Below are 45,385 nucleotides of genomic sequence, written 5' to 3'. Positions count from 1 at the left end.
ATATACTTCGCTTGCCTTCACCGAAGCGTTGATCGAATCGGGGCTGGCCGGATCGATCGGAAGCGTCGGCGATGCGCTCGATAATGCGTTGATGGAATCAACGATCGGCCTGTACAAAACCGAGCTGATCGACCGCCAGAAGTCGTGGACTGGTCGGGCCGAGATCGAACGGGAAACCGCGTCGTGGGTGCATTGGTTCAACACCAGCCGCTTGCACTCCTCGATCGGCTACATTTCGCCCGTCACCTATGAAAACGAGTACCGTCAGCAATGCTCGATCGCCACTTCCGACCGCGAAGTGGCTTGAACCAGGTCTCCATCAGATCCAGGACAGTTCAGTGAACGGGTTCGCGATCGGAGCCAGTGACAGCATCCGAGCTGGGTGGACCAGAGCGCCCTATAGTTCGATTGGACCAGGTCGAAGCCCTGGGGTGATCAAACCAGATGTGATGGGCTTCGGTGGCTCTGGCCGTGAACCGTTCATGGTGTACGACTCCTTGAAAGCCCCGAAGTTGTCCACCACCACCGGTACCTCGTTTTCGGCACCCGCTGTACTTCGGCTAGCGGCAGGTGTACGAGCGCACTTTGGAGATCGTCTTTCTGCCCTAGGCATTAAGGCTCTACTGATTCATTCCTCCGTCGCTGATGACTACTCAGCTGGCGAGGTGGGATGGGGGAAGGTACCCGAAACATTGGAATCGCTTGTAACGTGTAGCGAGAGCGCAGTCCGCGTCGTGTACCAGGGCGAACTTACCCCGAGTCAGTACCTACGGGCACTGATCCCGCTTCCAGGTACCCCGTTGAGAAGCTCGGTCACCTTGAAAGCGACCATCGTGTATGCGACCGCCGTGGATCCAGAAGACCCAGGAAGCTATACGCGAAGCGGCTTGGATGTTACTTTCCGTCCCCACTCACAGAAGTTTAAGAATGACGATTCCGTCGATCCGAAGTCTCGGCCATTCTTCCAACGCTCGGCATTCGATCCGGAGGCGACGCTCAGGCACGATGCGCACAAGTGGGAAACAGTCATGCGCAAAGAAGTTCGGATGCAGGGCCGCTCACTACACGACCCAGTGTTCGATATCCACTACAACGCACGACAAGGCGGCGGAGCCCCCGAGAACGCCGACAAGATCCGGTATGCGCTAGTCGTCGACATCTCGTGCGTGAAGGCAAAGACCCTGTATGACGACGTTGCGCGAACGTTCGCGGGACGGCTGGAAGCATTGCGTCCGCGGGTAGAGATTCCGTTGGCCATCAGGACGACAGCAGGACCGTAAAGTGAAATGCGTGACTTACAATCCGATCTCGGTGACAGCGTTTCCTACGAGGGGTGTATGCACGCGGCGGTACACCTCGACCGAGTCGACACTCGCGTGACCGGTTTGCCGGGCTACGGCGGATCCGTCGGCGCCGTTGCGGGTGCCCTGGGTGACGAACCCGGCGCGGAGCGAGTGCCCGCCGAGCTTGGCGAGGGCGGCGTGGTCGTAGCCGGCTTGTTCGGCGCGGCGGCGGATGGTCTGGTGGATCGCAGCACCCGAGAGCGCGGTTGCGCCGAGGTTTCCGTTCTTGGCAATGGCCCGGAACAGCGGTGCACGGGCGGCGGTGCGACGAGGTACTCCCCGGCGGCACACGTGGCCCGTGAACGGTTCTTGCTTTCTCAATAGTCGGATGACTGAGGGCCGGCCGCCGGCGTCGAATGCGGCGACGACCTGGATCCAGCGGACGTAGGCGCAGGGTGGGCAGGTCTCGTGGGAGTCGGTGTACGGCAGAGCCTTCACCGCTCCCCTGCCCTCTTGGTCGGTCTTCGACTTCCGCAGCCGCACGTGGAGGCCGTCGTGCCGATGCACAGTGATATCACCGCACACCAGCTCCGAAAGTTCGCTGCGCCGCAAGGCGCCGGCGAACCCGAGGAGCAGGATCGCGGAGTCGCGGCGTTCGAGGACCTCATCGGACCAGCCGCGGCACCGGTCCCGCGCGGTCGAGACGAGAACCTTGATGTCCTCGACCAACAACGGGTCCCGCGGGGTGCGGGGACGGTCCCCCGCCGCGGCATACTCCCGCCGGATCCCCGACAAGGTTGCGGTGACCAGTTCGTGTGCGGACGGCGACAGATGCCCGGTGGTGCGGTGCTGGTAATTGATCGCCGCGATCCAGGTGCCGAACGTGGCGACGGAATAGGCCCGCTCCCCCGTCTCGATGCGGGTGTCCGCGGCGTCAACCAGATACGCGGCGACGGTCACCGGGTGCGCCGGCAACGCGACATGGCCTTCCCGGTCGCACCAGCCGGTGAAGCGTCGCCATCCGGCGGCGTAGGTGCGACGGGTGCCTTCCGACCGCGATGACTCCACAGCCTTCGCTATCCGCTTGGCAACGGCCGGCGGGATCTCGGGCTCCACTGCCGCAGATGCAAGCCCCGCAGAACCCACCGGAGTGCTCACCGCAGGTGTTCGGCCTGGTGGGAAGTCCATTCGGGCAGCTTAGCGCAGGTTACAGGCATTTCTGCAGACCCAAAACTGGGCTGAGCTGGCTTTTCGTCGCGTACGGTGCGGAAAATGCAATTTTCGTTGCCAACATCTGAACGCCCACGGGTCACTGTGCACCGCAGGTATTTGATCAGTAATCCTCGAGACGCATTCGAGACTTCCTGCGCGACGGCGGGCTCGGTGCTCCGCCGTCGCGCCGGGGTCAGCTCAGTCGCATACTGCTTTGGCTGCGTCCTCCGCGGTTGCGAGGGAACCGGTTTCGTATTGTCCGATTGCCGCGACCTTCGCTGCTGATGCCGATGTCGGGTCGAAGGTGTAGCCCAGCCATTCCCTTGCCAGGCGACGCGCGAGTTCGATTCCGATGACACGCTGGCCCATGCACAGCACCTGGGCATCGTTGCTGAGTACGGCACGCTCGACCGAGAAGCTGTCGTGTGCCGTGACGGCCCTGATACCGGGAACCTTGTTGGCGCTGATGGCCACTCCGAGACCGGTGCCGCACACCAGCAGCGCACGGTCGGCCGACCCGTCGGCGATCATGCGTGCCGCGGTGACGGCCACGTGCGGGTAGGCGGTGTGCTCGTCGGTTCCGACGCCCACGTCGGCGACCGATTCGACTCGATCGTCCTTCTCCAGATCGGCCAACAGTGCTTGCTTGTACTGCAGTCCGGCGTCGTCGCATCCGACGACGATTCTCAGCTTGCTCATGATCTACGTTCCTTGCTTCGTGAAGAGTTCGGCGACGGTGGCGACGCACATGCTGAGCGACACCGCGCCCGCGTCGGGGGTCCCGACGCTTTTCTCGGCCAGGGGACGTGCTCGTCCCACCTTCGGACGGAGTTCCGCGGTGCGCTGCGCAGCGTCACCTGCCACGTTCACTGCGTCGGACCACGCAGTCCGCCAGTCACTTCCGCCGGCCACGGCTTTCTCGACGGCGCCGACGAACGGGTCGAGAGCGTCGAGCATTGTCTTGTCTCCCAGCGATGCACCGCCCAGGGATGTCAGGGCGTCGTACCCTGCTCGCAGTGCTTCGGCGACGGCCGCGTCGTCCGGTACGCCGTTGTTGCCCAGTCTGTTTCCGATGGCTGTCAGTGCGGCACCCCACAACACTCCGGAGGTTCCACCTGCTTTCGCTGCCCATGCCGAGCCTGCGGCCGCGAGCACCGATCCTGTGCCGCCGTCTCGGTTGACGGCATCGTCCGCGGCTTCACGTGCAGCAGCCGTACCCTTCACCATTCCTCGGCCGTGGTCGCCGTCTCCCGCGACGGCGTCGATGCGGCCGAGTTCGTCCTCCGCAGCAGCCATTCGCTCCGCCAGGGCTTCGAGGGACGATGCCACGAACCGAGCGCACTCCCGCGAATGCTCGTCGGACTCCGGCATTACCGCGGACGCAGCCTCGGCCACGTCGTCGGCCGACCGACGCTCCCCGGTATCGCCGGCGACAACTCCCTTGCGATAGGCGGGAGTGTCCGCCGGCGCGGTCCAGAACCTCTCGAGTTCGTCGTCGAGCCACATGACGGTGAGCGAGCAGCCTGCCATGTCGAGGCTCGTGACGAGTTCCCCCACTTCCGGGTCGACGACGGTGTATCCGTGCTCGCGCAGCCGACGCGACACCGTCTGCCACACGACGAACAGTTCCTCGTACTTGGTTCGGCCGAGCCCGTTGAGGATCACCGCGATGCGCTCGCCGCTGCCTTCGGGCTTCTCGGCGAGCACGCCATCGACGAGCAGGTCCGCAAGCTCGGCGGCCGTCGGCATGTCGTGGGAGGACACCCCGGGCTCTCCGTGAATACCGAGACCGAGATCCATCGTCCCCTTCGCCACCGTGAACAGTGGGTCCCGGGCACCGGGCATCGTGCAGCCGTCGAAGGCCACGCCCAGCGTGCGGGTGGCGTCGTTCGCGGCGATTCCGACCCGCTCGACACCGTCCAGGTCGTATCCCTCGTCGGCAGCGGCCGACGCGCACCGGAACACCGTGAAATCACCGGCGATGCCGCGCCTCTTGGCGATCTGATCCTTCGGTGCGCTGGCGATGTCGTCGGTGACCGCGAGGTACCGAGCGTCGATGCCCTCGGCTCGCAGCTTCTGCACCGCGAGACCGAAGTTCATGACGTCGCCCGCGTAGTTGCCCGTCGTCAGCAGCACTCCCCCGCCGCGCTCGACTGCACGAGCCACCGACGCGGCGTCGTCGGCCGATGGCGAGGTGAAGATGTTTCCCACCACGGCACCGTCGGCGAACCCACGACCCACCACTCCGCAGAACGCCGGATAGTGCCCGGACCCGCCGCCGACGACAACCGTGGCCTTGCCCTCGGGTGTCGCTGTCGCGCGCACCACCCCGCCGGGGACACCGACGACGTACCGCGAGTTGGCGTCGAGGAATCCGTCGAGCATGTCCTCCATGAACGACGCTGGATCGTTGAAAAGCCTTGTCATGACTGGTCCTATCGGAGTCTGAGACCGGATTCACGGTCGAACAGGTAGATGCGTTCGGCCGGAGCGGAGAGCGCGCATCGATCGTGGCTGCGGTAGCTTTCGCGTGCGGGGGTCTGCACCAGAAGTTCGCCGCCGCCTGCGACGGAAATTTTCGCCTGGCCGAACTCCATCAGGTGCTCGAAGTAGTCCACCGACGCCGCAATCTGCCCGTCACCGGCCACGCCCGCGACGATCGACGCGTCCTGCGGGCGGATACCGACCTTGACGGATGTGCCGTCGGAGACATCGGTGACGTTCACCGACATTGTGCCGTCCCCGATTTCGACGACACTGGAGGTTCCCGCACGACGGACGACACCGTCGAGAACGTTGATCTGCGGCTCGCCGACGAACCCTGCGACGAACAGATTGGCCGGATCGTCGAACACTTCGTCCGGAGTGCCGAACTGCTGGATGACTCCGCCGTCCATGACCGCCAAGCGGTCCGCGAGGCTGAGCGCCTCGACCTGGTCGTGGGTGACCACGATCGTGGTGTACCCGAACTCGCGCTGCAACATCTTGAGTTCGCGTCGAACCCGTTGGCGTGCAGAGGCATCGAGGTGCGAGAGCGGCTCGTCGAGGAGCAGCACCGGAGGGTTCCGAACGAGGGCCCGCGCCAATGCGACGCGCTGCTTCTGCCCACTCGACAGTCCTGCTGGACGCAGCTCGAGCAGATCCTCCATCTCGAGCCTGCGAGCGATGGAGTTCACGAGCTCGTCGGCACCCTTGACCTTGCGCGCCTTCAACCCGTACGCGAGGTTCTCACGAATGGACAGCGGCGGGTACAGCGCGTAACTCTCGAATCCGACCCCGACCTCACGTTTTCCGGGCGGAAGGTCCGTGATGGTCCGGTCGCCGATGCGGATCTCTCCACTCGTGACCGTCTCCAGGCCCGCGATCATCCGCAGAGTCGTGGTCTTGCCGCATCCGGACGGGCCGAGGAGCGCAATCAGTTCACCGGGCTCGATGGTGAGATCGATACCCTTCACGGCCTTGAATTCTTCCCGCCCACGCGAGCTGTAGGTCTTGACCAGGTTGTCGAGCGTCAGGCTCTGCGCGACGGTCGTGGTGTGTACGGCAGTCATCTACTGCTCCTTGCTGTCTGCCGCGCCCAGGCGACGAGTTTCGACGTCCGACGCCCCGTCGGTGCCGTCGAAGATGTGGATGTCCGACGCGTCGACCGACACGGTCACCGTCGCACCTTCGGTGATGTGACGTCCGCCCTTCGACAACGCGATGAGAGTGGTTCCGCCGAGATCGACGGACACCTCGACGTCGCGTCCGAGACGTTCGGCGAGTACGACGGTGCCCTCGAAGTTCACCTTCCCCGGCTGCGTCGACGCCTGCGCGAGCACGTCGACGTCGCAGGGCCGAATGCCGATGCGCGCGTTGTCCCCTCTCGACAGCATTGCCGGAGCGGACACCTCGATGCTGCTTCCCAGCACGCGCAGCGATCCGTCGTCGACGGTTGCGTCGTAGAGGTTGATCTCGGGCTGACCGAGGGCCTTGGCGACGAACGTGTCCGCCGGTGTACGCCAGATGTTCTCGGGAGTATCGACCTGGACCACACGCCCCTCGCGGAGGATCGCGATGCGATCTCCCAGGGCGAGGGCTTCCTGATAATCGTGGGTGACGTAAACGGTGGTGGTCTTGGACATCTCACCCAACTGCCTCAGTTCGACGCGCATGGCCGCACGAAGCTTCGCATCGAGGTGCGAGAGGGGCTCGTCCAGCAGGTAGACGTCGGCCGGACGGACCAGCACGCGACCGAGCGCGACACGCTGACGTTGACCGTTGGACAGCTCGCGCGGAAACCGCTTCAGCAGATGGTCGATACCGAGAGTCGTCGTCACGGACTTGATGCGTTCGGTCTGCTCGGCTTCGGTGTACTTGCCGGTGCGGCCGGACTTCAGCGGCGATGCCAGGTTCTCCGACACGGTCTTCTGCGGGTACAACGCGTAGCTCTCGAACGCCATCGCGACGTTGCGGTGGTACGGCTCCACAGCTGTCATGTCCGTGCCGCCGATGTGGACGGCACCGTCGTCGACCTCGACCAGTCCTGCAATGGACTTGAGCGTCGTGGTCTTGCCCGCCCCGGACGGGCCGAGGATGACGAAGAACTCGCCGTCCGCAATGTCGAGATCGAGTCCGTCGATTCCGATCTTCTTGCCGTACTTCTTGCTGAGTCCTTTGACTGCAAGCTGTGCCATCTAGGATTTCACCGCCCCGAACGAGAGACCGCGAACCAGGTAGCGCTGAATGGTGAGCGCCAGGATCAGCGGTGGGAGTGCTGCGATGACTGCTGCCGCCGCAGTGAGGTTGTAGTAGGCCTGCCCGCCACCGCCGAGATACTTGGTGATCGCGACGGTGACCGTGCTGGCGTTGCTGTCGGACAGGATGAGCGGGAAGACGTAGTTGTTCCACGCGAAGATGAAGGCCAGCAATGCAGCTGCAGCAATGCCGGGGCGCACCAAGGGGAGCGCGACCATGACGAATGCCCGCGAGCGGGTGTACCCGTCGAGAAGCGCGGCCTGTTCCAGATCCTCCGGCAGATCCTGAAAGTAGGAGCGCAGGATCCACACGACGAGCGGCATGGTCACCAACTGCAGCACCCAGATCATGCCGACCTTGGTGTCGAACAACCCGATCTGGTTGTAGATGACGAACAGCGGCACGATCACCATGAGCTCGGGCGCGAATCGGAACGAGAGCATCTGGAACATCAGATCGTTGCTGCCCTTGTACTGCCAGCGACCCGCCGCATAGGCGGCGGGGATACCGATGACGAGCGAGACGATGACCGCGCCGCCGCAGTTGATGAGGCTGGTGAGCAGAGACGACGTGAAATCGACGCTGGTGAGGTCGGTTCCGCGCTGGCTGAGCACGGTTCCGAAGTTCTCGAACGTCGGCGTGAAGGAGAAGTACGTGCTCGTCTGCTCGGCGTCGGACTTCAGCGCCAGCAACACCATCCACACGATGGGGAACAGCGAGAACACGAACCACACCAGCAGCACGACGTCCGCGGCGACCGAGGCCGGGGTGAACCGGCGCTGCCCTGGAAGCAATTCCTTTGCCATGATGTCAGTTCTCCGCTCCAGCGGCGCGCCGCTGTGCTTTGCCGAGCACGCTCACGAGGAAGCGCGCGGTGATGAACACGAGGATCCACAGCAGGAACATGTAGGTGCTGCCGCGGGAGTAGTCGAGGTTGATGATCGAGTCCTCGAACGCACCGATCTGCAACGAACGGGTCGCGACACCCGGCCCACCGGCCGTCAGAACCCATGGCACGTCGAAGAACTTGAGGTTGTCCATGAAGCGGAAGATCACCGCGACGAGGATGTACGGCCACAGCATCGGCAACATGAGCCGGCGGAACATATAGAACCAGCTCGCGCCGTCGACCTCGGACGCTTCGAACGGTTCCTTTGGCAGGGAACGGATGCCGGCGAGAACGAGAATCGCGACGAACGGCGTGAAGATCCACAGGTCGACGAGGATCACCGAGAACAGCGCGTTCTGACTGCTCAACCAGTCGAACGTGTTGCCCAGTCCGAGAACGTGATTCAGCACACCGAACTGCGGGTTGAACATCAGCTTCCACACCACCGCGGCGATCACCGGCGCGATCATCAGCGGAAGGATCAGCACCTTCTCGAAGATGCGGCCGACGATCGACGACCGGTTGAGCAGCAGCGCGATGATCACGCCGATGACGGTCTCCACGATGGTCGCCACCACTGCGAACGTGCCCGTGACGCGCACGCTCGACCAGAACTGCGCGTCACCGAGAACGCTGGCGTAGTTGGCGAAGCCGACGAACACCGGGTTCGGGTTCACGGCAGCGTAGTTGAGGAACGAGTACCACGCGCCGACGAAGAACGGGTACAGAATTCCGACGACGATCAGGACGGCGGGAACCGACAACAGATACGGACGCAGCCGACGACGCCACCGCGGCACCTCGGGCTTGGCCGTGGAACCCGGAACAGGCGCGCCCGTCGAACGCGAAGGCTCAGTGCGCGTGGCCATGACGTACCTCTTTCTGAAAAGTCATCACAGGTTCACCTTCGAGGTGTTGGTTTTCGCCAGTCCGTCGAGCCGGGACTGAGCATCGTCGCCGCCGTAGATGTCCTGGAGTGCCGACGCCCAGTTCTGCGTGGTGTCGAAGAACTTCTTCTGCGGAGTGAACTGGATCTTCGACTGGTCGATCACGGTCTCGAACGTCTCGAGATAACCCGCTTGGTCGGCGACCTGGTCCTTGAAGACACCGTCGAACACGGACTTGCGAACCGGGTCGGCGTAGATCCCGCCCTGAACAGCTTTCGACATCGCTTCCTTGCCCGTGGCCCACTGCATGAACAGCCACGCTGCGTGCTTGTTCTTCGACATCGAGTTCATCGCCAGCGACCACGTCCACAGGTTCGTGGCGTAGCTGCCGTCGGGACCTGCAGGACCGGGGTACCACCCGATGTTGCCTGCCTGTGCCGACGCACCCGGCTTGTTCTTCGGGTAGGTCGCACTGTCGGCGTCGAACACCATCATGGCTTTGCCGTCACCGAGATCACCGGTGGCGTTGGGGTAGTCGTAGGACGTCCACGACGTCGGTCCGGCCTTGTGCTGCATCTCGATCCACTTCTCGGTGAACGCAACTGCCTTCTCCGAGTTCATCCGGGCCTGCAACTCGCCGTTCTCGAAGACGTAGTCCTGCGCACCTTCACGCGTGAACTGGGTCATGAAGCCGGGGTGAATCGTCGCCCACGACTTGGACCCGCGAGTCGCGATTCCGTAGCGGTTCTGCGAACGATCGGTGAGGTCGATGGCCAGCTGCACGAAGTTGTCGAAGGTGTCCGGCAGGGTGATGCCGTTGTCGTCGAAGAACTTCTTGTTGTACGCAACGACGTTGTTCTCGAATCCCCACGGCAGCGCCCACTGACCACCGGTACCGAGCGGTGAGCCCTGCTCGAAATCCCAGCTGGTCGACGTGCGCAGACCCTCGTAGATGTCCTCGAAGTCGTACTCGGCGCTGGTGGCCGAACTGTTCTGCAACCAGGGGTTCAAGTCCTCGAGCCATCCGGGCGGGCCGTACTGCCAGATGAAGTACGCCCCCAGCATGAAGACGTCGTGTTTGCCGGTACCGCCGGCAAGTTCGGTGTTGAGCTTGGTGAAGTAGTCCGCCTCGGGCACCAGGTCCGCATTGACGGTGATGCCGGTCAGCTGTTCGAACTCGGCGAGCAGCGGTTGGAACGACTGCTGGTACGGATGCGGGGTCTGCAGGATGTTGAGGGTCGTACCCTCCACGGCCTTCCAATCGAACGACCCGCTCACCTCGCCGGCGCCGTTGACGGCGTTCACGCCACCTCCGACTCCGCAGGACGACAGAATCGGCACCGACGCTGCGGCGACGCCTGCCAGCCCCATCGCGCGGAGCATGTCCCGCCTCGAGAATTGACGATAAGTCATGGGTAAGTCTCCAAAGTGCTTCGTGCAGGAGCGAATCAGGACGGAATCAGCGAAACCTTGACCGACTCTGCGCCGCTTCCGACGAGGTCGAGACCCTTCTGGAAGTCAGCGAGGGGTAGTTGATGGGTGCAGATCTTGTCCATCGGCAAGACACCGGACTCGATCATGCGGATGGCTGCGGGCCAGCAGTACGGGCCGAGATGCGCGCCGAGAACGTCGAGTTCCTTGTCGTCGGAGATGATCGACCAGTCGACCGTGACATCGCTTCCGAAGACGCCGTATTCGACGTACGTGCCGAGCTTGCGAAGCAGGTTGAGTCCCTGCGGAACGGCAGTGGGATGTCCTGTCCCTTCGAGGTAGACGTCGGCGCCGTATCCGTCGGTGAGGTCCTTGACGATCTTCTCGGCATCCTCGTTGCGGATGTCGACGACGATGTCGGCGCCGCATTCCTTCGCGAGCGCCAGCTTCTCCGGCTGCATGTCGAGCGCGATGACATGCGCGGGGTTCTTCGCCCGTGCGCCGGCGATCATACCCAGGCCGATGGGGCCGCATCCTGCGACGACGACGACGTCGTCGAATGTGATCCCTGCCCGCTCGACGGCGTGCAGCGAGCAGGACAGGGGCTCGGTGAATGCTGCGTGCGCGGCGGGGATGTCCTTGGACACTTTGTGCACCAATGCTTCTGCGGGGTACACCATGTAGCTGGCCATTGCGCCGGGGGTGCGACGCTTGAATCCGTACAGGTCGTGCGGCGCGCACATGTGGTACTGGCCGCGCAGGCAGAAGCGACACTTCCAGCACGGCACGATCTGCTCCGACACCACACGGTCACCGACCGAGACGTTCCACCTGGCCGACGCCTCGTCGTCGATCACGACGATTTCACCCACGAATTCGTGTCCGGGAATGACGTCGGTCTCGGCCCAGGCGGGTCGGTTCTCGTCGCCCCAGAACTTCGCTGCGCCGTGGTAGCACTTGAGGTCGCTTGCGCAGATCCCGACCGCCTCGACGCGAACCAGGGCTTCGCCGGGCCCGGGTACCGGTACCGGCACTTCCTCGAGCCGGTAGTCCTCCGGGCCGTGGCAGACCACAGCCTGCATCTTCTCTGGGATTGTCGTGTCCGGCATCTATGACTCCTCGTTCAGCAGTTTCGTGTCCGCGCGGTCGTCGCGGGTGAGGCGAGACATTGCCTGTCGGCGATGTGTTGGCGCTCACATTAACGAACAGGTATACATATGTCCAGAACGAATGTTCAGCAATTCAAACTCCGTGCACATATGTTCAGTGGGATACTTCCGACCATGGCGATCACAGGATCTGCGAGCGAGAACCCCCTGTCGGGCCAATCGGCCGACGGGAGCCACTTCGCGCCGACCTTGCTCTACACGGCGGCCAAGCTCTACTACGACGAGGACGCCACTCAGGCCGAGGTCGCCGCCAAACTCGGAACCAGCCGAGCGACGGTCAGCAGACTTCTCTCCGAGGCGAGGCGTCAGGGAATCGTTCGTATCGAGGTCGTGCCACCGAGCAACTACTCGCAGGACGATCTGGCGGACAGCGTTGCGTCCGCCCTCGGCCTCGAGTACGTCTACCTGTCGGCACCCCTGCCCCCGGCCACGCCGTCGAAACCGACGGTCGATCTCATGGGTCGCTACCTCGCTCCCGCAGTGTCCAAAGCACTCGCCGCGGTCGGGCTCGTCCCCGGCGACATCCTGTTGGTCTCCTCCGGCAGAACCGTGTACGAAGTGGCTCAGTTCGACCTGGACAGAATCCCGGGAATCCTGGTGGCTCCGACCGTCGGCGGCAACGACCAGCCCGAGGAGTGGTACCAGACGAACGAGATCACCAGACTGATCTCCAACAAACTCGGCGGACGAGCCAACTACCTGTTCGCACCCGCGCTTCCCGGTGCCGATCTGTACTCGATCATCCACTCGGACCCCGCAATTCAACGCGTGCTCGAACTCTGGCCCCAGGCCCGGTGCATCCTGATGGGCGTCGGGGCACCTCCCCTCCTGCGCTCCGACATACCCCGCTTCGTCCCGACCGACTCCGCATCACTGCGAGACTCTGTCGGCGACGTGTGCTCACGCTTCTACGACCGGGACGGAAACTCTGTCGAGTTCCCCGGCTCCGATCGTCTGATCGCGGTGGAACTGGATGCACTGCAGAAGATTCCGGTCGGGATCGCGGTGGCAGTCGGGTCGGACAAAGTGGTGCCGATCGTCAGCGGCGCGCGAGCGCACTTCTTCAATCGACTCGTCACGGACCCGGCGACCGCACAGGACATCCTGTCCCACATCACGACACTCGACGAGGAAGACACGGCATGACACCTACGATCGACCGATCCACGAATCCGAGCCTCGACGGCAAACGCGTGCTGATCACGGGCGCAAGTCGCGGCATCGGCGCCGACATCGCGCAGACGTTCGCCGCGGCAGGCGCGCGCCTCGTTCTCTCCGGTCGAGATCACGAATCGCTCGAAAGCTTCTCTCGCACACTCGACACCGAGACCGCCATCGTCGTCGCAGATCTGTCGACAGCAGCGGGTCCGGACACGCTCGCCGCCGACGCCGTCGACGCATTCGGCGGCGTCGACGTACTCGTCAACAACGCCGGAATCTCCTACCCGGAACCGGTGGACGCACTCGATACAGCGCACTTCGACGAAGTGATCCAGGTCAATTTGAGAGCCCCGTCGTTGCTCGCAGCGCGTATCGGCCGAGCAATGGCGGACGGCGACGGCGGATCCATCGTCACCGTCGCATCGGCCGCGGCACTACGACCACTCCCCGAGCACTACGCGTACTGCACGTCCAAAGCCGGACTCATCATGGCCACCAAAGTGCTCGCGCTCGAACTCGGCGGGCGAGGCGTCCGGGCCAACTCCGTCTGCCCCACAGTAGTTCTCACCGACATGGGCCAGAAGGTATGGGGCGACCCGGTGAAATCCGCACCGATGCTCGCGCGGATCCCCTCCGGCCGATTCGCCGAGCCGTCGGAGGTGTCGGCGACTGCGCTGTGGCTCGCCTCCGACGCGTCGGCGATGATCAATGGAATCGACATCCCGGTCGACGGCGGTTACCTGGTCAGTTGAGCGCCCGCGTGCACGATGTCTCGCGTCGCCGGGTAGAGCTGGAGCCAACTGGCATACAGGTCGTCGTACAGGGCGCGGTGTGCAGGATTCGGCGGCACCTCGGATGCCACGGTGGCCCAGTCGGTTTCGGGCGATACCTCCCCGACCCCGATAGCGGCCAGCAGGCCGTCACCGTAGCTCGCCCCGATGGCCTGCTCGGTGACGAGCTGCGTCTGTCCGGTGATGTCGCTGAGCGCCTGCGCCCACACCGGACTCCGCAGCCCACCACCCACGGCGACGGCTCGGTTGACCGGCGTGGCCGCGTCGTCGAACATCTCCAGAATCTGCCTGATACCGAAGGAGATTCCCTCGTACGCAGCCCGGAAGATATGACCTCGTCCATGCCGAAGAGTCAGTCCTGCCATCACACCGCGGGCATCGGCGTCGAACACCGGCGTTCGCTCGCCTGCGAGGTACGGCAGGATCAACAACCCCTCGGCCCCTGCTGGAACGGCCGATGCCTCACGCATCAGCTCCTCGAACGGCGCTCCACCGGTGAGTGTCCGAAGCCACGTGGTCAGTGAACCGGCGGTGGATGTTCCCGCCGCGAGTGCATACGTGCCTGCCTGCACTCCCGTGGTGGTCCACAGCGCAGAATTCGTGTGATAGTCCGCCAACACCTGCACCACGAACATCGTCGATCCGTACATCAACATCAGATCACCCGGATGCCGCACTCCCACACTGAATGCCTCGGCGTACGCGTCGACAGTTCCCGCCACCACGGGCGTGCCGACAGGGATGCCGGACGCAGCACTGCCGCACGCATCGACATGTCCGACGACCTCGCTCGGCCACGCCAACCTCGGCACCTCGAGTCCGCCCAGAACTCGGTCGATCCAGTCTGCGTTCCAACCGAATTCACGAACCGAGTAGAGAGGGTCGCACTGACTGGCCGTGTGATGGTCCTGCACGTACTCACCGGTGAGCTTGGCGACGATGTACGAATTGGATCCGTACCACCGTCTCGCACGATCGAACACCTCCGGCTCGTTCTTGCGAACCCACTCGATCTTCGGCCCCACTGCCTGACTGGACAACGATTTGCCACATCGCTCCAGAATGGCGTCGGCACCGAAATGCTCGGTGAGCTCCTCGATTTCGCACGAGGCCCGTGAATCGATCCCGTACAGGATCGCCGGCCGCACCGGACGCAGTTCGGAGTCGGTGAGCACCAGACACGGACCGACCCCACTGACACAGACGCCCGCGACCTCGGAACCCGACGGAACCCGGTTCATCAACGCCGATGCGATGACGCACACGTCACCCCACCAGACCGCATCCGCATCCACTTCCGCCCAGCCCGGGTGCGGTAACGACATCTCGTGGGCTCGCTGCTCCGAGGCGAGAACCTCTCCGTCGGCGGTGACGAGGACGCCCTTGCTGCTGCCGGTGCCCATATCGATTCCCACGAACAACTTCACGATTGCAACACTAACGGAGCACATCGGCCGCTGTGGCCGGTAAGCACGCATCCACGATTACCGGCGTACCCCCACACAGGGCATCATTGCTGTTCGTGGCAGAGCCGACCCGATCGACACCGAGCGCACTTCAACCGATCCTCGCGGGCATCGTCGCCGCGCTCGTCGGTTTCACCAGTTCGTTCGCCGTGGTGCTGACCGGTCTTCGCGCGGTGGGCGCGTCACCGACGGATGCGGCGTCGGGGCTCCTGGTGATCTGCGTGACTCAGGCTCTCGGAATGATCTACCTCTCCCGGCGGTATCGCCAACCCATCACCCTTGCCTGGTCGACGCCCGGTGCCGCGCTGCTGGCCGGGACAGGAGCGGTGGCCGGCGGGTGGCCCGCTGCCGTCGGCGCGTTTCTCGTCGTCGGCGCATCGGTGATCACCACCGGGCTGTGGCCGCGTCTCGGCGCACTGATCACGTCCATTCCCACATCTCTCGCGCAGGCGATGCTCGCGGGTGTCCTGTTGCCGCTGTGCCTGAAACCGGTAACTGCATTCGCCGCATCACCCGGGGCGATCGCACCGGTCATCGTGGTCTGGCTGGTGCTGCAGCGTTACTCTCCGCGGTGGGCCGTTCCCGCTGCATTCGGCACCGCAGCCGTGGTCATTGCCATCGATGTCGCTGTCGCGCAGCGTATTCCCCCCGCCGCAGACTTGATTCCGCACGTCGCCTTCACCGCACCGGACTGGACGTGGCAAGCAATCGTCGGGATCGCGCTGCCGCTGTACATCGTCACCATGGCATCGCAGAACATCCCGGGCGTCGCCGTCATGAAGTCCTACGGATACGACGTACCCTGGCGGCCCGCGATGGGGGTCACCGGCCTGGGAACGATGGTGGGCGCACCGTTCGGTGGGCACGCCGTCAACCTCGCAGCCATCAGCGCAGCCCTGGCCGCGGCGCCGCAGGCGCACCCCGACCCCCAGCGTCGCTGGATCGCAGCATCGTCGGCAGGCTGGTTCTACCTTCTCCTCGCAGCATGTTCGGCTGCCGTGGCGACTCTTGTGTCCGTTGCGCCTGCCGGTGTGGTCGAAACCGTTGCCGGACTGGCGTTGCTGGGCACGCTCGCCGCCTCGCTCGCCGGTGCCCTGAAAGACGAGAACGAGAGGGAGTCGGTCGTTCTCACGTTCGTGATCGCGGCGTCGGGCATCGGCATCTTCGGTATCGGCTCCGCCTTCTGGGCGTTGGTCGTCGGCCTCGTCGTTCGCTGGGTTCTGGCGCGCGGCCGATAGAGTCAGCAACCATGACCGCCTCCGCCGGCCAGCGAGCCGAACGCAACACCGCCGCCGAGTACCCGGCCCTCTGGCCGATCGCCACGCGGTGGGACGACAACGATCACTACGGGCACGTCAACAACGTCACCTACTACTCGTACTTCGACACCGCGGTGAACGGTTGGCTGATGCACACCACAGGCGTGGACATCAGGGCACTGGATGCCATCGGTGTGGTCGCCGAGACGTCGTGCAAGTACCACAGCGAGTTGTCGTTCCCCGACGCCCTGCAGGTCGGCCTGTCGGTCGAGAAACTGGGCACCCGCAGCATCGTCTACGCGCTCGCTCTGTTCCGCGAAAGCCCGGGCGACGAGCTGCACCTGGCAGCCACCGGCCGATTCGTCCACGTGTACGTCGACGCGCAGACGCGTCGTCCCGTCGCCATTCCCACCGAGATCGAAGCCGCCGCCCGCACTCTTGTGGCCGGGAGTGGAGCCGGCAGGAACGACCCCAGCTAGACCGGGAGTGGAGCCGGCAGGAACGACCCCAGCTAGACCGGGAGTGGAGCCGGCAGGAACGACCCCAGCTAGACCGGGAGTGACTAGGCGGAGATTTCAGAGGCCGATGTCGTCGGCGGTGCTGAGAGCCCGGGCGATGATGTCGTCGATGAGGGTCGTCGTGGGAGAACCGGCGTCGGCGCGGTTGCGGGCGTCGGCTTCTGCTCGTCGCATGACGCCCTCGGCGATGATGGACAGCTTCCACAGCGCGAGCACCTGCCAGAATCCGACGGCTGTGACGTCGCGCCCCGTCTTCGCTGCGTAGTCGGCCGTCAATTGCTGTCGGGTCGGGAAGCCGGGCAAGGTCGAGGCCATGAACGGCCCTGCGACGGCGTCGCCCGCTTCCGGCCAGTAGGCGAGGAGCCCGCCGATGTCCGCGAGTGGATCACCGAGCGTGCACAGTTCCCAGTCGACGACGGCCACGATGTCACCGGCGGTGGGTGAGGTGATCACGTTGTTGAGGTGGAAGTCGCCGTGCACCAACGTCAGTTCTCGTTGATCCGGGATGTTCGCTGCGAGACGCTCGGCGAGAGTGTCGATTGCCGGTACTTCACGTGTCTGCGTGTGCTGCCACTGTGTTCGCCAGCGCTTGAGTTGCCGCTCCGCGTACGGCTTGTGGCTGGCCAGGTCCGTGAGCCCGACGCTGTCGAGGTCCACCCGGTGAATGCTCGCGAGCGCGCTCGTCATGCTGGATCCGATTGCCCGGCGAATGTCGGGTGCGGTGGCCTCGGCTTTCTGCACCGAATCGAGCACGACGCCGTCGACGTAGCTCATGAGCACCAGAGGCACGTCGGACACCTGTGAATCCTCGGTCACCGCGATCATCTTGGGGACCGGAACACCGGTGTTCTGCAGGGCGGTGAGGATCCGGTATTCCCGGACGACGTCGTGTGCGGATGCCAACAACGTGCCGAGTGGCGGCCTCCGCAGTACCCAGCGACTACCGCCGGCGTCGGCGACCGCGTACGTGAGGTTGGATTGTCCGTTGCCGACCCTGTCGTATGTCAGCGGGGCCACTGCACCGATGCCGAGGCCTCCGATCCATTCGGAGACGGCGTCGAAGTCCACACCTGTCGTCATACGCTCGAAGGTCCTTTCACTTGCGAATCAACACTCGTCACTGTCGCACGGACGACGCGTGACCGAGCGTGGATTCGCCGAACAACGAGCTGCGACGTGTCGTACGACGAGCGACGCCGCGGACGCACCCGTGTGGGCGTCCGCGGCGTCGAATGGATAGTGAGAAGTACTCTCAGCTGGCCTTCGGGAGCTCGGTGTCGGCGGCTGCGTCGACGATCGGGGCGGAAACGTTCACGTCCTCAGGGCTCAATTCCGTGACGTCGCGGCGAGCGGCCACCTCGTCGACATCACCGACGAGCAAGGACACCAGCGCGTCGGGCTCACTCGTCCACGCCACGGACATCGTGCGCATCTCGGACGGGGAGAACAGCCCGCTCATACGCAGGGCGTCGATCCACTCGGCGACGGCGTCCGGCGTAGCCACCGGAATGGACTCGCGGTCGAGGCGAGCTACCTCGAACTCGCACGAGAAGAACGCGCGCATCATCTCCAACTGAGAAGAGGACAGCGGCGCCGAATCGACTGCGGCGTCCAGCACTGTGGGTGTCGCGTCCGCGAGATCCTGGCGGGTGTGTGCGAGGGTCATGATGTCTCCTTCGATCGGCGTCGCTGTGCGGTGCCAGGTCAGCCGCTTGGCCCAACCTTCTCGGCACCGTTCTCAGATCGTTACGAAGAGATTTGTAACGAATTTGCACTCCTGTCCGATCCATCGAAACTACGCTTCCGCTCGGTTGTGTCGCCAGACCAAACCGAATGATGTGATAAGCGTCACACGAGTCGCCGGCATCCGGCGACTATCCAGCTACGAATTCTTACCAAGATCGTCCACCCACGACCTCTCACCGCGGGCTCGACGCAAACAACCAGGTAGCGTGCGTGCAGTGATCGACAAGGCCGCAATCTCGACAGCCGCTGCCCGCCGCGCCCGCGCCGCCGTTTTTGGAGTGTTCGCCGTCAACGGCTTCCTCTTCGCTATCTGGGTCGTGCACATTCCGACCGTCGAGCGTCAGGTCGGTATCTCGCACGCCACCCTCGGATCGCTGCTCCTCGTCTTGGCGGGCGGAGCGATCGTGGGGATGCAGGCCGCCGGCCCGTTGGCCGACCGATACGGCAGTTATCGAATCGTTACTGTCGCCGGAGTGCTGCTGTCCACCGCAGTCGTCGGTCCGGCGCTCGCCACGAATGCCGCCACCTTGGGTGCAGCGCTCTTCGTGTTCGGCATCTTCAACGGTGCTCTCGACGTGTCCATGAACTCTCAGGCAGTGGACGTCGAGCGCGTCTACGCGCGACCGATCATGTCCGCATTCCACGCTCTGTTCTCGGTCGGTGGCGTCGTGGGTTCACTCGTGGGAGCCGCCACCCTGTCCATCGGCATCCCGATCCTGTCGACCACGATCGGAGCAGCCGTTGTCGGCATCGGCGTGTTGGCCTGCTGCCGCCCGTTCCTGGTCCCCCGCACGTCGCCGCACACCGGGGAGTCCGAAGCCGACGGTTCCGCGCGGGGCCGATTCTCTCCGCGCGTCCTGGCGCTCGGAGCCCTTGCGTTCGCCCTCCTTCTGTCCGAAGGGGTCGCCAACGACTGGAGCACGTTGCAGGTGAAGGAGCACCTCGCCACGTCGGACAGCACCGCAGCTCTCGCCTTCGGATTCTTCGCGACGATGATGACCGTCGGCAGGTTCTGTGCGGATCGAGTCAGCGCGCGCTTCGGCCCGGTCGCGGTGGTCAGGTACGGCAACGCGATCGCGGCAGCGGGGATGGCTCTGGTCTTGGTCTCGGACGTGCTGCCGCTGACGCTCGCCGGATGGGCGTTGTTCGGCCTCGGATTGTCCGGCAGCGTTCCGCAGATCTTCACCGCCGCAGGCAACCTCGGAGGCGGCGCGGCGACCAACATGTCTCGCGTCGTCGGAATGGGATACGTCGGGCTGCTGGCCGGACCTGCGATCGTCGGCTGGATCGCCCACTTCGTGTCCCTCACCTCGGCGATGGCTGTCCCGTTGGCGCTGACGATTGTCGCTGCAGCCGCCGCGGGAACTGTTCGACCGCGCACGGTGTTGCCCGAACGGGATTGACGGAACCTTCACACCGCACGCTCAGAGTCGTACGGCATCCTCGTAGCCGAAGGACAGGCGTGCGGACAACGCAGTAGTACTACAGGGGCGACACGAAGGGGGTGTTGTAGGCAGTGAGTGCCGACACCGACAGCATGGAATTGGTGCAGCTCGAGGGCATCGAGATCGACCACGACGCACTGGCTCGAAGCAGGCGATTGATGGCACGGCTCGTCGCAGTCGCCGGGCTGCTGGGAGTACTGGCCGTGGTACTCGTGGTGCTTCCGCTCGCGGGCGTGACGTATCCGTATTCGCGGGCGCTGGTTCCCAGCTTGGACGGACCCGCGAACGCACTGCTCGAAGCGTTCGGAGTCACCCCCGTTCTGGTCGCGGTGGCAGGTCTGACGGTGGTGTCGCTGATTCGTAAGCTGCCGTACGGGATCGGTGCCGTCATCGCCCTCGTACTCGGAGCGTCTCTGACGACGGCAGCGGTGCGGTCGTGGGCCGACGGCTGGGTGCCGGCGTCGGCGCTGCCGAACGGGTACGTGACGGCGTGTGCATCGTTGGTGTGCGCGGCGACACTCGTCGCGAGTGCGCGGTTCCTGCCGATGGTGTGGGGACTCGGCGCGGTTGCAGTGGCGACGGTGTCCGCGGCGGCCGTCATCGGCGGTTCGGCGACAGTCGTGGGCATCGTGACGACTGTGGCTATCGTGACCGCGTGGTGGGCTGGGTCGTCCGCAGTCATGTTGTACTCGCCCGTCGCTGCCGAGCGTGAGGCCCAGAATCCGTTCGACACCGCTGCTCTCGCACTGCGAAGACTGCGCTAGAACGCCGATAGCCCGGTGACCGTGTCAGGCCACCGGGCACTCGCACCGAAGAACGAACTACAGAGCTTTGAGCTCCTCGATCACCGAGTTGACGGACTTCTTCGCGTCGCCGAACAACATCGAGGTGCGATCGGCGGTGAACAGCGGGTTGTCGATACCGGCGTAACCCGAGCTCATCGATCGCTTGAGCACGATCACCGACCGCGACTCGTCGACGTTGAGGATCGGCATACCGTGGATCGGGCTCGACGGGTCGTTGCGCGCCGCCGGGTTGGTGACGTCGTTGGCGCCGATGACGATGGTGACGTCGGTGCGATTGAACTCGCCGTTGATGTCGTCCATTTCCTTCATCGCGTCGTACTCGACGTCGGCCTCGGCGAGCAGCACGTTCATGTGCCCCGGCATACGGCCGGCAACGGGGTGGATCGCGTACTTGACCTCGACGCCCTTGCTCTCGAGGATCGACGCCATGTCCTTGACGGCATGCTGAGCCTGCGCGACAGCGAGGCCGTACCCGGGCACGACGATGACCTGCGATGCGTACGCCATCTGGATCGCTGCATCCGCGGCCGATGTCGACTTGACCGTGCCACCCGATGCGTCCGCGCCCGGTCCGGCATCGCTGCCACCGCCACCGAACGACCCGAACACGATCGCCGGAATGGACCGGTTCATCGCCGTTGCCATCAGGTTGGTCAGGATCGAACCGGATGCGCCGACGATCATGCCTGCCACGATCATGGCCGTGTTGTTCAACGCAAGACCGGCAGCCGCTGCCGACAGTCCGGTGAGCGCGTTGAGCAGCGAGATCACGACGGGCATGTCCGCGCCGCCGATCGGGAACACCACGAACAGACCCATCAGCCCGGCTGCGACGAGCACCAGCACGATGAACCACACCGAGGTGCCCTCACCCGGAGTCGACTTGACACCGATGTAGATCGCGACCGCCACGGCGAGGACGAGCAGCACGATGTTGGTGAGCTGGAAGATGCGCGCATTCTTCACGAACGCCTTCTCGACGTTCTTGTTCAGCAGTTCCTGCAGCTTGAGGAACGCCACGAGCGAACCCCAGAACGACACCGAACCGATGACTGCGGCGAACAGCGATCCGACGACGATGTGCACCGTCGGCTCTTCACCGTGCTGGAACGCCGAGAACCCGTCGGTCTCGATGAACTCCGCCCACGCGATGAGCGCGACGGTGCCGCCGCCGACGCCGTTGAACAGCGCCACCAGCTGCGGCATGGCCGTCATCTTGGTGCGCTTGGCCGGCGGAACGCCGAGCAGAACACCGATCGCGAGACCGGCGGCGATGAGAATCCAGTTGATCGCGGCGGCGTCGCGCACCTCGATCAGGGTCGCGACGACGGCGATACCCATACCGACAGCGGCGATCCAGTTGCCGCGGACGGCGGTCTTCGGGCCCGTCAGGCCCATCAGACCGTAGATGAACATCGCGAACGCAACGATGTAGAGAATGTTGACGACATTGTTCATCAGGAATCGGCACCCTTCTGGCCAGAATCAGACGACGCCGCAGGATCAGAAGCAACGGGTGCCTTCTTGGACTTGAACATGCTGAGCATGCGGTCGGTGACCAGGAAGCCGCCGACGACGTTGAGCGTGCCGAAGATCAGCGCGACGAACGCGATGATCCGCACACCCCACGACGCATCCTCGGGCAGACGGCCGAGCACGATGAGCGCGCCGAGCACGACGATGCCGTGAATGGCGTTGGTGCCGGACATCAACGGTGTGTGCAGCGTGTTGGGAACCTTGGAGATGACGGCGAATCCGACGAAGCCCGCCAACACGAGAATCGCGATGTTCGCGAGAAGAGCGGTGTACATCAGGCGTCAGCCTTTCTGGTGACACAGGACTGCGCGACGACCTCGTCGGAGAAGTCCGGCGTGAGTGCGCCGTTCTCGTCGAGAAGCAGTTCCAGCAGTGCGGAAACGTTCTTCGAGTACAGCTCGCTGGCGTGCTCGGGCATGGTGGCCGGCAAGTTCAGCGGCGAGGCGATGGTGACGTCGTGCTTGACGACGGTCTGGCCGGGCTCGGTCAGCTCGCAGTTGCCGCCGGTCTCACCGGCGAGGTCGACGACGACACTGCCGGGCTTCATGCCCTCGACAGCGGCGGCCGTCACCAGACGCGGAGCCGGACGACCCGGCACCAACGCGGTGGTGATGACGACGTCGAAACCCTTGATCGCTTCTTCGAGTGCCTGCTGCTGCTGGGCACGCTCGTCCTCGGTCAGCTCACGTGCGTATCCGCCCTCACCGGCAGCGTCGATCCCCAGATCGAGCCACTGCGCACCGACGGAACGAACCTGATCGGCCACCTCCGGACGCACGTCGTAACCGGTTGGCCGGCCGCCGAGACGCTTCGCTGTCGCCAACGCCTGCAGACCTGCGACACCGACGCCGAGGACCAGCACGGTCGCCGGCTTGACCGTGCCTGCGGCGGTGGTGAGCATCGGGAAGAAGCGAGTCGATTCCGACGCGGCCAACAGAACGGCCTTGTACCCGGCCACGTTGGCCTGCGAGGACAGTGCGTCCATCACCTGTGCGCGGGAGATACGCGGGATCGCCTCGACCGCGAACGCCTGCACCCCGGCGGCGGCGAGTGCGTCGATCTTGTTGTCGGCGTTACGCGGCGCCAGGAATCCGATCAACGTCGAACCCGACGACAACTTCGAGATCTCGGCATCCGTCGGCGGGGCCACCTTCACCACTACGTCGGCGGACCACGGGTCCCCGATCGTTGCTCCGGCCGCGGCATACAGCTCGTCCGGAATCAACGCTCCCGAACCCGCACCGGACTCGACGACGACCTCGACGCCCTTACCGATCAGCGACGCGACGACCTTGGGCACCAAGGCCACTCGGCGCTCGCCGTCCGCGGACTCACGCACGACACCGACACGTGTCGTCCTGCTCTCTGTGCTCTGCGATGTTTCCAATTCTCCGACTTTCGTATGTTGAATGGCGCCCGTGGTACGGCGAACGGGGGTAACCGCGCGGCAAACAGGCAAAGCCCAGCGTCAAGGCACAAGGTCCCTGATGATAGCCAAATGAGGCAGACCTCAGGTAACCCAGACCACAACTGTGGTTTGTTCTGAATCGAATCCGACGCGTCCCGACGTGCAACCCTTCCATTTGCGGTGACGGACATCACAGTGGGCACGTCGGCGCCCACCTACAGTTGCGGCGTGAACAACTGCGTGTTCTGCGCCATCGTCGACGGCGATGCCCCCTCGGTCCCCGTGTACGACGACGACGACGTCGTGGCGTTTCTCGACATCAGACCGATCACTCGCGGCCATCTCCTGGTGATTCCGAAGAGACACTCGCAAGACCTCGACACATTGGATCCGCGCCTCGGCGGCGCAGTGTTCGCCGCCGGACAACGACTGTCTCGCGCGATCAGGCGGTCGGATCTTCGTTCGGACGGCGCCAACCTCGTCCTCAACGACGGCAAAGCCGCCTTCCAGACCGTGTTCCACACGCACCTTCACGTCGTACCGCGATGGACCGGTGACACACTGCGGTTCGTGACGGGATTCGTGACGCGACGGCTGAAGGATCCCGAGGCGACGGCGTCGGCGATCAGGGCGGGGCTGACGCGGTTGGACGAGGAAGAGTCCCGGTGAAGCTGTTTCTGGCGTCGTACCGGTTCGGCGCGCACGTCGACGAATTTCTCGCGCTGACGTCCGGTCCTGGTCGTGTCGCGGTGATCGCGAATGCCGCGGATGCGTGGCCCACGTCCGCACGTCAGTCCTCCGTCGTCAGCGAACTGCGCAACCTGAGCGAACTCGGTTACGTCGCCGAGGAACTCGACCTCCGTCGATTCCGAACCGACCGCGACGCGCTCCGCCGAGAACTCGACGCCGTCGACACGGTCTGGATCCGCGGGGGTAACACGTTCGTGCTGCAAGCTCGGCTCGAGATCGCGGGCGCCGACGGCGAGATCACCTCGCGAGTGCGGGACGGTTCCCTCGTGTTCGCTGGGTACAGCGCGGGCGGGTGCATCGCCTCACCGTCGCTTCGAGGAGTGGAGGCAGCCGACGATCCGGCGGAAGTCGAGGCGGCCGCCGGTCGAACAGCATCGTGGACCGGCCTCGGTCTGACCGACCACTCGTTCGTCCCGCATTTCGGGTCGATTCTCGACGAGAACGGCGCCGCGCAGGCCATGGTGTCAGTGTTCGAGCGCGAGAACATCCCGTACCTGACGCTGACCGACGAGCAGGTGGTCGTGGTCGACGGCGATCGCTTCGAGCGTCTCTAACCGAACTGTGCGATCGGGGCCAGGCGGTCCAGCGAGATCCACGCCATTTCGCACCGGCGGCGCGTCACTTCGTCGGCGTCGATCAGCAGCATGTCAAGCAGCATCTTGGGCCGTCGCTTCCACGTCTGTTCGGCGTCGGCGACGGTGGCACGCTCGAACAATCCGGACTGCGCGAGTGCGGTGACCCACTCCTGGACGTCTCCGCGGTGGATCGCCTCGATGGTGTCGTAGTCGACTCCGCCGTCCTGGAATTCGTACGAGAACATCGCAGCGACGTGGTTCCACGACTTCTGTTTCGGCTCCATCATTTTCGGGCCTCCTCGCTGACACAGGGGCCGACAGTGTGTGCTCCCGGCCCTGGACGGACCTGACGACCCGCCTTCGCAGGACGCTAGACCTCGCAGCTACAACATTGCGTTGCGTGCGCGCATCGATCAGGTAACGGAAGTGACTGAAGTTACTGGTGTGACTCACCTCGGCCGTGCGCAACGACATCCAGCACTCGACTCGGTAGGCTCCACAACCGTGTGGAAGCGGGCAACCATCATCGGCGCGGTAGCGGCAGTGACACTTGCCGCCGGATGCTCCGGCTCCGACGACACCGACGGCGGCGCCTCGCCCACGACAGAGCCGGACTCCGCGCAGACCGAAGAACTGTTCGTCGGAGAATGCGGTTCGCTGACCGACGAAGAACTGACGTCCATCACCGGGGTCCGCGGGCTCGCCTCGTCGTCGAAGAACGCTGTTCGCTGCCGCTGGGACGCCGTCGACACCGGCGCATACGCGATGTTCACCTGGTATCGAGGAAGCCCGATAGACCGCGAACGCACCGTCGCCGGCCAGATGGGACGCGAGATCGGCGTCATCGATGCCGACGGGCACCCGGGGTTCACCGCACGAGGAAGCGACGCGTCGTGCGAGGCAGGCGTCGAGTCCGGCGACGGCTTCCTGCACTGGTCTCTCAACTACGTCTACGCCGCACCACCTCGCGACAGTTGCGACGTGGTCGAGGACCTCGTGCGCGCGACCGTCGAGAATGCGAGATAGGCACTGCCATGAGACGTCGAACTTCCCTGGCCGCGGCCGCAGCGGCACTGTCCCTACTCGTCGGCGGCTGCAGCACGACCGTCTCCGGAACCCCCGTCGCGCAAGGCGCGGGTGACGTCGACACAGAATTCGACAAACTACTGCAGGAATGCGTCGCCGTGCCGGACGACAAGATCGCCGAGTCGGTCCAAGCGGACACCGTGAGCCAGTACTTCTTCGGTGCGGTCTGCATGTGGTCCGGATCCGGCCCGTCGGGGCTGATCGACGTCACGTTCGCCTGGTACGAGGACAATTCGCTGGGCCGCGAGCGCGAGCTGTCCGAGAAACTCGAGTACTCGGTGGAGCCGGTCACGGTGGGCGGCGCGAGCGCCTTTCTGTCCCGGCGGCCGGGCGACCCCGCGTCCTGCGGCATCACCGCCTCGTACTCCGGCACCATCACCTGGTGGGTTCAGTACCGATCCGGAACAGTCGATCCGTGCGCCGGAGCAACCAGACTCGCGGAGCTGACACTGCAACGCAATACGTAGCGACCTAATTCTCGCGGTTTCAATCAACTCCGGTTCATGCCGCGGGCTCCACTCCTAGTCTGGGGTGATGACCGACCTGACCGAACTGCGCCGCGCACTCCCCGAGGGATCCGTCATCGTCGATCCCGACATCACCGAGGGATATCGACGAGATTGGGCGAAAGACCCCGATGCCGGATCACCGCTGGCCGTCGTGCGAGCAACCTGCACCGCCGACGTGCAGGCGGTCATGAAGTGGGCCACCGCGCATCGCGTCGCGGTGGTTCCCCGGGGCGCCGGTTCCGGATTGTCCGGCGGTGCAACCGCCGTCGACGGCGGAATCGTTCTCACGACCGAATCGATGCGGGACATCCATGTCGATCCCGTGACGCGTGTAGCCGTGACCCAGCCCGGTCTGCTCAATGTCGAGGTCAAGAAAGCCGCCGCCGAGCACGGCCTGTGGTATCCGCCCGACCCGTCGTCGTTCGAGATGTGTTCCATCGGCGGCAACGCAGCCACCAACGCGGGCGGTCTGTGCTGCGTGAAGTACGGCGTGACCACCGACTACGTGCTCGGCCTCGAAGTGGTCCTCGCCGACGGCACAGCTGTGCGTCTCGGTGGCCCTCGGCTGAAAGATGTTGCGGGACTCTCTCTGACCAAGCTGTTCGTCGGCAGCGAAGGCACCCTCGGGATCATCACGGAGATCACCGTTCGACTGGTGCCCGCACAGCCGCCCGCGAGCACCGTCGTCGCATCGTTCTCCTCGGTGCGCGACGCGACGACGGCGATTCTCGCGATCACCCGGAATCTCCGTCCGTCGATGCTCGAGTTCATGGACCGTGCGTCGATCGGAGCGGTCGAGGACGCGATGAAGATGGGACTGGATCGGGGTGCGGCCGCGATGCTCATCGCCCGCTCGGACTCCCCCGGCGCAGATCGCGGACGGGAAATCGACATCGTGGCCTCGGCGTGCACCGAAGCAGGGGCATCCGACGTGTTCACCACCGACGATCCCGACGAGGGTGAAGCCTTCGCTGCAGCACGGCGATTCGCGATCCCTGCGGTGGAACGGATGGGTAGCCTCCTGCTCGAGGACGTCGGGGTTCCATTGCCGGCGCTCCCCGACCTGGTCGAGGGCATCGAGAGGATCGCGGAGAAGTACGAAGTACTGGTCGCGGTCATCGCACACGCAGGCGACGGAAACACCCACCCTCTGATCGTGTTCGACCCAGCCGACGCGGACATGGAGCGACGCGCGAACATCGCGTTCGGCGCCATCATGGATCTCGCGATCTCGCTGGGCGGCACGATCACCGGTGAACACGGAGTCGGCAGGCTCAAGAAGGCCTGGCTACCGGATCAGGTGGGCGAGGACGTCATGAAGCTGACTCAGCGAATCAAGTCCGCACTCGACCCCGACGGCATCCTCAATCCCGGAGCCGTTCTCTAGTCGAGGGCGGCGGCGCACTCGTCGGAGACGGTCAGGACATCGTCGAGAATCTCCAGGCCCTGTCGGAGTTCGTCCTCGGTCGTCGTCAACGGTGGCGCGATCTGAATTCTGTTGCCCGCCATGAACGGCCACAGGCCGCGCGCTTTCGCCGCCGCGGTCACCTTCCCTATGGGTTCGGCATCCTTGCCCGTCGCCGCGAACGGCACCAACGGGTCACGCGTCTGCCGATCCTTGACCAGTTCCACAGCCCAGAAGAACCCCCGACCTCTCACCTCCCCGACGCTGGGATGGGACTCGGCGAGCTTGGCCAGTCCGGCGCCGAGCACGTCGGCGCCGACGCTTCGGACGTAGGGCAGAATTCCGTCGCGTTCGAACACTTCGATGGATGCCACACCGACCGCACAGGCCAGCGGATGCCCCGAGTACGTCAACCCGCCCGGATAGGGCTTGTGATCGAATTTCGACGCGATGGCTTCGGAAATGACGACGCCGCCCAGCGGGACGTAGCCGGAATTGATTCCTTTCGCGAAGGTGATCAGGTCGGGCTCGACGTCCCAGGCCTGGCAGGCGAACCATTCCCCGACCCTGCCGAATCCGACCATGACCTCGTCCGCGATGTAGACGATGCCGTACCGGTCGCACAGTTCGCGCACCCCCGCCAGGTAACCCGGCGGTGGCACCAGGACACCGTTGGTACCGACGACGGATTCGAGGATGAGGCCCGCGATGTTCCCCGGGCCCTCGAGCTCGACGACCTGTTGCAGATGGGACAGCGCCGCTGCGGTCTCGTCCTCGGGAGTCGTTGTGCCCCAGGGTGACCGATAGGGGTACGGACCGAAGAACCGGACGACGTCGACGTTGGTCGGTTCGGTGCCCCACCGCCTCGGTTCACCCGTCAAGCCGATGGCCACACCGGTTCCGCCGTGGTACGAGCGGTACGCGGCCAACATCTTCGTCCGGCCGGTGTGCTGGCGGGCCAGGCGCACGGCGTGCTCGACGGCTTCTGCTCCTCCGGTGGTGAAGAAGACTCGGTTCAGATCGCCCGGTGCTCGCTCCGCGACGAGAGCCGCGAGCTTGCTTCGGGTGGAGTTGGCGACCGTCGGGGAGATCGTCGTCAGCACACGGGCTTGGTCGACGATCGCCGCCACGAGATCCGGGTGCTGATGACCCAGGTTGACGTTGACGAGTTGCGACGAGAAGTCGAGGTATCGATTCCCCTTGTCGTCCCAGAACCAGGACCCTTCGCCGCCGTCGACGGTGATCGGGTTCAACTCGGCCTGCGCCGCCCAGGAGTAGAACACGTGGTCCATCTACTTGCCGCCTTCCTCCGATCCGACGGATGCAGTCGTCGCCCCTGCCAGATCCGGGATGACGTGCTCACCGTAGGACTCCAGTGTCGCCGATTTGGCGTCGTGCTGGAGGTACACCGAGAACTGGTCGACACCCAGCGCTTCGAGCGCCTTCAGCTTCGTGACGTGCTCGGCGGGGCTGCCCAGGATGCAGAACCGGTCGATCACGTCGTCGGGCACGAACTCGGCGTGCGAATTCCCGGACTTACCGTGCTCGTTGTAGTCGTACCCGGTGCGTGCAGCGATGTAGTCGGTCAACGCAGCAGGTACACCCCCACCGTCGTTTCCGTATCTAGCCACGATGTCCGCGACGTGGTTGCCCACCATTCCCCCGAACCATCGGCACTGATCACGCGCATGCGCGAGTGCGCTCGCGCTGCCGTCGGTGACGTAGGCGGGTGCTGCCACACAGAACTTGATCGACGACGGATCCCGCCCGGCGGCGTCCGCGGCGGCCCGGACTCGTCCGATCGTCCACGACGCGATGTCCGGGTCGGCGAGCTGCAGAATGTACCCGTCGGCGACTTCCCCGGTGAGGTCGAGCGCCTTGGGTCCGTACGCGGCAACCCACACCTCGAGTGTCGATCTCGTCGCCCACGGGAATCGGACGACGGTGTCACCGAGCGACACCGACCGGCCGTTGGCGAGCTCGCGGATGACATGAATGGACTCGCGCAACTGGGCGAGCGTCGTCGGCTTTCCGCCGAGGGTGCGAACCGCCGAGTCACCTCGACCGATTCCGCAGACCGTACGGTTGCCGAACATGTCGTTGAGCGTGGCGAACGTCGACGCCGTCACCGTCCAGTCACGGGTGGCGGGATTGGTCACCATCGGCCCGACGACAACCCTCCTGGTTTCCGACAGGATCTGGCTGTGAATGACGTACGGCTCCTGCCACAGCAGGTGGGAATCGAACGTCCAGACATGCGAGAAACCATGCGTCTCCGCGCGTCTGGCGAGGTCCACGACGCGTGATGCAGGCGGAGTGCACTGCAACACGACTCCGATGTCCATCGGTCACACGAGATTCTGCGACAGCTCGCGCTTCACGAACCGCCCGTCTCCGGCCGAACCACGATATTCGCCGCCGTCGACGATCACCTTGCCGCGGGAGATCACCGTGTCGACGTGTCCGTCGATCTCGAAGCCCTCGTAGGCGGAATAGTCCATGTTCATGTGGTGCGTCTTTCCGAGTCCGATGCTGGTGTGGCCGTTCGGGTCGTAGATCACGAGGTCACCGTCCGCACCGGGCGAGACGATGCCCTTCCTCGGGTACATGCCGAACATGCGCGCGGGCGTGGTGCAGCAGACGTCCACCCACTTCTCCAGGGTGATCCTGCCGTTCTTCACCCCCTGGAACATCAGGTCCATGCGGTGCTCGACGGATCCGATTCCGTTGGGAATCTTGGAGAAGTCACCGATGCCCATTTCCTTCTGGTCCTTCATGCAGAACGGGCAGTGGTCGGTGCTGACGGTGGCGACGTCCCCCGTTCGTAGGTAGCGCCATAATTCGTCCTGGTGGCCTTCGGCGCGGGATCTCAACGGCGTCGAGCACACCCATTTGGCGCCGTCGAATCCCGGCGCGCCGAGCTGCTCTTCGAGCGAGAGGTACAGATACTGCGGGCAGGTCTCGGCAAACACGTTCTGCCCGTTGCCTCGTGCGACCGCGATCTGTTCCAGTGCCTGCTTCGCGGAGACGTGTACGACGTACAGCGGGGCTCCGGTGACGTTCGCCAGCATGATGGCACGGTGGGTTGCTTCTTCCTCCAACTGCCACGGTCGCGAGGTGCCGTGAAAGTACGGTGTGGTGTCGCCGCGCGCCACCGACTGTGCGACGAGCACGTCGATGGCGATCCCGTTCTCGGCGTGCATCATCAGCAGCGCACCGGTCTCCGCTGCGGTCTGCATGGCGCGCAGTATTTTTCCGTCGTCGGAGTAGAACACGCCCGGATACGCCATGAACAGTTTGAAGCTGGTGACACCTTCGGACACCAACTCGCTCATCGCTTTCAGCGAATCACTGTCCACGTCGCCGATGATCTGGTGAAACCCGTAGTCGATCGCACAGCGCCCGGCAGCTTTCTCGTGCCACTGCGCCAGCGTGTCCTGAACTCGTTGCCCTGGAGTCTGGATGGCGAAATCGACGATGGTGGTGGTGCCGCCCCACGCTGCGGCCCGGGTGCCGGTCTCGAACGTGTCCGATGCGAACGTGCCCCCGAACGGCATCTCCATGTGCGTGTGCCCGTCGACTCCACCGGGGAGCACGTATTTCCCGGTCGCGTCGATCACCGTGTCCGCCGTCTGGGTCAGGTCGGCAGCGAGCACCGTCGAACCTGGTTGCAGCACAGCGACGATGGTGCCACCGTCGATCAGCACATCGAGCGGTTGGGCACCCGTCGGCGAGACGACTGTGCCTCCGTGAACGAACGTCGTCCCCATCTCAGCACCTCCGGCCGGCGGTCATGGCTCCACCAGCGGCGCGTAGGCGTCGGGTCTGCGGTCCCGATAGAACGCCCACCGGTCACGGACCGTCTTGATGAGATCCATCTCCAGGTCACGCACGATCAACTCGGGCTCGCTGTCCGAGGCGACGTCACCGACGAACTTGCCTTCGGGGTCGACGAAGTAGCTGGTGCCGTAGAAGTCGTCGTCGCCGTACTCCTCGATGCCGACGCGGTTGATGGCTCCGATGTAGTACTCGTTGGCCACCGCCGACGCCGGCTGCTCGAGTTTCCAGAGGTAGTTGGACAACCCGCGCGAGGTGGCCGACGGATTGAACACGATCTCGGCTCCGGCGAGACCCAACGCACGCCACCCTTCCGGAAAGTGCCGGTCGTAGCAGATGTAGACGCCGATGCGACCTACTGCGGTGTCGAACACCGGCCAGCCCAGGTTGCCGGGCCGAAAGTAGAACTTCTCCCAGAAACCGTTCACGTGCGGGATGTGGTGTTTGCGGTATTTCCCCAGGTAGGTACCATCAGCGTCGACCACGGCCGCGGTGTTGTAGAGCATGCCCGGTTGTTCCTGCTCGTAGACCGGCAGGATCATGACGATGCCCAATTCCTTCGCCAGTGCCGCGAACCTGTCGACGGTGGGTCCCGGAACCGACTCGGCGTAGTCGTAGAACTTCGAGTCCTGCACCTGGCAGAAATACGGGCCGTAGAACAACTCCTGGAAGCAGACGACCTTCGCCCCTTGTTCGGCCGCACTGCGCGCGTATCCCTCGTGCGCCTCGATCATCGTCTGCTTGTCGCCGGTCCAGTTGGTCTGGACCAGAGCCGCTCGAACTGTCGTCATGGCTGACCACTTCCGTCCCTCGTTCTCGATGGGCCTGTTCAACATAAGTGATCCACGAGGTACACGTGCGGTCAATGGTGTTACAACATGAAGTGAGGACGTTTCGGCCGGGTAACGACTCAGGTCGACGGCATCAACAGGGCCCGCACGGCGTCGATGGTGTCCGCATCCGCGGGGGTCTTGTCCGGCCGATACCGCAGCACGCGTGCGAATCTCAGTGCCACACCACCCGGATAGCGGCTACTGGTCTGCGCGCCGTCGAGCTCGATCTCCACGACCAGTTCGGAGTTCAGGTAGACGGTGTGCTCGTCGCGCGATCGCTCGTGCTCGAGAAATTCCTCGGTCTGCCACTGCAACAACGCATCGGTGAGACCTTTGAACGTCTTACCGACCATGATCGGGTCACCGCCGTCCGGGTCACGCGCTCCCAGATGCAGGTTGGACAACCACCCGGTGCGTCGCCCGTAGCCCCATTCCGCAGCCAACACGACGAGGTCGAGAGTGTGCTCGGGTTTGACCTTCTGCCAATCCTTTCCCCGTCGTCCGGCCGCGTAGATCGAGGACAGCGACTTGATCATCACCCCTTCGTGACCGGCGTCCAACGCCGCATCGAAGTGAGCGGCGGCCGAATCCGCGTCGGGTCGCACCAAGGACGGGATCCGATGCTGCGGAGCCACGCGCTCGAGGGCGTCGAGTCGTCGTTCGAGCGGTTCGTCCAACAGGTCCACTCCGTCGAGGTGGATACAGTCGAAGAAGTACGGCTGCAAGAGCAATTCGTGTGCGCTCTGCGCGCCGAACCGACTCATCGTCTCCTGGAACGGCCGGGGTCTCCCACCGTCGGTCAGCGCAAGGGTTTCACCGTCCAACACCACGGACTCACAGGGAAGTGTGCGAATCAGCTCCACCAATTCCGGTACGCCGTCGGTGATCTCGCGCAGCGTCCTGGTGTAGATGTGCACGTCGTCTCCGAGCTTGTGCACCTGGATCCGTGCACCGTCGAGCTTGTACTCGACGCTCACATCTCCCTCCATGTCCGCCCAGGCGGACGCCAGCGTCTCCGCCGGCGAGGCGAGCATGGGACGAACCGGCCTTCCGACCTGAAGACCGAAGCCTGCCAGTGCCTCCTCCCCACCGTTCAACGCAGCAACTGCGGTCGCGTCGAGACGCCCGGACAACATGAACGCCCGGCGCACCGGCGCCGGATCCAACCCGGCGGCCTTGGCGATCGCATCGGTCATCACTCCTTCGAGCGCACCCTGGCGAAGTTCACCCGTCATCAGGCCGACGAGAAACTTCCGTTCCGCCCCGGTCGCCGACGCCCAGAGGTCGACCAGCAGTTCACGCCGCCGCGCGGCCGAGCCAGGTCCCGACGTCGACGCGACGGCCGTGATGGCGTCGTCGACCTCGCTCACCGTCAGCACACCGTCCGGAGCGGCCGGGACGTCGATGTCTGCCAGAGTGCGCCACCCGACCCCGATGCGGCCCTGCGGCAGCTCCCCTGACAGCCAGGACACGACGACCTCCACGTCCGCGGACTGCAGGTCGGCGAGCAGCAGGCGTAGAGCCTCGGTCTTCGCCTTGCGGGAGCGCGTGGCACCGACGGCCGAGGAGGTGTCGATGATTCGAGTGAACAGCACGTACCGAACGTAACCGGAAGGTCGGACACTCAATCCTTCCGCGGCGCGAGCGTGCTCGGTCGACGTGTGTCAGCTGAAGCCGAGTACCCGGTCACCCCACGCCACCCTGGTCTCCCCGTCCGGGTCGTCGACGACGTTGTCCTGGCCGTCGATCACCAATGTGGCACGAGCCGGCTCGGTGTACAGCGGCCAGTGTTTCGCGCCGTCCAGCGTTGCGGGAACTCCGTGACGCGCGAACGCCGTCCACCGCTTCATCACACGGGCCGAGACGGCCGTCGCAGCTTTGCGGCCACCGAGCCAGAACGTCGGGTCGCGGTTCAGGGTGCCGAAGTTGCCGAAGACGTAGGGCAGTTCCGTTGCGTGACCGGCTCCGATCCGCGCGGCTTTCAGCATCGGCGTCGCGTGGTCGAACCGGTACATCCAGACCGGCGAATGCCTGCTGTGCGCGTCGGCGATCCAGAGGCTGGGCATCTTGAACCCCGCGTCGGTCGACATCGCGAGTGCCCCGGAGGTCTTCGATCGTTCCGGATACGCCGACATGATCTCGGCGACGCGGAAAGCAGGCAGTTCCGCGTGGTCGTTCGCGATCGCCCGGAACATCTCGGACACGGTGTCCGAGGTGACCGGCATCAGCGGCGACTTCATCAACCGGAAGATCGACGCCTCGTCGTTGTTGGTTCCGATGATCAACGGAATTCGGTGGGCGAACCCTTTCTGGAACGCCGCGACCGGATACCGAGGCACGATGTCGCCGTCGACGACCGGCGCGAGCCCGAGTGTGCCGGGCACCTTCGTCGGGATCTCGTAACAGAGCGTGTCGCCCGCCTCCACGAGCCGCATGAACTCGATGGTCTTCAGCTCGTGGATTCGATCCGGCGTGACGTCGACGAGTTCGAGGAATCGTCCCGCCACCTGCGCAGCGCGGTCGGGACCGTACACCGACGTCGCGGGTGCGCTCTGCACTATCGCGCGGTGGAACAACCCCGCGGCCTTCGGCGACGTCATCAGCGTCGTCACCGACGCGCCACCCGACGATTCACCGAACAGCGTCACGTTCGACGGGTCACCGCCGAACGCGTCGATCGATCGGCGCACCCACTCGAGCGCCGCGATCATGTCCCGCAAACCCAGATTCGATTCGAACACCGTGTCGTCGGTGGAGAACGAGGACAGGTCGAGGAATCCGAACGCGCCGATCCGATAGTTGATCGTCACGATCACCAGGTCGCCGACTTCCGAGAGACGCCGACCGTCGTACACCGCCTGAGACGAGGACCCGAGCGAGTAGGCGCCGCCGTGAATCCACACCATGACCGGTCGCGTGGTTCCGTCCGGCTCCGGCGCCCACACGTTGAGCGACAGGCAGTCCTCCGACATGGGGATGTCGGGATCGATGGGTACCGGGTTGTCCAGGCCCTGCGGAGCGACGGACCCGAAGTGCCGGCAGTCCCGCGGCTGTGTCCACGGTTCGACGGGGCGAGGGGATCGAAATCGATGTTCACCGTCCGTCGGCGCCGCGTAGGGAATGCCCTTCCACGCGTGGACCGACCCGTCCTGATGGCCGATCACATCGCCGTCGGGCGTGCGCACCTGGCATGTCGTCTCGCTCATGGCCCCTCCTACGATCTACCGGCGTTCGCCAACGTACCAACTCCCCGTCGGCGCGGATCGTCGTTCATGTCCGCGACGTTCTTTATGCTGAGCCGTATGACGCGGGTTCGGATCTACGCTGGTGCAGCGTGCGGGCTTGCCGCCGTCCTCCTGTCCGGGTGCAGCACGCAGTCGTCGGGGAACGCAACGGCGCCGCTCGCGACGGTGGACACCGATCCGCCGTCGGTGATCCGGACGACCACACCCCCGGCCACGACAACTCCCGCGCAGACGACCACTCTGCCGTCGACCACTCTGCCGACGACGAACTCGACCACCACGCCCGCAGTCGCCGACCCCGCTCGCTACGAGGGGCTCAGCGGTTTCTACTACTTCACCTCCCCTACCGGGAAATTCGAATGCGCCGTGTTCATCACCGATGCGTCGGTCGCCGGCTGTCACGGCGAGTTCCCGCCCACTGCTCCCCGGGTCGAGGGCAGCGGCGCTCCGGATTCTCGAGTGGCTCCCAACACGATCGAGCTGACGGCCGGCACCGCGGCGCGATTCCTGAGCTCCGGTGACCCTCGGTTCCATCGGTTCGACGCCATCGCCACTCCGCTCCCCTACGGTGAAACGCTCTCGATACCCGGGTCGGGTACGTCGAACGGCATCACGTGCAGGGTCGACGAGCTCGCCGGGGTCTCCTGCACCGACCAGGTAGGGCATGGTTTCACCGTGTCCGACACGGCGTTCGAGTTGAAGTGACCGGTGTGTTTCGCAGTGCGAACGACCGGGCATAAGCTGACAGCCGTACGGCGAGACCGCCGCACGATCATCTGTCGCGGCCGAGAGCACAGAGCTCTCCGACCGGGAAGGAGTTTTCCCGATGTCCACCACGCCGACTCGACGCAACGCCAAAGTCATAGGCGTCAGCGTCGCCGCCGCGGTCGGCGGCTTCCTGTTCGGTTTCGACAGCTCCGTGATCAACGGGGCCGTCGACGCCATCGAAGGCCGTTTCTCACTTGGCTCGTTCACCACCGGCTTCGTCGTCGCCATCGCGCTGATCGGGTGCGCCGTCGGCGCCTGGTTCGCGGGCTCGCTCGCCGATCGATGGGGCCGCAAGAAAGTGATGGTGCTGGGCTCGGCCCTGTTCACCATCTCCTCGTTGGGATCGGGCCTCGCCTTCAGCGTCCCCGACCTGATCCTGTGGCGCATCCTCGGCGGCCTCGGTATCGGTATCGCCTCCGTCATCGCGCCCGCCTACATCGCCGAGATCGCTCCCGCGAAATGGCGCGGAAGTCTGGCGTCACTGCAGCAACTCGCCATCACCCTCGGGATTTTCGCCGCCCTTCTCTCCGACGCCCTGCTGCAGGGCGCCGCGGACGGTGCGTCCAACGACCTCTGGCTCGGCCAGGAAGCCTGGCGCTGGATGTTCCTCGTCGGCGTCGTACCGGCCCTGATCTACGGCCTGCTCGCAGTCACCATCCCCGAGTCACCTCGCTACCTCGTCGGCAAGCACCTCGACCAGGAAGCTGCCGACATCCTCGCCAACATCACCGGTGAACTGCATCCCGACGAGCGAGTCCACGAAATCCGCCTCACTCTCCGCAAGGAGGAGAAGGCCTCGTTCGCCGACATCCGCGGCCCTAAGTTCGGGCTCCAGCCGATCGTGTGGGTCGGCATCGTCATGGCCGTCCTGCAACAGTTCGTCGGCATCAACGCGATCTTCTACTACTCGACGACCCTGTGGAAGTCCGTCGGCTTCACCGAGGACCAGTCGTTCACGACGTCGGTCATCACCTCGATCATCAACGTCACGATGACCTTCGTGGCCATTCTGTTCGTCGACCGAATCGGCCGACGCAAACTGCTCCTGGGCGGTTCCGTCGGCATGTTCGTCGGCCTGCTGATGGCAGCGATCTCGTTCTCCCAACAGATCGGCAGTGGCGACGACGTGTCCCTCCCGAGCCCGTGGGGTGCCGTCGCGTTGGTCGGAGCGAACCTGTTCGTGATCTTCTTCGCCGCGACGTGGGGACCCATCATGTGGGTTCTTCTCGGCGAGATGTTCCCCAACCGTATGCGCGCCGTCGCCCTCGGAATCGGAACCGCCGCGAACTGGCTGGCCAATTTCGCTGTCACACTTGCCTTCCCGCCGCTCACCCAGGCGATCGGCCTGTGGGCGATCTACGGATTCTTCGCCGTCATGGCGGCAGTCTCGTTCTTCTTCGTCAAATCGAAGATTCCCGAGACCAACGGCAAGGAGCTCGAGGACATGCAGTAACGGATCGCCGACGAGAGTGCTAGGGTCGGCGATGTTCTGACACGGGGTGCGTCCGTACATGCGGATGCTGAGATCACACCCGTCGAACCTGATGCAGGTAATGCTGACGAAGGGATGTCAAGGCGATGACAACGCCTGTGCACTCGGTGCACTCGGAAAAACCCGGCGATTCCGGTCGCTACACGGATCACCTGTGGGACGCGACGGCGGATCTGCGCGCCGCGATCGACGATCTCGAGTTCCTCGAGCTCCTCGGTGACGGCACGCTTCCGCTGGACGCGTTCCGCACGTACATCGCCCAGGACGAGCTCTACCTGGCCGGATACGCCAAAGCCCTGTCCATCCTGGCGTCGAGAGCGCCGGACACGCAGACCGCGGCGTTCTGGTCGTCGTCTGCGGCAGGTGCCGTCGCCGAAGCGTCACTTCATGCGTCGCTGCTGTCCAGCGACGCGCTTCCGAGCCCCGGCGCCGAGATCGAACATTCACCGGCGTGCCTCGGCTACGTCTCGTACCTCGTCGCCACCGCCGCGACCGAGCCCTACGCAGTCGCGGCCGCGGCCGTACTTCCGTGCTACTGGATCTATGCCGACGTGGCAGTTCGCTTGTCGCTCGCGGCACGGGAAGTCCTGCAGCGCGATCCCGAACACCCCTACGCACGGTGGGTGTCCACGTACGATTCCGACGAGTTCCGCACGCTCGTCGACGGCGCCCGCGCCCTCGTCGACGACGCGGCTGCTGCGGCGACGGACGTGCAGCGCCGCGCCATGACGCAGGCGTTTCGCGTCGCCACCCGGTACGAACTGATGTTCTGGGACACCGCACTTCACCCGACGCCGTGGCCGGTGGCACGATGAAACGTCTCCTCGCCCTTGCGTGCGCCGCGATCTCCGTGGCGGGCCTGACCTCGTGCGCGCAAACGAACGATTCGGACACCATCAGGTTCGCGCTCGACTGGACACCCAACACCAATCACACCGGCTTGTACGTTGCCCTCCAGGAGGGCTACTTCGCGGACGCAGGGTTGAACGTAGAGGTGTTGCCGTACAACAACACTTCGTCGGACACCCTCGTCGATTCCGGTAACGCGGAGTTCGGGATCAGCACGCAGAGCTCCACCGTCTTCGCGAAAGCCGCCGGTGCGCAGATCGTTTCGGTGCTCGCCCCCCTGCAACACTGGGCGACGGCAATCGGTGTACGCGCAGACCGTGACGACATTCCGAGCCCCAAGGCATTGGACGGCAAAGTGTACGCGGGCTTCGGTGACACCGGTGAGAAAGCAGGGCTCCGACAGGTCATCCAGAACGACGGCGGTAGAGGCGAATACGAGACCGTGGTTCTGGGGACGTCGGCGTACGAAGCCGTGTACTCCGGTACTGCGGACTTCACCGTCTCCTATCTCGCATGGGAAGGCATCGAAGCCGAGCACAGCGGGACTCCGATGAAATACTTCGAGAACACCGACTACGAATTCCCCGACGCGTATGCGATCACCATCAGCGGCAACGAGAACTGGCTGGCCGACAACCCCGACGAAGCCGGAAAGTTCGTCCAGGCGCTTCAACGCGGATACCAGCTCGCGGCCGACGACCCCGATCGCGCCGCCCAGGACGTCATCGACGCCAACCCGGGAACCTTCACCGACGAATCGTTGGTCTTCGAGAGCCAACGGATGTTGGCGGACAAGTACATGCGCGACGGCGACGGCGAAGTCGGCACACAGAACATCGACAAATGGACCGAGTACTCGAAGTTCCTGTACGACAACGGGGTTCTGGTGGACGAGAACGGTGCGCCGCTCACGTCCGAGCCCGACTGGTCCACGTACTTCACCGACGAGTACGTCGCCGAATGACTACCTCGGCGATCGGCGACGCGTCTTCCGAGGCGTCTCCGGCCGCACGCGGTGTCAGGCGATGGCCGACTGCCGGAGCGGACGGGCGGGCTCTCGTTCGCTGGGCCCTGCCGTCGGCAACCATCGTCGTCGTCCTCGTCGCGGTGTGGCAGATCTACGTCACCGTCAGTGGAATTCGGCCTCAGGTACTTCCCTCACCCACGCGAATCCTGAGTCAGGGATGGGCGCATCGAGACGCGATCGCGGCCAATGCTGCAGCGACACTGCAGGTCACGGTCATCGGCTTCACCGTATCCTGCGTCGTCGCCTGGATTCTCGCTGTCGCCGTCGACTTCTCGCCCTGGCTGCGTCGAGCAGTCGTTCCGTTGTTCGTGGTGTCGCAGACACTGCCGATCATCGCGATCGCGCCCCTGCTGATCATCTGGTTCGGGTTCGGCTTGCTTCCGAAAATCCTCGTCATTGCGTTGGCGACCTTCTTTCCCATGGCAATCGGCCTGATCGAGGGCTTCGCCTCGGCCGATCGCGACGCCCGAGCGCTCCTGTCGAGCATGGGAGCCGGCCGCTGGCAGCAGTTCAGATACGTGCGTCTACCGTCGGCGATGCCGCGGTTCTTCACCTCGCTCCGAATCGGCATCACCTACGCCGTCGTCGGTGCGATCTTCGCGGAATATGCCGGCGCGAGCGCGGGCCTCGGCATCTACATGAGCCAGCAGAAGAACTCGTTTCGTACCGATCTGGTGCTCGCTGCCGTCCTCGTCACCGCCGTCATCAGCGTCCTGCTCTTCTTGCTGACGTACGTCGTCGAGAGACTGTTCATACCCTGGGCTCGCGACGAACGGGGACGAGAGGAACAGCCGCGATGAGCAGAGTGCACGTGGCAGGCCTGACGAAGTCCTACGGCAACCGCACGATCCTGGACGGCATCGACTTCGACGTCGAACCCGGTGAATTCGTGTCGGTGATCGGCCCGAGCGGATCCGGCAAGAGCACCATCTTCAACATGGTGGCCGGCCTCGACTCGCCGGACGGGGGTGTCGTCGAAGCACCCCGCAGTGCCTACATGCCGCAGAAAGACCTGCTGTTCCCCTGGCGGTCGGTGCTGGACAACACGACCCTCGGCCTCGAGGTGCAGGGCGTTCCGAAGAAAGAGGCGCGTACCCGGGCTCGGGAGCTGTTCGACGTCTTCGGACTCGCTGGTTACGAGAACGCTCGGCCCTCGGAGATGTCCGGGGGAATGCGCCAGCGCGCCGCACTCCTCCGGACCGTCGTTCAAGGCCACGACCTACTCCTGCTCGACGAACCGTTCGGCGCGTTGGACTCGCTGACCCGAACAGACATGCAGGAATGGTTGCAGGACGTCTGGCTTCGCTACCGCTGGACGGTACTGATGATCACGCACGACATCCGAGAGGCCGTGTACCTCTCGGATCGCGTGGTGGTTCTGTCCGACAAACCGGCCCATGTCCGACGCCAAGTCGCCGTTCCCCTGCCGAGGCCACGTGAGCCGATGGTCGTCACGACACCCGAATTCGCTGCCGTCGAGTCGGAACTGATCGACGTACTCGTCAGCGCACGTCGGTCACGAACCCAGTCGGGACGCTAGAGCTGCCACTGCGGATCGTGCGTCCGCGAGGCTCGCTTCCGCCTGCGGAGTCAACGCCGCCATCGCCGGAACCCGGGAGGCGAGCGTCAGGTCCACGGTCACGACGAAGACCTCCATCCCCAACGCCACACCGAGCACCTGCTGCAACTGCGGCACCGTGTGATCGGCACCGAAGTCCGGCGTTCCCGGGCCGTACTGGTTGCCTCGCGACGACACCACGACAACCGGCTTGCCTTCGAGAGGCCGAGTCGGCGCGTCGAACGGCACGGTGATGCCCGGAACGTGGATGTAATCGATCCACGCTTTGAGAGTCGACGGAACGGACCAGTTGTACATCGGCGCACCGACGAGAAGCACATCCGCGGACACCAACTCGTCGATCAGTTCCTTCTGCAACGCCTCCGCCTCCGGCGGCGCAATCTCGTCCGAAGTTCTCAGATGCGGCGCCCAGTGCAACGCGGACGTCGGCAGATGAGGCGGCGGATTGCGATGCAGATCCCGATAGATCACAGAATGATCGGCACCGAGCGAATGCCAGGTGTCCGAAAAATGTGCGGTCACCGCTCGACTCACGGACGCAACAGGATCAGCGGAAGAATCTAGATGCAACAACTGCGGCACGGACACTCCTTCTAGTAGCGGTAACTAGAGAATATGCCCAGCATGGGAGTAGAGCCTGCAGATAGGCTCGAGGTATGGATCATCGGTACATTGCATCGGCGTTGTCGCACCCTGATGCACAGTTGGTTTCCGCCCGCATTGCGGAGTCGGGTGATCGCGTACCCACTGTTTCGCTCGATGGAGTGGAACTCGACATCGACGAGTCGGGCCGACGAGCTGTCGTGGAACTGCTCCGACTTCTCGCCGGGGGTACGTCGGTGACGGTGGGCCCGGTGAGCGAGCTACTGACGACGTCGCAGGCAGCCGAGATCCTCGGTGTATCCGACACTTACGTCCGAAAACTGGCCGACGCGGGCGACCTCGCGATCGAGATGCGCGGCACTCACCGCAGGTTCCGCCTCGAAGATCTTGTCCGACTTCGGGAGACGTTCAAGAAGAATCAGCCGGCTTCGCGGCCGAGCAACTCGGACTGAAGGGTCAGCAGGTCCCGGAAGGCCTCTCCTGATGCACGCCACAGCTGTTCGCTGTCGATGAAGTCGACGCCCAGCAAGTTGACATCTCCACGGTAGGCGCCGACGTCGACGGACAGTTTGCGAACGATCATGGAGATGTCACGCTCGAGGTATCCGGAGTCGCTGCTTTCCAGGGCCCGGAACTGAGCGGAAAAGTGGTCGGCCGAGATCCGTCGGTCCACGAATTGCGCAACAAGGATGACGAAACGCGATGCGTGCAGCGATGGGGATCGAAACGAATGCTCCACGGAACTTTGCCTCCCTGGTCGACAACGCCACTCGTCGTCGCCATCGAACTCAACGGACCGAGACGCCGACGTAGCTGGGCAGCGGATCCGCCGGGGACCTTGCCGTGCGAGGGGTGTCGAACGTCTCGATAACAAACAGGAACTTCACCCACGATAGGGAGTAGAACCTGATCGATCCGCTGTTTCTGGGATTGCTATGACCGTTCACAACAGAACGGTCGGTCCACTTGTGACCTACAGAAGCGACCCGAGCGGCGCGCGTTCAGGGGTGTCGAGCTCCCAGAATTTCCAACCGTCGCAGACCTGCGCATCGCCGCTGATATGTGTCGCGACGGCACTGGCGGCCTCGGTGGGATCTTCGAATCTACGGCCCTCCATCGGTCCACGCACGATCTCGAGGCGCGAACTGTCGGGGTCGTACCGCGCACTGAGCCGGTAGCCGTCGAAGTCGGCAACGACACGAACGCGCAGGTCGATAACCTCTTCGACCGACGCGGAACGCTTTGCATCCGTTCGCCGGGTCTTCTTGCCGACGCGATGAGACGCCGCGGAGTGCGCTGCTTCTGCCAGCGTCGGGTCAGCGTCGACGTTCAACCCCAGAAGACTCCACCTGTCGTGACCGTGTTGCACCCGGCCGACAGCGATTGCGTGGTGTCCGGTACGAGAGCGCAACGGAGAATCCTGCACCCATAGATCGACCTCGCCCCTGATGTCCGCGGCCATTTCCTCTGACGACACCATAAAAAAAGACGGATCCGACTTGCCCAGATCCACGAACACCCAGTACGTCGAGCCGGTGTCATCGGTGGCCAGCGACTCGTCCTGCCGACGCGCCTTCCAGTCACCCTCCACCTTGGACCTGACTCGGACCACGCAGCTGGAACCGTCGACTGCCCACACCTGGACCGGATTGCGACGCGACGTGGTGAGCCGCTCAGCGCGACCCCCGTGCATCACCACCGCTTCGATGAATGCGCGTATGCCCTGCTCCGAAACGTCTTCCACGGTGCTACCTCTGTTCTGCCTACCCGTGCAGATGAAGAGAGGTGCCTACGACGGGTAGCACGCGCACGACTCGGGAATCTGACCTCAGCCTAGTGGTCCGGCGCCTCACGTGGATACCGTGCACAATCGACGCATGAACGTACGGGCCGAGCACGACGCCGAAAGAAGCAGATTCGTGTTGTACTCGGACACCGAAGTTGCCGCGGTATCCGAGTACTTCGACGTCGGAGACACCCGCAATTTCTTCCACACCGTGACACTCCCCCAGTACCGCGGCAGAGGGTACGCCGCGGTACTGACGGAATACGCGTTGAACGACACCCGCTCGCACGAACTGTTCGTTCAGCCGTCCTGCTGGTTCGTCCGCGAATTCATCGAAACGAACGCAGACAACTTCGGCGACCTGCTCACTTCTCCCGGATCGCCCGGCGAGCGGTAGCGAACAACGGGTAGTTGTCCGTATGCTCGCCGTCCTCACCCTTCTTCTTCCGGTACCGTTCCAACGACTTCGCAACGCGCAGTTCGTGTTCACGGATTACGTTCTCGTACAGATACATGGGAACTCCTCGAATAGCTTTGCAGCCCAGCATGATCAGGACAGGCGAAGACGCCGAATGCCCTGCGAATACGAATAGCGGAATGGACGTCGCTACTCGAACGAGAGTGCGGCACGGGACACCGTAAACGGATGCCCGGCAATGTTTTTGAGTTCTCTCACCAAGTCGCACCCCTTTCGGTCCATGTACTCGCCGTGTTCCGTGCACCATCATGCTGCACAACTCTCACAGGCGCCACCGAATTAAATTTCACGGCACATCGCGCCGGCTCGTCATCGGGTCGCGGGCAATCGGAGTGCCGTCGACAGCAGCGTCGGTGACCATGTGGCACGTGCGTGAGCGGCTGTGTACCTTAGAGCGGCGGGGTGACCTCATGTTGTGCGTGTGGGGGTGGTGTGGGCGCACATTCGGGGGGTGTTTCCGTGGGTATGCGTCTGTGTCTCTGTTGGCGGAGCGGTCGTGGATTCACCCTCCTGTTGTGCGTGTGGGGGTGGTGTCAGCGCACATTCGGGGGGTGTTTTTAGTGGGTGGTCGCTGTCCGGTGTCGGATGCACGGCGTAGTGCTAGCACGGGGTGAGCGTCCGGCACGTAGGCGACCGGTGGCTCGTAGGTGTGTGCGGTGGGGTGTTTTTTGTTGGGGTATGCAGAACACCCCCGGGGACCGTGTGGTTCCCGGGGGTGTGCTGTGAAAGTGTGTTCGGCGGTGTCCTACTCTCCCACACCCTGTCGGGTGCAGTACCATCGGCGCTGGAGGGCTTAGCTTCCGGGTTCGGAATGGGACC

45 protein-coding genes, 1 rRNA gene, 2 pseudogenes and 1 riboswitch are annotated in these 45,385 nt (G+C 64.4%); of the genes and pseudogenes, 22 read left to right on the top strand and 26 right to left on the bottom strand.

The features are described 5' to 3' along the window. The 3 genes and pseudogenes from CH292_RS09745 to CH292_RS29290 form a co-directional block, all read left to right on the top strand. The coding region (locus tag CH292_RS09745; protein ID WP_143545732.1) for an integrase core domain-containing protein at positions 1–307 on the top strand (307 nt) is incomplete at its 5' end. Beyond that, a pseudogene (locus CH292_RS29625) lies at positions 249–665 on the top strand (S8 family serine peptidase); the annotation flags it as partial. The gene CH292_RS09745 and the pseudogene CH292_RS29625, both read left to right, overlap by 59 nt. A gap of 153 nt (positions 666–818) precedes the next feature. Beyond that, positions 819–1,280, top strand: coding sequence for a hypothetical protein (locus tag CH292_RS29290; RefSeq protein WP_256977998.1), 462 nt, complete (start codon positions 819–821; stop codon positions 1,278–1,280). Positions 1,281–1,295: 15 nt separating this feature from the next. Here CH292_RS29290 and CH292_RS09735 read toward each other — a convergent pair whose 3' ends face one another. The 9 genes from CH292_RS09735 to eltD form a co-directional block, all read right to left on the bottom strand. Further along, on the bottom strand, positions 1,296–2,471 hold the full coding sequence (locus CH292_RS09735) for a site-specific integrase (RefSeq protein WP_094654574.1): 1,176 nt from the start codon (positions 2,469–2,471) through the stop codon (positions 1,296–1,298). A gap of 222 nt (positions 2,472–2,693) precedes the next feature. Beyond that, entirely contained in the window at positions 2,694–3,194 is a 501-nt protein-coding gene (locus CH292_RS09730) for a ribose-5-phosphate isomerase (RefSeq protein ID WP_094654573.1), read from the bottom strand. A gap of 3 nt (positions 3,195–3,197) precedes the next feature. Next, on the bottom strand, positions 3,198–4,922 hold the full coding sequence (locus tag CH292_RS09725; protein ID WP_037162365.1) for a dihydroxyacetone kinase family protein: 1,725 nt from the start codon (positions 4,920–4,922) through the stop codon (positions 3,198–3,200). Between the two features lie 8 nt (positions 4,923–4,930). Continuing rightward, entirely contained in the window at positions 4,931–6,046 is a 1,116-nt protein-coding gene (locus CH292_RS09720) for an ABC transporter ATP-binding protein (RefSeq protein ID WP_094654572.1), read from the bottom strand. Beyond that, positions 6,047–7,171 carry an ABC transporter ATP-binding protein gene (locus CH292_RS09715; protein WP_019667190.1) on the bottom strand — a complete coding sequence of 375 codons (1,125 nt, stop codon included), beginning with the start codon at positions 7,169–7,171 and terminating at the stop codon, positions 6,047–6,049. Next, positions 7,172–8,038 carry a carbohydrate ABC transporter permease gene (locus tag CH292_RS09710; RefSeq protein ID WP_019667189.1) on the bottom strand — a complete coding sequence of 289 codons (867 nt, stop codon included), beginning with the start codon at positions 8,036–8,038 and terminating at the stop codon, positions 7,172–7,174. Between the two features lie 4 nt (positions 8,039–8,042). Continuing rightward, the gene (locus CH292_RS09705) at positions 8,043–8,990 is read right to left on the bottom strand and encodes a carbohydrate ABC transporter permease (protein ID WP_019667188.1); all 948 of its coding nucleotides are present in this window, start codon (positions 8,988–8,990) and stop codon (positions 8,043–8,045) included. 24 nt (positions 8,991–9,014) lie between these two features. Beyond that, positions 9,015–10,391, bottom strand: a complete 1,377-nt coding sequence (locus tag CH292_RS09700; RefSeq protein ID WP_020113133.1) for an ABC transporter substrate-binding protein — start codon at positions 10,389–10,391, stop codon at positions 9,015–9,017. 65 nt (positions 10,392–10,456) lie between these two features. Beyond that, on the bottom strand, positions 10,457–11,548 hold the full coding sequence (eltD, locus tag CH292_RS09695) for an erythritol/L-threitol dehyrogenase (protein ID WP_019667186.1): 1,092 nt from the start codon (positions 11,546–11,548) through the stop codon (positions 10,457–10,459). A gap of 174 nt (positions 11,549–11,722) precedes the next feature. Between eltD and CH292_RS09690 the strand changes: the two genes are divergently transcribed. After that, on the top strand, positions 11,723–12,754 hold the full coding sequence (locus CH292_RS09690; RefSeq protein WP_051104989.1) for a sugar-binding transcriptional regulator: 1,032 nt from the start codon (positions 11,723–11,725) through the stop codon (positions 12,752–12,754). After that, a complete protein-coding gene (locus CH292_RS09685) occupies positions 12,751–13,521 on the top strand; it encodes an SDR family NAD(P)-dependent oxidoreductase (RefSeq protein ID WP_094654571.1) in 771 nt (256 codons plus the stop codon). The genes CH292_RS09690 and CH292_RS09685 overlap by 4 nt, the downstream gene beginning before the upstream one ends. Here the strand turns inward: CH292_RS09685 and CH292_RS09680 are convergent. Further along, complete coding sequence (locus tag CH292_RS09680; protein WP_094654570.1) at positions 13,506–14,987, bottom strand: FGGY-family carbohydrate kinase; 1,482 nt, start codon at positions 14,985–14,987, stop codon at positions 13,506–13,508. The two genes, CH292_RS09685 and CH292_RS09680, sit on opposite strands and share 16 nt — an antisense overlap. A gap of 86 nt (positions 14,988–15,073) precedes the next feature. Between CH292_RS09680 and CH292_RS09675 the strand changes: the two genes are divergently transcribed. Together CH292_RS09675 and CH292_RS09670 are read left to right on the top strand one after the other, a co-directional pair. Continuing rightward, positions 15,074–16,264: a benzoate/H(+) symporter BenE family transporter gene (locus tag CH292_RS09675; RefSeq protein ID WP_094654569.1), complete on the top strand. Its 1,191-nt coding sequence runs from the start codon at positions 15,074–15,076 to the stop codon at positions 16,262–16,264. Between the two features lie 11 nt (positions 16,265–16,275). Next, complete coding sequence (locus tag CH292_RS09670) at positions 16,276–16,764, top strand: thioesterase family protein (RefSeq protein ID WP_037140396.1); 489 nt, start codon at positions 16,276–16,278, stop codon at positions 16,762–16,764. 96 nt (positions 16,765–16,860) lie between these two features. On the opposite strand, the gene CH292_RS09665 is transcribed toward CH292_RS09670, so the two are convergent. Together CH292_RS09665 and CH292_RS09660 are read right to left on the bottom strand one after the other, a co-directional pair. Next, on the bottom strand, positions 16,861–17,883 hold the full coding sequence (locus CH292_RS09665; protein WP_019667180.1) for a phosphotransferase family protein: 1,023 nt from the start codon (positions 17,881–17,883) through the stop codon (positions 16,861–16,863). 172 nt (positions 17,884–18,055) lie between these two features. Then, on the bottom strand, positions 18,056–18,469 hold the full coding sequence (locus CH292_RS09660; RefSeq protein ID WP_094654568.1) for a hypothetical protein: 414 nt from the start codon (positions 18,467–18,469) through the stop codon (positions 18,056–18,058). Between the two features lie 286 nt (positions 18,470–18,755). Between CH292_RS09660 and CH292_RS09655 the strand changes: the two genes are divergently transcribed. Then, on the top strand, positions 18,756–19,952 hold the full coding sequence (locus CH292_RS09655) for an MFS transporter (protein ID WP_020113128.1): 1,197 nt from the start codon (positions 18,756–18,758) through the stop codon (positions 19,950–19,952). Positions 19,953–20,065: 113 nt separating this feature from the next. Beyond that, on the top strand, positions 20,066–20,758 hold the full coding sequence (locus CH292_RS09650) for a hypothetical protein (protein WP_019667177.1): 693 nt from the start codon (positions 20,066–20,068) through the stop codon (positions 20,756–20,758). 57 nt (positions 20,759–20,815) lie between these two features. Here the strand turns inward: CH292_RS09650 and CH292_RS09645 are convergent, their stop codons facing one another. From CH292_RS09645 to CH292_RS09635, 3 genes are read right to left on the bottom strand one after another with little or no spacing between them, the layout of a single operon-like run. Then, entirely contained in the window at positions 20,816–22,258 is a 1,443-nt protein-coding gene (locus CH292_RS09645; RefSeq protein WP_019667176.1) for an NAD(P)(+) transhydrogenase (Re/Si-specific) subunit beta, read from the bottom strand. After that, positions 22,258–22,611, bottom strand: a complete 354-nt coding sequence (locus CH292_RS09640) for an NAD(P) transhydrogenase subunit alpha (protein WP_019667175.1) — start codon at positions 22,609–22,611, stop codon at positions 22,258–22,260. Before CH292_RS09640 ends, CH292_RS09645 begins: the two co-directional genes overlap by 1 nt. Then, entirely contained in the window at positions 22,611–23,723 is a 1,113-nt protein-coding gene (locus CH292_RS09635; protein WP_019667174.1) for a Re/Si-specific NAD(P)(+) transhydrogenase subunit alpha, read from the bottom strand. Before CH292_RS09635 ends, CH292_RS09640 begins: the two co-directional genes overlap by 1 nt. A 249-nt stretch (positions 23,724–23,972) precedes the next feature. On the opposite strand from CH292_RS09635, the gene CH292_RS09630 reads away from it, so the two are divergent. Continuing rightward, positions 23,973–24,413: an HIT family protein gene (locus tag CH292_RS09630; protein WP_179277945.1), complete on the top strand. Its 441-nt coding sequence runs from the start codon at positions 23,973–23,975 to the stop codon at positions 24,411–24,413. After that, positions 24,410–25,048 (top strand): Type 1 glutamine amidotransferase-like domain-containing protein, encoded by a 639-nt coding sequence (locus CH292_RS09625; RefSeq protein WP_094654566.1) that lies wholly within the window; start codon positions 24,410–24,412, stop codon positions 25,046–25,048. Before CH292_RS09630 ends, CH292_RS09625 begins: the two co-directional genes overlap by 4 nt. Here the strand turns inward: CH292_RS09625 and CH292_RS09620 are convergent. Continuing rightward, positions 25,045–25,356, bottom strand: a complete 312-nt coding sequence (locus CH292_RS09620) for a hypothetical protein (protein ID WP_020113123.1) — start codon at positions 25,354–25,356, stop codon at positions 25,045–25,047. The genes CH292_RS09625 and CH292_RS09620 overlap by 4 nt on opposite strands. 139 nt (positions 25,357–25,495) lie before the next feature. Between CH292_RS09620 and CH292_RS09615 the strand changes: the two genes are divergently transcribed. The 3 genes from CH292_RS09615 to CH292_RS09605 all read left to right on the top strand — a co-directional run bounded on the left by CH292_RS09615 (position 25,496) and on the right by CH292_RS09605 (position 28,051). After that, positions 25,496–26,095, top strand: a complete 600-nt coding sequence (locus tag CH292_RS09615) for a DUF3558 domain-containing protein (RefSeq protein ID WP_256977995.1) — start codon at positions 25,496–25,498, stop codon at positions 26,093–26,095. Positions 26,096–26,103: 8 nt separating this feature from the next. Further along, positions 26,104–26,622, top strand: coding sequence for a DUF3558 domain-containing protein (locus CH292_RS09610; protein ID WP_019667169.1), 519 nt, complete (start codon positions 26,104–26,106; stop codon positions 26,620–26,622). A 67-nt stretch (positions 26,623–26,689) separates the two neighbouring features. Then, positions 26,690–28,051 carry an FAD-binding oxidoreductase gene (locus CH292_RS09605; RefSeq protein WP_094654564.1) on the top strand — a complete coding sequence of 454 codons (1,362 nt, stop codon included), beginning with the start codon at positions 26,690–26,692 and terminating at the stop codon, positions 28,049–28,051. Here CH292_RS09605 and CH292_RS09600 read toward each other — a convergent pair. The 6 genes from CH292_RS09600 to CH292_RS09575 form a co-directional block, all read right to left on the bottom strand. Continuing rightward, complete coding sequence (locus CH292_RS09600; RefSeq protein ID WP_094654563.1) at positions 28,048–29,361, bottom strand: aspartate aminotransferase family protein; 1,314 nt, start codon at positions 29,359–29,361, stop codon at positions 28,048–28,050. The genes CH292_RS09605 and CH292_RS09600 overlap by 4 nt on opposite strands. Then, on the bottom strand, positions 29,362–30,414 hold the full coding sequence (locus CH292_RS09595; RefSeq protein WP_019667166.1) for a TIGR03842 family LLM class F420-dependent oxidoreductase: 1,053 nt from the start codon (positions 30,412–30,414) through the stop codon (positions 29,362–29,364). Positions 30,415–30,417: 3 nt separating this feature from the next. Continuing rightward, positions 30,418–31,839 (bottom strand): dihydropyrimidinase, encoded by a 1,422-nt coding sequence (gene hydA, locus CH292_RS09590; protein WP_094654562.1) that lies wholly within the window; start codon positions 31,837–31,839, stop codon positions 30,418–30,420. Positions 31,840–31,860: 21 nt separating this feature from the next. Next, positions 31,861–32,697, bottom strand: a complete 837-nt coding sequence (locus tag CH292_RS09585; RefSeq protein ID WP_037140411.1) for a nitrilase-related carbon-nitrogen hydrolase — start codon at positions 32,695–32,697, stop codon at positions 31,861–31,863. A gap of 119 nt (positions 32,698–32,816) precedes the next feature. Next, entirely contained in the window at positions 32,817–34,334 is a 1,518-nt protein-coding gene (locus CH292_RS09580; protein ID WP_094654561.1) for an ATP-dependent DNA ligase, read from the bottom strand. A 69-nt stretch (positions 34,335–34,403) separates the two neighbouring features. After that, complete coding sequence (locus tag CH292_RS09575) at positions 34,404–35,945, bottom strand: carboxylesterase/lipase family protein (protein WP_020113117.1); 1,542 nt, start codon at positions 35,943–35,945, stop codon at positions 34,404–34,406. Between the two features lie 96 nt (positions 35,946–36,041). Here CH292_RS09575 and CH292_RS09570 point away from each other — a divergent pair, with 96 nt between their 5' ends. The 6 genes and pseudogenes from CH292_RS09570 to CH292_RS09545 all read left to right on the top strand — a co-directional run bounded on the left by CH292_RS09570 (position 36,042) and on the right by CH292_RS09545 (position 41,660). Further along, positions 36,042–36,689 carry a hypothetical protein gene (locus CH292_RS09570; protein WP_244164757.1) on the top strand — a complete coding sequence of 216 codons (648 nt, stop codon included), beginning with the start codon at positions 36,042–36,044 and terminating at the stop codon, positions 36,687–36,689. A 73-nt stretch (positions 36,690–36,762) separates the two neighbouring features. After that, positions 36,763–38,205: pseudogene (locus CH292_RS09565) on the top strand (sugar porter family MFS transporter); the annotation flags it as partial. Positions 38,206–38,237: 32 nt separating this feature from the next. After that, positions 38,238–38,337, top strand: a riboswitch (TPP riboswitch). After that, complete coding sequence (locus tag CH292_RS09560; RefSeq protein WP_179277944.1) at positions 38,331–39,059, top strand: TenA family protein; 729 nt, start codon at positions 38,331–38,333, stop codon at positions 39,057–39,059. Its footprint overlaps the riboswitch before it by 7 nt. Beyond that, positions 39,056–40,057 carry an ABC transporter substrate-binding protein gene (locus CH292_RS09555; protein ID WP_179277943.1) on the top strand — a complete coding sequence of 334 codons (1,002 nt, stop codon included), beginning with the start codon at positions 39,056–39,058 and terminating at the stop codon, positions 40,055–40,057. Before CH292_RS09560 ends, CH292_RS09555 begins: the two co-directional genes overlap by 4 nt. Next, entirely contained in the window at positions 40,054–40,920 is an 867-nt protein-coding gene (locus CH292_RS09550; protein ID WP_020113113.1) for an ABC transporter permease, read from the top strand. Before CH292_RS09555 ends, CH292_RS09550 begins: the two co-directional genes overlap by 4 nt. Then, entirely contained in the window at positions 40,917–41,660 is a 744-nt protein-coding gene (locus CH292_RS09545) for an ABC transporter ATP-binding protein (protein WP_019667156.1), read from the top strand. The genes CH292_RS09550 and CH292_RS09545 overlap by 4 nt, the downstream gene beginning before the upstream one ends. On the opposite strand, the gene CH292_RS09540 is transcribed toward CH292_RS09545, so the two are convergent. Further along, the gene (locus CH292_RS09540; protein ID WP_027499055.1) at positions 41,637–42,281 is read right to left on the bottom strand and encodes an FMN-dependent NADH-azoreductase; all 645 of its coding nucleotides are present in this window, start codon (positions 42,279–42,281) and stop codon (positions 41,637–41,639) included. The genes CH292_RS09545 and CH292_RS09540 overlap by 24 nt on opposite strands. A gap of 74 nt (positions 42,282–42,355) precedes the next feature. On the opposite strand from CH292_RS09540, the gene CH292_RS09535 reads away from it, so the two are divergent. Then, complete coding sequence (locus tag CH292_RS09535; protein ID WP_019667154.1) at positions 42,356–42,754, top strand: helix-turn-helix domain-containing protein; 399 nt, start codon at positions 42,356–42,358, stop codon at positions 42,752–42,754. On the opposite strand, the gene CH292_RS09530 is transcribed toward CH292_RS09535, so the two are convergent. Together CH292_RS09530 and CH292_RS09525 are read right to left on the bottom strand one after the other, a co-directional pair. Further along, positions 42,721–43,041 (bottom strand): hypothetical protein, encoded by a 321-nt coding sequence (locus CH292_RS09530; protein WP_019667153.1) that lies wholly within the window; start codon positions 43,039–43,041, stop codon positions 42,721–42,723. The two genes, CH292_RS09535 and CH292_RS09530, sit on opposite strands and share 34 nt — an antisense overlap. Positions 43,042–43,275: 234 nt before the next feature. After that, positions 43,276–44,046, bottom strand: coding sequence for a hypothetical protein (locus tag CH292_RS09525; protein WP_026348138.1), 771 nt, complete (start codon positions 44,044–44,046; stop codon positions 43,276–43,278). 133 nt (positions 44,047–44,179) lie between these two features. Between CH292_RS09525 and CH292_RS09520 the strand changes: the two genes are divergently transcribed. Next, complete coding sequence (locus CH292_RS09520) at positions 44,180–44,485, top strand: GNAT family N-acetyltransferase (protein WP_020113110.1); 306 nt, start codon at positions 44,180–44,182, stop codon at positions 44,483–44,485. Positions 44,486–45,298: 813 nt separating this feature from the next. Here CH292_RS09520 and rrf read toward each other — a convergent pair. Then, a 5S ribosomal RNA gene (gene rrf / locus CH292_RS09515) occupies positions 45,299–45,385 on the bottom strand; the annotation flags it as partial.

Origin of the sequence: Rhodococcus sp. 14-2470-1a, from assembly GCF_002259425.1 — a bacterium.
Classification (GTDB): domain Bacteria; phylum Actinomycetota; class Actinomycetes; order Mycobacteriales; family Mycobacteriaceae; genus Rhodococcoides; species Rhodococcoides fascians_E.
This window is presented reverse-complemented; position numbering and strand designations above follow the sequence as displayed.

Coding starts and splice junctions, on each gene's coding strand:
- hydA (WP_094654562.1), bottom strand. CDS start 31,839: ATGGGGACGACGTTCGTTCACGGAGGCACAGTCGTCTCGCCGACGGGT.
- CH292_RS09710 (WP_019667189.1), bottom strand. CDS start 8,038: ATGGCAAAGGAATTGCTTCCAGGGCAGCGCCGGTTCACCCCGGCCTCG.
- CH292_RS09665 (WP_019667180.1), bottom strand. CDS start 17,883: ATGACGACAGGTGTGGACTTCGACGCCGTCTCCGAATGGATCGGAGGC.
- CH292_RS09535 (WP_019667154.1), top strand. CDS start 42,356: ATGGATCATCGGTACATTGCATCGGCGTTGTCGCACCCTGATGCACAG.
- CH292_RS09610 (WP_019667169.1), top strand. CDS start 26,104: ATGAGACGTCGAACTTCCCTGGCCGCGGCCGCAGCGGCACTGTCCCTA.
- CH292_RS09700 (WP_020113133.1), bottom strand. CDS start 10,391: ATGCTCCGCGCGATGGGGCTGGCAGGCGTCGCCGCAGCGTCGGTGCCG.
- CH292_RS09725 (WP_037162365.1), bottom strand. CDS start 4,922: ATGACAAGGCTTTTCAACGATCCAGCGTCGTTCATGGAGGACATGCTC.
- CH292_RS09730 (WP_094654573.1), bottom strand. CDS start 3,194: ATGAGCAAGCTGAGAATCGTCGTCGGATGCGACGACGCCGGACTGCAG.
- CH292_RS09670 (WP_037140396.1), top strand. CDS start 16,276: ATGACCGCCTCCGCCGGCCAGCGAGCCGAACGCAACACCGCCGCCGAG.
- CH292_RS09575 (WP_020113117.1), bottom strand. CDS start 35,945: ATGAGCGAGACGACATGCCAGGTGCGCACGCCCGACGGCGATGTGATC.
- CH292_RS09720 (WP_094654572.1), bottom strand. CDS start 6,046: ATGACTGCCGTACACACCACGACCGTCGCGCAGAGCCTGACGCTCGAC.
- CH292_RS09640 (WP_019667175.1), bottom strand. CDS start 22,611: ATGTACACCGCTCTTCTCGCGAACATCGCGATTCTCGTGTTGGCGGGC.
- CH292_RS09560 (WP_179277944.1), top strand. CDS start 38,331: ATGACAACGCCTGTGCACTCGGTGCACTCGGAAAAACCCGGCGATTCC.
- eltD (WP_019667186.1), bottom strand. CDS start 11,548: ATGCCGGACACGACAATCCCAGAGAAGATGCAGGCTGTGGTCTGCCAC.
- CH292_RS09520 (WP_020113110.1), top strand. CDS start 44,180: ATGAACGTACGGGCCGAGCACGACGCCGAAAGAAGCAGATTCGTGTTG.
- CH292_RS09545 (WP_019667156.1), top strand. CDS start 40,917: ATGAGCAGAGTGCACGTGGCAGGCCTGACGAAGTCCTACGGCAACCGC.
- CH292_RS09605 (WP_094654564.1), top strand. CDS start 26,690: ATGACCGACCTGACCGAACTGCGCCGCGCACTCCCCGAGGGATCCGTC.
- CH292_RS09645 (WP_019667176.1), bottom strand. CDS start 22,258: ATGAACAATGTCGTCAACATTCTCTACATCGTTGCGTTCGCGATGTTC.
- CH292_RS09595 (WP_019667166.1), bottom strand. CDS start 30,414: ATGGACATCGGAGTCGTGTTGCAGTGCACTCCGCCTGCATCACGCGTC.
- CH292_RS09735 (WP_094654574.1), bottom strand. CDS start 2,471: ATGGACTTCCCACCAGGCCGAACACCTGCGGTGAGCACTCCGGTGGGT.
- CH292_RS09555 (WP_179277943.1), top strand. CDS start 39,056: ATGAAACGTCTCCTCGCCCTTGCGTGCGCCGCGATCTCCGTGGCGGGC.
- CH292_RS09550 (WP_020113113.1), top strand. CDS start 40,054: ATGACTACCTCGGCGATCGGCGACGCGTCTTCCGAGGCGTCTCCGGCC.
- CH292_RS09705 (WP_019667188.1), bottom strand. CDS start 8,990: ATGGCCACGCGCACTGAGCCTTCGCGTTCGACGGGCGCGCCTGTTCCG.
- CH292_RS09690 (WP_051104989.1), top strand. CDS start 11,723: ATGGCGATCACAGGATCTGCGAGCGAGAACCCCCTGTCGGGCCAATCG.
- CH292_RS09600 (WP_094654563.1), bottom strand. CDS start 29,361: ATGGACCACGTGTTCTACTCCTGGGCGGCGCAGGCCGAGTTGAACCCG.
- CH292_RS09585 (WP_037140411.1), bottom strand. CDS start 32,697: ATGACGACAGTTCGAGCGGCTCTGGTCCAGACCAACTGGACCGGCGAC.
- CH292_RS09685 (WP_094654571.1), top strand. CDS start 12,751: ATGACACCTACGATCGACCGATCCACGAATCCGAGCCTCGACGGCAAA.
- CH292_RS09660 (WP_094654568.1), bottom strand. CDS start 18,469: ATGACCCTCGCACACACCCGCCAGGATCTCGCGGACGCGACACCCACA.
- CH292_RS09715 (WP_019667190.1), bottom strand. CDS start 7,171: ATGGCACAGCTTGCAGTCAAAGGACTCAGCAAGAAGTACGGCAAGAAG.
- CH292_RS09570 (WP_244164757.1), top strand. CDS start 36,042: ATGACGCGGGTTCGGATCTACGCTGGTGCAGCGTGCGGGCTTGCCGCC.
- CH292_RS09620 (WP_020113123.1), bottom strand. CDS start 25,356: ATGATGGAGCCGAAACAGAAGTCGTGGAACCACGTCGCTGCGATGTTC.